Source organism: Brevibacterium rongguiense, assembly GCF_009857845.1.
Lineage (GTDB): Bacteria > Actinomycetota > Actinomycetes > Actinomycetales > Brevibacteriaceae > Brevibacterium > Brevibacterium rongguiense.
Genome location: NZ_WWEQ01000009.1, coordinates 1 through 57,671, shown reverse-complemented (window position 1 = coordinate 57,671; position 57,671 = coordinate 1). Strand labels below are relative to the sequence as shown.

The window sequence follows — 57,671 nt, the reverse complement described above, 5'->3', positions numbered from 1 at the left end:
CTCGGCGCCGAAGCCGAAGCCCTCCCCGCCGGGCCCGCTGCGGCTGGCCTTGGCGATGCTCCCGGCGCAGCCGGTCAGGGCGATGCTGGCCAGGCAGGCCGTGAGCAGCGCGGCGATCTTCTTCATGGTGCCTCCGGCGTGTCTCAGGAGCCCCCGGCCATGAGGCCGGGCAGCCAGGTCGCCATCTGCGGGAAGGCGATCATGATGAACAGGAACAGGACGGCCACGGGCAGGAACCACACGAGCGAGGTGAAGACGTCGCGCAGGGAGATCGTCTGCCCCAGATTCACCTGGGGCTCCTTGCCGATCGCGTGGACGATGTAGGACAGGATGCCCACCGGCGGGGTGATCATCCCGAGTTCGCCGAGCAGGACGACGAACACGCCGAACCACAGGGGGCTGACCTGCATCGCCTCGAGGGTCGGCAGCAGGATGGGGATCGTCAGGAGCATCATCGACAGGGTGTCGAAGAACATGCCGAGGATGAGGTAGAGCACGATGACGACAAGCAGGAAGGCCACCCGGCTCAGGCCCATCCCCAGGATGAGGTCGGTCATGTGCTGCGCCAGGCCCGTCATGGCGAGCAGCTTGGTGAGCATGTGCGCGCCGATCATGATGAAGAAGATCGCCGCGGAGGCCGTGACCGTGGAGAAGGCAGCCTGGGCGATGAGCCTAAGCGGCTGGCGCCCGCGCGCGTAGAACAGGCACAGGACGAGCGCGGTGAGGGCCGCCGCGGCGCCCGCCTCGGTGGGGGTGAAGAGGCCCGAGAGCATGCCGCCGAACAGCACGACCATGATGACGGGGAAGCCCCATACCTCCCCGAGCGCCCTGAAGCGGCGCCGCCAGGTGACGGGCTCCCGGTCCTCGCCTCGGCCGCGGCCCACGAGGCGGGGGGCGAACGCGCCGATGAGCAGTGTGAACAGCGCGAACGTCAGTGCGATGAGGACACCGGGCACGGCGCCGGCGATGAGCTGCGGGCCGACTGCGACGTTGGCGATGCCGGCGTAGACGACGAGCAGGATGGACGGCGGGATGAGGTTGCCGGGCAGGCCCGCCACGAGCACGGTGCCCACGGCCATGCGCTTGTCGTAGCCGGCCCGCAGCATCTCCGGGATGCCCGCGCGCCCCAGCGCATACGTCATGCCGATGGTCGAGCCGGAGACGGAGGCCAGCCCGGCGCCGGCGAACGTCGTGCCGATTCCGATGCCACCGGGCAGCCACCCGAACCAGGCCGATGTCGCCTGGTAGATCTTGCTCGTCATGCCGGAGTGGGAGAGGAGCATGCCCATGAAGATGAACATCGGCAGCACCGAGTGGGACCACTGTGAGACCGCGTGGAACGGCGCGGTGGCGAGGATGTTCTTGGCCGCCGGGATCCCGGCGATCCCGTAGACGCCGATGAGGCTGGGGATCGCGAGCGAGAGGGCGACCGGCACCTCGAGGAACATGAGCGAGAGCATCATCGCGATGCACCACACGCCTGCCACGGCAAGCGTGGGGCTCAGGAACAGGCCGATGGTGCACGCGGCGACGACCGCGAGCCCGATGAGCGCGCCCAGGGGCGAGGCGAAGCGCCTGGGGCGGGGGCGCGCAGCCTGCGCCGGGGCGGCCGAGGCGGTGGTCGCCGAGGTGCTCATGCGCGCCCACCCCCGCCCTCGGGTCGCTGCGGATGCTCGGTGCTGCCATGGCCCGCCCCCGCGGCCGGGGCGCCGAGGTCGGTCAGCTCGGTGAGCTCGGCGTCGGGGGTGACGGCGGGCGCCTGCCCGGGCACGAGGTGCCAGAGCTGGCCGATGGCGAGCAGGTAGAGCAGCGCGAGGCCCGCGAAGACGAGGGGCACGAGGTAGTACACGGGCCACGTCACGATGTCGGTGACTCCCGCGGTCGCCTTCGATGCGGTGTATTCGATCGCCTTGGCCAGGCCGAACCAGGCGAAGCCCGCGCTCAGGGCGAAGCCCAGGGCTGCCCCGAATGTGCGCAGGATGCGCGCGGACGCCTCGCCCAGCCGGTCGATCACGAGGGTGACCGCGATGTGCTCACCCTTGAGCTGGGCGGCGGGGATGCCGAGCAGCGCGATGATGGGCAGGTACCAGAACGACACGATCTCGTTCGTGCCGTAGATCGGGGCGTTGAAGAAGTGCCGGGAGATGGCGTGGGCCACCACGTGGAGCAGCATGAGGATGAGCGCGCAGGCCGTGACGTAGGACAGCAGGGCCGTCAGGGCTGTCGTGAGTTTGGACATCGGAGTCGCCTTCGTCTTCGATGAGCAGGCAGCGGTGGCGCAGCGGTGCGAATCGAAGGAGACTTTACCGGCTCGAACGGTCGTTCGGGGAAGGTTGAGCGCTGCCGTCGGCAATCGATGCCGTTTCGACACCTCCGGAATCCGGCGGGCTGCAGCGGGTGGCGCGGCAGCGCACCTCCCTCACGGCGCGGGAGTGCCGGTGGAGCGCTCCCGTGGCCCGGGCGGCGCTCGACGAGCCGCCGCCCGGTCCCGGGCTCAGAGCAGTTCGAGGATGGTGGCGTTGGCCTGGCCGCCGCCCTCGCACATGGTCTGCAGGCCGTAGCGGATGTCGTTGTCCACCATGTTGTGCACCATCGTCGTCATGAGCCGCGCGCCGGAGCCGCCCAGCGGGTGGCCCAGGGCGATCGCACCGCCGTGCGGGTTGAGCAGGTCCGTCTCCGCCCCGGTCTCCTGCAGCCAGGCCAGCGGCACGGGCGCGAACGCCTCGTTGACCTCGAAGGTGCCGATGTCGGAAATGCTCAGCCCGGACTTCTTGAGCGCCTTGGCGGTGGCCGGGATGGGGGCGGTGAGCATGATGACGGGGTCAGCGCCGGCGAGCACGGCGGTGTGGATGCGCGCGAGCGGCTTGAGGCCCAGCTCCGCGGCCTTCTCGGAGGTCATCATGAGCAGCGCGGCCGAGCCGTCGGAGATCTGCGAGGCATTGCCCGCGGTGACCACGCCGTCCTCCTTGAACACGGTCTTGAGCTTGCCGAGGCCATCGAGGGTCCCGCCGCGGCGGATGCCCTCGTCCTTCGACACGGTGCCGTCCGCCGTCTCGACCGGCACGATCTGCCCGTCGAACGCACCCGCGTCCTGGGCTCGGGCGGCGAGTTCGTGCGAGCGGAGGCTGAATTCGTCGAGCTGCTGGCGGCTGAAGCCCCAGCGCTCGGCGATCATCTCCGCGCCCACGCCCTGGTTGGGCCGCACACCGTCGTAGCGCTCCATGTACTTGGGGCCGAACGCGTCCTTGCCCTGTGAGGAGGAGCCCATGGGGTTGCGCGACATCGACTCGACGCCGCCGGCCACGACGACGTCGTACTGCCCGGCGATGAGGCCCGCGGCCGCGAAGTGCACGGCCTGCTGGGATGAGCCGCACTGCCGGTCGACGGTGACGCCGGTGACCGACTCGGGGAAGCCCGCAGCCAGGGCGGCGGTGCGCGCGATGTCACCGGTCTGCTCGCCGGCCTGGGTCACGCAGCCCCACACGACGTCGTCGATGATGGCCGGGTCCACGCCTGCGGTGGCGACGAGGTCGCTGAGGACGGTGGCCGACAGATCGACGGGGTGGACGCCGGCCAGGGCGCCCTCGCGCTTGCCGGTGGGGGTGCGGCGGGCTGCCACGATGACTGCGTCGGACATGACGACTCCTTTGTCGGGTTCTCGGGTAGGCGTGAGGGGCTCGGGTCCGCGGTGCGCCGGTGGGGCGTCCGGCCGGAGCCGGGGGCTCGCGGGCACTGAACGAATGTTCGGCAACAGCCTACACTTCGCCGTGCGGTGCCGTTCGGGGTCTCAGCCCGCCTCGCGCGGGGCGACCCACAGGCCCGTGGCGCGGGCGGTGATCGTGTCCCCGTGGGCCACGGTGCCGGCCAGGAAGCGCTTGCGGCCCTCGGTCCGCTCGATCCAGCCGCGCACCGTGAGCGGCGCGTCGAGCGGGGTGGCGGCCAGGTATTCGACCTCGAGTACCCGCGTGTACGCCGGTGCCGCGCCCTTCGGGTGTGCCGCGGAGCCGAGCACCTGGTCGAGCATGAGGCACACGATCCCGCCGTGCACCCGTTCCGGGGGCCCCTGGTACTGCAGCGGCAGGCTGGCCCGCCCCACCGCGGAGCCGTCGGCCTCCCGCTCGATGACGAGCGGCGGGGCCAGCGGGTTGCGCGGCGAGCTGATGGGGGTGATGTCGCCGCGCCGCACGGGCGAATCGTCCTCGTCGGGCCCGACGGCCCCACTCCTGCTGGCAGGCTCCTGCCCGTGGTGCGCGGCCGGCCGGGCGCGGGTGTCCGCCGGGGGCGTGCCGTCCGCGGGCGCAGGACCGGCCAGGCCGCCGAGGCGGGCGGCCAGTTCGCGCAGCTGTGCGGCAAGGCGGGCCTCGTCGCCCGCGGAGACGAGGGCGGTGGCGAGTTCGCGGCCCAGCGCGGCGGCCCGCTCGGCGAGGCCGCGGGCGCCGTCTGCGCTCGTCGCCGCACCGTCGCCCGGGGCATCCGGAGCGTCCGCGGCATCCGGGGTGTTCGCGGTGCTCGCCGCTCCGGGGCCGGCCTGGGGTGCGCTTGTCATGGGGTGTTCTCCGTTCGTGGGGCGGTGTGGCTGTGCGGCTGTGCAGGCGGGGTGCGGGCGCGGCGGGCGCAGCCGGCCGCACCGCGGACCGGACATTCGTTCGTGCGGATTGAAGACTACCGCGCCCGCGGCTCCACCCCCTCCCGGCGCCGCGGAGCGGACCCAGAGCCGTCCGGCGAGCGGCGCGCCGCCGCCCACTTCTTGAACAATCGTTCGAACCCCTTATAGGCTCAGCGCCAAGCACCCGCGCGTGCCGGGCGACCGTGTGCCCCACGGCCGCCGCAGCGCAGCGGGCCAGCCGTGCAGCGCACCCCGTCGTACCGCGCACCCCGTCGAAGGAGACACATGAAAGCCGTTCAGATCAGCGAGCTCACCGGCCCGCAGGCAGTCGCGAGCGCCGAGGTTGAGCGGCCCGCGCCCGGCCCCGGCCAGACGCTCATCCGGGTCGCCGCCGCCGGCGTGACGTTCCCCGAGCTCCTGCAGACCCGCGGGATGTACCAGGCGAAGCACGAGCTGCCGTACACCGCGGGCTCCGAGGGCGCCGGCACCGTCGAGGAGGCCGGGCCCGGCTCCGCATTCGCCGTAGGCGACCGGGTGGCGTTCATCGGCGGCAAGGGCTCCTGGGCCGAATACGCGATCGCCGATGACACGGCCACGCTCGCGCTGCCGGACTCCATGTCGTTCCGCACGGCGGCCGGCATCCCCATGAACATCCTCACCGCGGACTTCGCCCTGCGCGTGCGCGGCGGCCTGCAGCCGGGCCAGACCGTCCTCGTCCACGGGGCCGCCGGTGGCCTGGGCATCGCGCTCATCCAGGTGGCGCTCGCCATGGGCGCCGAGGTCATCGCCGTCGTCTCCACGGAGGAGAAGGCCGCGGTCGTCCGCGAGGTGGGCGCCCAGCACGTCGTGCTGGCGGAGGGTTTCAAGGACGCGGTCAAGGAGGCCTTCCCGCGCGGTGTGGACCTCGTGGCCGATCCCGTGGGCGGCGATCGCTTCACCGACTCGCTGCGCACCCTCGCCCCGTTCGGCACCCTCCTGGTGCTCGGCTTCACCGCCGGATCCATCCCGGAGGTCAAGGTCAACCGCCTGCTGCTGGGCAACATCGCCGTCGCCGGCGTCGCCTGGGGTGAGGCCTCGCGCCTGGACCCCACGCTCATCCAGAGCCAGTGGAAGGTGCTCCTGCCGTACGCGGAGGACGGGCGCCTCGACCCCCACATCCACGCCGTCTACGGCTTCGACGACGCGCCCGCGGCCCTCGCCGAGCTCGACGGCCGGGCCGTGCGCGGCAAGGTCCTTCTGGTCCCCGGCGACCCCGCGGCCAGTGACGGTGACCCCGCTGCCGGCGACGCCGCCGGCACCGCTGCCGGAACGGAGGCCTGAGCGATGACGAGCCCCGATGCGCCCACCTCCGGCGCGGCCAGCACCGGCGCCCAGGACCTCACGACGAATGACGGCCTGCGCGTCGTCCTCGACGCCGCCGGCGTCATGACGGTGGCCTTCAACCGCCCGGAGACGCTCAACGCGCTCACCCGGGACGTGGGCCTCGCCCTCCTCGAGGCGCTCGAGACCGCCGCCGCGCGCGCCCGCGTCCTCGTGCTCACCGGCAGCGAGCGGGCGTTCTGCTCCGGCGCCGACCTCAGCGGCGGCGCGTCCTCCGCGAGCGCATCCTCCGAGGGCTCCGAGGCCCCCGGGGGTGCAGCGGACGGTGCCGCGCGCGCGAAGGGCGTCGGCCTCGACGTCATCAACGAGGCGATCCGGCGGATCCGCGACCTGCCGATCCCGTCCATCGCCGCGGTCTCCGGGCCCGCCGCCGGGGTGGGCTGCTCGTTTGCCCTCATCTGCGACTACGTGGTGATGAGCGAGAAGTCCTATCTCATGCTCGCGTTCGCCAAGATCGGCCTCATGCCCGATGGCGGCGCCACGGCGCTCGTCGCGGCCAGCGCCGGGCGCCACCGCGCCCTGCGCATGGCGCTGTCCGCGGAGAAGGTCTACGCCGACCGCGCACTGGAGTGGGGCCTGGCCAGCGAGGTCGCCGCGCCCGAGGCGTACCTCACCCGCGCGCTCGAACTGGCCGCGGGCTTCGCGGCCGGCCCGACCAAGGCCCTGGGCACCACCGAGCTCGCGATCAACGCCGCCACCCTGGGCGGCCTCGACGCCGCCCTCGACCGCGAGGAGGAGGGCCAGCAGCGACTGCTGGCCAGCCCGGACTTCGCGGAGGGCTCGGCGGCCTTCCGGGAGAAGCGCGCGCCCGTGTTCACGGACAAGTAGCCCTGCGCCTCGGCGGCGGGCGCACCCGAGCCCGCCGGTCGGGGATTGCGCACTCCAGCCACCACCCACCAGCCCAGCACCGCCGGGGCGACCCGGCACGGAAGACAAGGAGCGGCGATGCCGCAGCACATGCTCAAGGGAATCGCCTCGACACAGGGCGACAGCTACCCCCTCAACACGACGACCTTCCTCAAGCGGGCGGCCCGCCTGTTCCCGCACCAGGAGATCGTCTACCGCACCGCGGACGGCGGCTGGGCGCGCACGGACTACGGCGCCTACGGCAAGCGGGTCAGCCGCCTGGCCAACGCCCTGGGCGAGCTGGGCATCGGCGCGGGCACGATGGTGGGCGTGCTCGACTGGAACAACCTGCGCCACTTCGAGCTGTACTTCGGCGTGCCCGCCGTGGGCGCCACGTTCCTCCAGCTCAACCTGCGCCTGGCCCCGGACGACGTCGAATACGTCGCGGACCACTCGCAGGCCAAGTGGATCTTCGTCGACGAGTCGCTGCTGCCGGTCGCGGAGGCGCTGGCGCCCAAGATCTACGCGCAGGGCTGGGTGGTCATGAGCGACCGGCCGGCCTCGGAGATCGAGACGAGCCTGCCCAACGTCCACTTCTACGAGGACCTCCTCGCGCAGGCCTCGGACGAGTACGACTACCCCCTCATCGAGGAGACGACGGCGGCCTACGCGGGCTACACGACCGGCACGACCGGCCGGCCCAAGGGGATCTACTACTCGCACCGCTCCATCTACCTGCACACCCTGTCGATCATGGCCGCGCTCAAGGCCAGCTACGACGAGGTCGTCATGCCGGTCACGCCCATGTTCCACGTGCTGTCCTGGGGCTTCCCCCAGATGGCCCTGGCCGCGGGCGCCAAGCTCGTGCTGCCGGGCCGCTTCAGCGCGGAGGACATCGGGCAGGTCGCGGATGCCCTGGCCGCCGAGCACGTGACGATCGCCAACGGCGCGCCCTCGCTGTTCGCCCCCATGCTCGAGCACTTCCGCGCCCAGGATGAGGCACCGGACCTCAGCAGCACGCGCCTCATCTCCGGCTCCACCGAGCCCCCGCTCTCGCTCATGCGCGGCTTCCGCGACGCCACCGGCGCCGATGTCATCCACGCCTACGGCGCCTCGGAGACCACGCCGCTCGTCACGACGAACTGGAAGCTCAAGCCGGACATGGCGGGCCTGAGCGAGGCGGAGCAGTGGGACCTCAAGCGCTCGCAGGGCCTCTACGTGCCCGGCATCGAGGTCAAGGTCGTCGACCCGGAGGGCAACGAGCTGCCCTGGGACGGCAAGTCCATGGGCGAGGTGCTGCTGCGCGGGCCGTGGATCACGGAGAGCTACTTCAAGCTCGACGACTCCGCCGACCGGTTCCTCGACGGCTGGTGGCGCTCCGGGGACGTCGGCATGTTCTACGAGAACGGCTACCTCAAGCTCACCGACCGACTCAAGGACGTCATCAAGTCCGGCGGCGAGTGGATCTCCTCGATCGACATGGAGAACGCGATCCTCGACAACCCCAAGGTCCTCGAGGCCGCGGTGATCGGCGTGCCGGATGAGAAGTTCCAGGAGCGCCCCGTGGCCTACGTCGTCACGCGCAAGGGCGAGGAGCTCACCCAGGAGCAGGTCAACGAGGGGCTGCTCGGCCGGTTCGCCAAGTGGCAGCTGCCCGACCAGGTGATCTTCACCGACGAGCTGCCGCGCACCTCCGTGGGCAAGCTCGACAAGAAGCTGCTGCGCAAGGACTGGGAGAAGTGAGCCGCGCCGCGGCGGCGGGCGCGGGAGGCGGCCCGGCGGTGGAGATCGCCAAGTGCGCCGCGGTGCCCACCGCCGCCGCGGCCTTCGCGGACGTGGCCTTCGACCGCCTGCCGGAGCTCTACGACCGCGTGTTCTCCCAGCTCTTCGCCGCGCTCGTGGGCCGCGGCATCGAGCCCGCCGGTGCCCCGTACGGGCTCTACACGCGGGTGGGCGAGACCGTGGACGTGCAGATCGGCGTGCCGCTGGGCGCCGCGCTCGTGGAGCCGTTCGCGCTCGACGAGGAGGTGGAGATCCGCGGCTTCGAGCTGCCGGCCGGCACCGTCGCCAGCACCGTCCACGTGGGCGGCTACGACGGGCTGCCCGCCGCGTGGCAGGCACTGGTCGCGGAGCTCCGGGCCGCCGGCCGCGAGGCCGTCCAGCCCTGCTGGGAGGTCTACCTCGACCAGCCGCAGCCCGGTGGCGATCCCCGCGGGCTGCGCACCGAGCTCGTCACGCTGGTGCGCTGAGCGCTGCGTGCCCACCTGCACCCCGCGCCTCGCAGCCCCCGCCCGGTGCCCCGCGCCTCGGCGCCGGTGCTCGCACCCCGGACCACCGGCCCATCCGACCTGAACGGTGCCGGTGCCGCGCGGGTGTAGGGTGGCTCACCGTTGACCGGCGGCCGCCCACGCGGTGGCCATGTCACGGCCGAGGGCGGAGCGCGCGCGTCAGCGCGGCCCGCCCTCGGCCCTGCGCGCGTGCGCAGCCGAACCCCTGCCCCGCGCACACCCGCGCGGGGCAGTGCCGCGCCCTGGAGAGCAACGGAGAACCGCCCGCATGACCGAGCCCCGCTCGAAGCAGCCCCACCTCAAGCACCTGCCGGCCACCGACGACGCGGTCGTCCAGCAGGACCGGCGCTTCTTCGGCCACCCGCTGCCGCTGTCGCAGCTGTTCGGCCTGGAGCTGTGGGAGCGCTTCTCCTACTACGGCATGACCGGCGTGCTCGCGATCTACCTGTACTCCTCGATCGCCGACGGCGGCCTGGCCATGGACCGGCCGGTGGCGCTCGCGATCGTGGGCGCCTACGGCGGCGCCGTCTTCCTCGCCACGATCCTGGGCTCGTGGATCGCCGACCGCGTGCTCGGCAGCGAGCGCGTGCTCCTCTATTCGGCGTTCATCATCATGTTCGGCCACATCGCGCTCGCCCTGCTCACCGGGTTCGGCGGCGTGGCGGTGGGCCTCGTGCTCATCGCGCTGGGCTCGGGCGGGCTCAAGGCCACGGCCAGCGCGATCGTCGGCAGCCTCTACACGGACAACGATCCCCGCCGCGATGCCGGCTTCTCCATCTTCTACATGGGCGTCAACGTGGGCGCCCTGCTGGGCCCCTTCGTCACCGGCCTGCTGCAGGACACGATCGGCTTCCACATCGCCTTCGGCGCGGCGGCCGTGGGCATGGCGCTGGGCCTGGGCATCTACCTGACCGGCCGCAAGCGCCTGCCGGAGAGCGCGCAGCTCGTGCCCGACCCCATCGCCCTCAACCGGGTGTGGCTCGTCGTCCTCGCGGTCCTCGCCGGTGTGTGCGCGATCGCGCTGCTGTGGCTGACCGGCGCGATGAACCCGGACAACCTGGCCTGGTGGACCGCGGGCGTGTCCGCGCTGGCCGCCGTCGTCTACTTCACGGTCATCCTCTCCAACCGCCGCGTCAGCGCCGACGAGAAGTCCCGGACCCGGTCCTTCATCGCCTTCTTCCTGGCCTCCGTCGTGTTCTGGGCCCTCTACCAGCAGGTGTTCTCCGTCCTCACCGCGTACTCGGACACCCGGATGAACCGCACGATCCTCGGCTGGCAGGCGCCCGTCGCGTGGATCGCGCTCATCCCCGCCGCATGGGTCATCGTCCTGGCGCCGTTCGCCTCCCTGCTGTGGGTGAAGCTGGGCGAGCGGCAGCCCTCCACACCGGTGAAGTTCGGCCTTGCCCTCTTGTCGATCGGCGGGGCGTACCTGCTGTTCCTGCCGTTCTCCGGCGCGGGCCCCAACGCCACCCCGGTGCTCTACGTGGCGTTCGTGCTCATGCTGTTCGTCGTGGGCGAGCTCATGCTCAGCCCCGTGGGCCTCTCGCTGGCCACGAAGCTCTCGCCCAAGGTCTTCAAGGCGCAGATGATCGCGCTGTTCTACCTCGCCTCGGCCGTGGGCACCGCGCTCTCCGGCGTCTTCGCCGAGTACTACGACGAGGCCAACCAGGTCCCGTACTGGACGACGCTGGGGCTCGCCTCGATCGCCGTGGGCGTCGTCATCCTGCTCATCGCCAAGCCGCTGCTGGCCATGATGCGCGGCATCCGGTAGGAGCCGCCGAGGCGCGGGCCGGGCGGCGCCGCTGCCGCGGCCCAGGCAGCATGGCCGGCGCGGGCAGGGTGACGCTGCTGCGCTAGCCGGACAGCATGGCTGGCGCGGGCAGGGCGGTGTGGCCCCGTAGCCGGGCGCGTCGGGCCGGCTCGGGACCGAGCGCATGGGGTCGGCGTGCGGCCGGGCGCGCGCTCGGCGTGCGCGTGGAGCCTCAGGCGTGCGTGAGGATGTACTCGCCGGTGCGCGTGAAGCCGACGATCTCCCACCCGTCGGCCAGCAGGCCGGTGAGCGCGGTGCGCAGCGCCTCGCGCCAGCGGGTGGCGAGTTCGGGGTTGTCCCCGCGCAGCGATTCGATGTCCGCGGGAACGCGCGCGGAGACGTAATCGGCCGTGCGCGGCACCTCGGTCAGCACCGGCTCGCCCGCCTCATCGCAGGTGAGGGCCGGGCTGCAGCGCTCGGCGACGTCGGCCGGCAGTGCCTCGCGCCGGGCGGGGCGGTCCAGGCGCCAGGAGACGAGCATGCGGTCGGAGGCCTGGCCCGCGTTGACGCCGTCGCGCATCTGGCCGTAGAAGTCCTCGAAGTACTCCTGCGCGCTCGTGCCCAGGCGGTGGAAGTTGAAGTAGGCGTTGCGCGCGATCAGCGGATCGAAGGTCCACGTCATCTGGCGGATCCCGTGGCTGAGGCACCAGAGCCGCTGGTGGAGCTTCATCGCCGCGCCGGTCCCGCGGCCCACCTGGTCGTGGCGCACACCGGCGATGTGGGAGTGCATGACCTTGCCCAGCGGCGCCCCGAAGAACCCGACGGTCACACCGATCAGCTCGTCCGAATCCGCGGTGTAGGCCCCGGCGACGTAGTTCCCGGAGTGGGCGAGGGCCACGAGCAGCCCGGATTCCAGCACGGTGGTCCCGGCCTGGCCCACGTTCCACACCTCGTCGAGGAGCAGTGAGGCATCGGCGGCCTCCTGCGCGGAGTGCAGGAGCCGCATCTCGATGCCGGCGGCCTCCTGGGCCGCGGCGAGTTCGTCTTCGGCAACGGCAAGGACCTGCGAATCGATGGCGCTCATGCCGCCATTGTGCCACCGGGGGCGGACACCGGGACAGGAAGACACGGGCCGGTGCGGCCCGCGGGTGTGCGGGGGCCTCCGCGGGCACAGACCGGGGCGCCCAGCGCGGCCGCGGCGCCGGCGGCACGGGGCTAGTGTGAGGGCATGAGCGAAGACCCCCGCGGGCCGGACCCCCGGCCGGAAGCCACGAGTGCGCCCACGGACGGGGGAGGCTCGTTCGCCTTCGACCCGGCGCTCGATCCGCCCGTGCCGGATCCCCAGGAGGGCGACCCCGCGGGGCAGGCCGCGGGCCCGGGCGGGGATGCCTGCCCCGTGGGCGACGAGCGCGGGGCGGGCGGCATCTCGGGCGACCGGGTGCACACCGGCGGTGCGGCGGCGGATAGCGCGCCGGCCGGCCAGGGGCACGAGGACGTGCGCGCACTCCTCGAGACGGGCCGCGCCGCGGTGATCGGCGCGGGGCTCATCGGACTGTCATGGGCGCGGCTGTTCGCCTCCTGCGGCCTGGACGTGCGCATCGCCGACCCGCGGCCGGACCTTGAGGCGGCGGTTGAAGCGCTGCGCGAATCGCTTGCCGTGCAGGCGGGGGAGGGCACCGGGTCGATCGAGCTCGCCCAGTCGGTGGGCGAGGCGCTCGACGGCGCCGGCCTCGTCCAGGAGAGCGGGCCCGAGCGCCCGGAGCTCAAGGCCCAGCTGTTCGCCGACATCGCCGAGGCGGCTCCGCGCGACGCGCTGCTCGCCTCCTCGTCCTCGGCGATCCCGGCCACCCAGCTGGCCAAGCGGCTCGACGATGCGGCGGCGGCCCGCATCCTCATCGCCCACCCGTTCAACCCGCCGCACCTCATGCCGCTCGTCGAGATCGTGCCGGGGGAGCGCACGGCGCCCGAGGCCGTGGCGCGGGCGCGCGCGATCTACGCCGCGCTGGGCCGCGAGCCCGTGGTGCTCGAGCGCGAGATGCACGGCTTCATCGGCAACCGGCTGCAGAACGCGGTGCTGCGCGAGGCCGCCTACCTCGTCCAGCAGGGGGTGGCCGGCGTCGAGGACATCGACCGCGCCGTGACGAATTCGCTGGGCGTGCGCTGGGCCGCCGTGGGCCCGCTCGAGGGCATGCACCTAGGCGGGGGAGAGGCCGGTCTGGCGGGCTTCATGGAGCACATCGGGCCCAGCTTCGCGGCGATCGAGGAGGCCGCACCGGACATGTCGGAGGCCGGCATGAAGCCGGTGGTCGAGCAGGCCGTAGCCGCCTACGGGCTGCCGCCGCGCCCGGAGCTCGCCGCCCGCCGCGACCGTATCCAGGCCGGGGTGCTCGACGTCCGGGCCGCGCAGGCGCGGGCGGAGTCACCGGCCGAGGCGCAGCACGCGGAGGCAGAGCGCTTGGAGGCACAGCAGCCGGGGGAGCGGTCCCGAGGGGCGCACTCGCCCGAGGAGCAGGAGTAGCGGGGGAGGCGCAGCCGCCCGGGGCGCAGCATCCGGAAGGCGCAGTCACCCGAGGACTAGCAGCAGGGGGCGCGGATCCGCGAGGCGCGGCCGCCCGGGGCGCTGCCGAGCCGAGGTGCCGGGCCCGGCGCCCGGGCTCTACACCGCCGCGCGGTAGAAGAAGCTGCGGCGATTGGCGATGAGGCCGTCCGCGTCGAACTGGAAGAAGTCCGCGAAGCCCTCGTGCGCCTCGGCGCCGGACTTGAGCACGCCGTCGAAGGTCCCGTGCACGGCGGCGCGATCGCCGTCGACGATCACCTGCGCGATGGTGTGCGCCCCGGAGTCGATGACGCGCTCGCCCTTGTAGAACGAGCGGATGGCCTCGCCGACCATCGTGTCGTAGCCCGGCCGGTCGTAGCTGCCGTCGGCGGCGAAGAGGTCCGCGGTGGCGTCCGGATCGCCGGCATCGACGGTGGCGTAGTAGCGGCGGGCGAGTTCCTCGGTCGATGCGCTCATGGCGGCTCCTCGGCGGCTGGGGCGGGGGTGAACCCGCCGGCTGGCTGTGCGTCGGGCGGCCCGTGCCGCCCTGTGCGCCACGGTACCGCGGCCGGCCCGCCCACCGCGCCCGAGGTGCGCCCAAGGTGCGTTCGAGTCGCGCCCAGGGTGTGCCCGAGTCTCGCGCCAGAGATGCGCCCGAACCGCGCCCACGGTGCCCCGAGGCGCCCTCGCCCGCACCTCGGCACCGGCGAGCGCGCCGCCAGTGAACTCCAAGCGCGCGCCCCTTGTGAGGAGCCGAGCGCAGGCAATAGCGTGACGGGCAGGACGGTGCCATGCGGAATCCCGGTTCGGGCAGTGCCGCCCCGGCAGTTCCCCACCCGCTATCGAAAGGTTCGCGATGTCGAAATACCAGGTCGTCAATCCCGCCAACGGCGAGCTCGTCGAGGAGTTCCCCACGGCCACGGATGACCAGATCAAGGATGCGCTGAGCCGCAGCCACAGCGAGTTCTCCTCCTGGCGCGCCACCCCCGTCGAGGAGCGCACGAAGGCGCTCGCCAAGGTCGCGGAGATCTACTCCGAGCGCGCCGAGGAGCTCGCGGAGATCATCAAGCTCGAGATGGGCAAGGCGGTCCCGGAGGGCAAGGGCGAAGTCGCGCTGTGCTCGCTCATCTTCAAGTACTTCGCGGACAACGCGCAGGCCTTCATCGAGGACGAGCCGCTGCGCGGGCCCAAGAACGCGGACGCGTTCCTGCTGCGCAAGCCGGTGGGCTCGATCCTGGGCATCATGCCCTGGAACTTCCCCTACTACCAGGTGGCCCGCTTCGCCGCCCCGAACCTGGCGCTGGGCAACACGATCCTGCTCAAGCACGCGCCCCAGTGCCCCCGCTCGGCGCAGGCCATCGAGGAGATCTTCCACGAGGCCGGCGTGCCCCAGGACGCCTACATCAACATCTACGCGACGAACGAGCAGATCTCCGACATCATCCTGCCCGACCCCCGCAACCAGGGCGTCTCGCTGACCGGTTCGGAGCGCGCGGGCGCCTCCGTGGCGGCCGAGGCCGGCAAGAACCTCAAGAAGGTCGTGCTGGAGCTGGGCGGCTCGGACCCCTACGTCGTGCTCGACTCCGAGGACGTGGCGAAGACCGCGGAGACCCTGTTCAAGACCCGCATGGGCAACACGGGCCAGGCGTGCAACTCGCCCAAGCGCATGATCGTCATGGATGACATCTACGACGACTTCGTCTCCTCGATCACGGAGGCCGCGAAGGCGACCGCGCCCGCGGATCCCTACGCCGACCCGGAGGGCCTGAGCCCGCTGTCCTCCGTGGCGGCGAAGGACCGATTCGTCGAGCAGGTCGAGGACACGGTCTCCGAGGGCGCGACGCTGCTGGCCGGCGGCCAGGCCTACGACGGTCCCGGCGCCTACGTGCAGCCGGTCGTGCTCACCGACGTCAAGCCCGGGATGCGCGGGTACTACGAGGAGCTGTTCGGCCCGGCCGTCATCGTCTACAAGGTCTCGAGCGACGAGGAGGCCGTCGAGCTGGCCAATGACACGCCCTTCGGCCTGGGCTCGGCGGTGTTCTCCACGGACCTCGAGCGCGCGGACCGCGTGGGCAGCCAGATCGACTCCGGCATGGTGTTCCTCAACGGCCCGGAGCAGACCCGCGAGTTCCTGCCCTTCGGCGGCGTCAAGCGCTCCGGTGTGGGCCGCGAGCTGGGCCCGCTGGCCATGGACGAGTTCTGCAACAAGCAGCTCTACTACAAGAACCGCTGAGCGGCACCCCGGCCCGCACCTCCGGCTCCGCCGCCGAGGTGCGGGCCGGTTTCGCGTCTTGGCCCGGCTGCCGCTGGGCTGGCGCCACCGTGCGGGTGGGCGCCGCCCCTGTCCGGTCCGGCTGCGCCCCCGCCGGGTTGGGTGGCGCCCCTGTCCGGTGCGGCGGTGCCCCTCTCCGGTCCGGCGGCGCTGCTTCCGCCCGCCCCGCCCACCCGCGCGCGGCTGCCGGGGTCCGCTCTGCTTCACTGTGGGGATGAGCGATTCCGTCACCGTCCAGATCACCCGCGAGGTCGAGCCCGCCGCCGAGTCCAAGGTGGAGCGCTGGGTGGCACGCGGGCAGGCCCTGCTGACGGGGCGCGAGGGCTACATGGGCTCCGGCTGGGTGCGGGCGCGCGCGGATTCGCACACGTGGCACATGCTCTACCGGTTTGCCGATCACGCGTCGATGCGGCAGTGGGAGGAGTCCGCCGAGCGCCGGGCCTGGGCGGCCGAGCTCGCCGACTTCGTCCACTCCGAGCGCGCCGAGCGGCGCACCGGCATCGAGGGCTGGTTCGACGCCGAGCCGTTCGCCGAGCAGGCGCCGGGCGATCCGGCCCCGCCGCGCTGGAAGCAGATGATCGTCATCTTCACGGGCTTCTTCCCCATGAGCTACCTGGGCAACCTGGCAGTCGGGGCGCTCGTGCCCCACACCTGGCCGCTCATCCTGCGCGTGCTGCTCACGATCATGCTCGTCATGCCGTTCATGGTCTACTTCATCCTCCCGTGGACCACGCGGCTCTACCAGCCCTGGCTGGCCCGGCCCCGCCGCGCCCGGAGCAACTCCGACGGGTCTGACCGGGGTGCGGGCGGCACTGGGTCAGCGCACGGCTGAGCCTCGGCTCCACACCCGAATCGCCCGCTGCGCCGCCCGGGAGCGACTCGCACAAACGTTCAGTGTACTGAACGCTTTGTTTGCTTTACTGTGAAGTCATGAGTACATGGCAGAGCACCGTCAGCGCCCGCATCGCGGCCATCCGCGCCCACCGCGGCCTCTCGCTCTCCGCGCTCGCCAAGCGCGCGGAGATCTCGAAGGCCACGCTGTCCGGCATCGAGGCCGGCACGGGCAACCCCACCCTCGACACCATCGAGTCACTGGCCGTGGCCCTGGCCATTCCCGTGGCCGACCTCCTGGCCCACGATGAGCGCTCCACGACGGTGAGCCGCGCCCCGCGCGACGGCGAGCGCCTCGCCGTGCCCCCGGACATCGCCCAGGAGCTCATGCTGCGCCTGCCCTCGGTGCGCTCGTGGGAGTTCTGGCGGCTGCGCATGCCGCCGGGCGCCCGCTTCGACGGCGTCCACCACGTGCCCGGCACCGCGGAGCTCATCCTCATCGTCGCAGGCTCGATGTCCGCTGGCCCGCAGGATGAGGCCGTGGAGCTGGGGCCCGGCGACCTCGTCGAGTTCGCCGGCGACTGCGCCCACGCTTACACCGCGGGCCCGGATGGTTGCCACGCGCTGGTCGCCCTGGGCTCGCAGGGCGACGGCGGTCCCGCCGCCGAGGCGCCGGCCGGTGCCCGCTCCGGCTCACCTCGGGCGCGGGGAGGCGTGCGATGACCGCCGCAACGTGGCTCGTCCTGCTGGGCACCTGGGCCGCCGCGGTCGTCTCGCCGGGCCCCGACTTCGTGGCCGTGCTGCGGGCCTCCCTGCGCGGGGGGATCGCAGCGGGGCTGCGGGTGGCCGCCGGAGTCGTGGCGGGTATCAGCACGTGGATCACCGCGGCGCTCATCGGCATCACCGCCCTCGTGTCGTCCAATCCGACCGTGTACCTGGTGGTGCGCTGGGCCGGTGCGCTCTTCCTCTTCGGCTACGGCCTGCGGATCCTGTGGTCGGTCATCCGCGCCAAGCGCGCCCAGCGCGCCGCCGCCAGCGCACCCGCGGTGGCCCTCGTGCCCGACCGCGCGGGGGGTGGGGGAGCAGCGGCCGGGGCCGGCCCCGGGACACCCGGACACGAGGACGCGGACCTCGGCGAGGAGGACCTTGGCGAGGCGAGTCGCGGGGCAGGTTCGCCCGCGCCCCAGGTGGGCGCGGTAGCGGGGCGCCGCCCCAGGTCAGAGGTCTGGGCGGACCTGCGCCTGGGCTACCTGACGAACACCGTGGGCAACCCCAAGGCAGTCGTGTTCTTCGGAGCGCTGTTCGCCTCGCTGCTGCCGCACGGGATCGGGGCGGGGCAGTCGGTGCTCGTGGGCCTGGCCATGGCCGCGATCGCCATGGCGTTCTTCGCCTCGCTGGCCCTGGCCGCCAGCCGCCCCGTGGTGATCCGTGCCTACGAGCGCGCGGAGACCGCCATCGACACGGTGCTGGGCTGCCTGTTCGCGGTGCTGGGAATCGCGCTGCTGCCGCTGTGGTGAGCGCTGTCCACAGGGCTGACCTGGCCCGATCCTCTGCCATCGCGCGGAGGTGCGCGGTCCGTAGACTCGGCCCACCCCGCGGGCGGGCGACGTGCGGGACAGGAGCCCCGCGCAGCACGGGGTGGGAGCCCCGCGTGGCGCGCAGCGGGCAGGAGAGGACACTGGTAGGCGATGGAGAAGACAGCGGACCAGACTCAGCAGCCCGGCCGCCCCCTGGGCGCCGTGACCGGGGACGATGGGCGGGCGCGGACCCCGTGGGCGTACGGCCACCCGCTCCTGTTCGAGTACTACGACACCGAGTGGGGCGAACCGGTCGAAGACGAGGCCGGCATGTTCGAGCGCGTCGTGCTCGAGGGCGCCCAGGCGGGCCTGTCCTGGCTCACGATCCTCAAGAAGCGGCCGCGCTACCGCCAGGTCTTCGCGGACTTCGACGTGGACGCGGTCGCCGCGTTCGATGCCGCGAAGATCGACGAGCTGCTGGCCGATCCCGGGATCATCCGCAACCGCGGGAAGGTCGAATCGGCGGTGAACAACGCGCGCCGGACCATCGAGCTGCGCGCGGACGGCGGCCTCGTGGCGTTCATCGAGTCGTTTGCCCCGGCCGTGAGCCCCGAGCCGCGCACGGTCGCGGAGATCCCCACGGTCAGCGCCGAATCCACCGCGCTGTCGAAGGCGCTGCGGGCGCGCTCCTTCCGCTTCGTGGGGCCCACCACCATGCACGCGCTGCTCGAGGCCACCGGCCTCATCGACACCCACCTCATGGACTCGTGGCGGCGCGGCGTCTCGGGCCGCTTCCCGCGGTGAGCGCGGCGGCCGGAGGGCAGACTGTGGGAGCGCAGGGAGACTGTGGGTGCGCAGGGAGCACGTACCGGTGAGCGAGGAGGATGCCCGGGTGCCTAAGGAGAATGGAATGGCGGGTCAGGAGAATCGCCTGGCGGGCGAGCGCACGATCGTCGTGGCGGCCGTCCTCATCGCCCACCCGCGGCGCCGCGAGGTGCTCATGGTGCGCAAACGGGGGACGAGCGCCTTCATGCTGCCCGGTGGGAAGCCCGCTGCGGGCGAGAGCATGCTCGATGCCATTCTCCGCGAGGCAGCGGAGGAGCTGGGGGTCGAGCTGGAGCCGGGGCGGCTCGCGGAGCTCGGCACGTGGACGGCTGCCGCGGCCAATGAGGCCGGCTTCACCGTCACCGGCACCGTCTTCGCCTATCGGGGGACACCGGCCGGGCTGGATGTCGCGGCGCCCGCGGTGCACCAGGAGATCGCAGCGGCGGGCTGGTTCCCCGCCGAGCTGCCGGCCGATGACGACCGGCGGCAGTTCGCGCCGCTCACCCGCGACTTCGCCCTCCACCACCTGCCGGAGTGGTTCTTCGCCGCCTGATGCTGCCCCTGCGGCCGGGCATGCGACTGCCACGGTCCTCGCGGGCTGCGACGCTCGGCTCAGATGACGCGCATGAGGATGAAGCCCAGCAGGGCGATGAGCACCAGGCCCAGCAGCGCGCAGCAGGCTGCGACGCGCCGCGCGGTGACGGCGCTGCGCTCGATGTTGCGCCACTGGGGGCGATGGTCGGACCCGCTCAGGCCCTCGCTGGACCGTGCCTCGGCGGCGGGCTCGGCAGCGGTGGGGCCGGTGGCGGTGAGGCCGGTGGCGCGGCCCGAGGGGCGTGCGGGCTGACCGCCATCGTCACCCGGGCGGGTGCGCCCGGGGCTCCCCGAGCTCGCGCGCTCGGAGCCGGGTGCCTCCTCGCCTCCGGAATGCTCGCCAGCGGGCCGGCCGAGCGCAGGCCTACCGTCCTCCGGCAACACATTCCGTTCGCGTCCCCTGCCGCGACCGGGGGCAAGACGCCCACTGGCAGGGCGCCCGCCAGCGGGAGAACCGGGGCCGCCGTCACCCGTCGGCCACTGCCCGCGCGGGCCGCGCACGGCGCGCGCGGGGGCGGGGATGCGGTCGTGTTCCGGCAGTGCAGGTATCCCGTAGAGGTCGCGGTCGATCGGTCGCATGGGTGCTGTCCTCCCGTTGCTGCTGAGCCCATTCGCAGGACCCAGTCAACCGAAAGCAGAAGCGCCAGTGGGCGCGCCCGTGTGCCGGTTCGGCCACAGCCTGTGTCAGACGCCCACACCCCCGCGCCGCCGAGCGCTCAGCATCCCCCTGCCATCGAGTGCTCAGCACCCGCGCGCCCATTGCCGACGCACGCTCGTCTACCCGAAAACGCCCACCGGCCGCCGCCCACCGTTGAACGGTGGGCGGCGGCCGGTGACCGCGCGTCGCTGATCGCACACCGGTGTGCACCCCGGTGGCCCCACACCGGTGTGCGCGCCGCGCAGCCTCACACCGCTGTGCGCACCGCGCAGCCTCAGACGGGCCGTTCCTCCGGGGAGACGGTGAGCGCGGGGTCGGTCTTGGCCAGCGAGCCGATCGCCTCGTCGATCTTGGCGAGCACATCGGCCTCGAGTTTGACGCCGGCGGCCTTCGCGTTCGACTCGATCTGCTCGGGCCGGGAGGCGCCCACGAGGGCCGCGGAGACGTTGTCATTGGCCAGCACCCACGCGATCGCGAGCTGGCCCATGGTCAGGCCCAGGTCATCGGCGATGGGCTGGAGCTTCTGGACCTGGGTGAGCGTCTCGTCGTCCAGGTAGCGCTTGATGGCGTTGTCGCCGCCGGTGGAGTCCGTGGCGCGCGAGCCCTGCGGCAGCGGCTGGCCGGGCTTGTACTTGCCGGTGAGCACGCCCTGGGCCATGGGCGACCAGACGATCTGGGAGACGCCCAGCTCCTTGGAGGCCGGCACCACCTCGGCCTCGATGACGCGCCAGAGCATGTTGTACTGCGGCTGCGAGGAGATGAGCTGGATGCCCAGCTCCTGGGCGAGGCGGTGGCCCTCGCGGATCTGGTCCGCGGTCCATTCGCTCACGCCGATGTAGAGCGCCTTGCCCGCGCGCACCACGTCCGCGAACGCCTGCATGGTCTCCTCGAGCGGGGTCTCCACGTCGTAGCGGTGGGCCTGGTAGAGGTCGACGTAGTCGGTGCCGAGCCGGCGCAGCGAGCCGTCGATGGACTCGAGGATGTGCTTGCGCGACAGGCCCACGTCGTTGTGGCCCTTGGGGCCGGTGGGCCAGTAGACCTTCGTGAAGATCTCAAGCGACTCGCGGCGCTGGCCGGCCAGGGCGTCGCCCAGCACCTGCTCGGCCTTCGTGTTCGCGTAGACGTCCGCGGTGTCGAAGCTCGTGATGCCGGCGTCGAGGGCCGCGTGGATGGTCTTCGTGGCGGTCTCGTTCTCCACCTGCGAGCCGTGGGTGAGCCAGTTGCCGTAGGTGATCTCGGAGATCTTCATGCCGCTGTTGCCCAGGTACCGGAATTCCATTGCGCTCCTCGTCGGATCGTCGGTGCGGGGCGGATCGCCCCTTCTCGGCAACGCGCTCGCCCGCCGTTTGCTTCCCGGCCCCGCGCCCGAGGTGCGGGCCGGCCCCGCCCGGACCCTCGCCTCGGGCCCGGGGTGAGGGGGGCTGTCCCCCGGGCTCGCAGCGCCCGGCGGCCAAGGGGCGGTCAAGCCCCGGCTCCTATACTGCCTGCGTGGACACTCACGCGATCCCCGATCCCACCTCGGTGCGGCTTCCCCAGGTCCAGGCGCAGTACGCGGCGGACCGGCGGGCGGCCCGCGAGGTGTTCGGCGACGCGCAGCCGTGCGCCATGGGCGTCATGATCCTCAACGAGCGGCCCGCCGGCGGCGGGGAGGCGGACGAGCCCGTCCTGGGGGACAACCGCTACCCGTACCTGCACTTCGCGGACCAGCAGGTGCTCAGGCATCGGCTGCTCACGCCCGTGCAGCACGTGCCGGACCTTGCGGCCCTGCGCCGCAGCCGCCCGGATGCCTGGACGGCCTTCCACCGCCGCGCCGATGAGCTGCGCGCGGCCGGCTGCGCCGTCTTCGTCCACGGTGCCGGTTCGGGCGCCATGAGCGTTGCCGCCCACGTTCACGCCCACGTGTTCGAGCTGGGGGACAAGCTCACCCGTGTCGCCTACGACCGCGCCAGCGGGCGAGTGGAGATCTGGGCGGGGGGCACGTGCCTCGTCGACGAGCCCAACCCGGCCGCCCGGTCCTGGGATGTCCGGCCGTGGTTCCCGGAGCCCAGCGCGTGCGATGCGCGCTACGAGGAGGTGTTCGGCGCCCCCGCGGGCGGTGCCGGCGCCCGCGAACCTATGGGCGGTGCGCACGATCGCGCGGCGCGAGTGATCCCCGGAGGAGCAGCATGAGCAGTATCGGACGCACCCTGTCGGGCGCGGTGAGCAGGGCGGGCCACCTGGCGCGCAGCGGTTCGCGCGTGGTGGGAGGCGTGGTCAGCGACCGGTTCGCGGAGGAGCGGCTGAGCCCGCGGTTCGCACCGCATCGGGGCGATCGGTTCGTCGCCGCCGCGTATTTCGCGGCGGATCACTCGTCGCTCTACCAGCTCGAGCAGTGGCTGTGGTCGTTCGAGCGGCTGGCCGAGCGGCTGCGCGAGCAGACGGCGGAGGCGGAGCCGTTCGGCATCCTGTGCCGATCGGCGCGCAACGCCACGGCGATCGCCGCGCAGACCAGCCTGCCGGTGCGGTTTTCCCGCCTGGTGTCCGGCATGGACGCGTTCATGTCGCAGCCGGGCCTGCGCGCGGTCTTCTACGTCAATCAGTCGACGCTGAACTTCCAGGGGCTGCGCTATCCGCGGCCGGCCCACGTGCACCTCAGCCACGGGGAGAGCGAGAAGTCCTCGATGATCTCCAATCAGCTCAAGGCCTACGACGCGGTGTTCACGGCGGGGCGGGCGGCGCGCGAGCGGATCGAGCGCGCGCTCGTCGGCCTGCCGGCCGAGCGCCTGTTCGACGTGGGCCGCCCCCAGCTCGACCGGCCCGTGCGGGTGCCCGCCGCGTGGACCGACCTGGCGGGGGAGGGGGAGTCCGCGGTCCGGCGGGCCGCGCCCATCGTGTTCTACGCGCCCACGTGGGAGGGGGATTCGCCTGCCATGGCGTATGGGGCCCTGCCCGCGTCCGGTGAGGCGATCGTCAGGGGTCTGCTGGCCGAGGGGGCGCGCGTGATCTACCGGCCGCACCCGCGCACGGGCGTGCTCAGGCCGGCCTTCACCCAGGCCCACCGCGCGATTGTGGAGCTGCTCGCGGACGCTCCGGGTTCGCTCGTGGATGAGGGCTCTGCCGTGGGGTGGCAGTTCGAGGTCGCCGATGCGTGCGTGGGGGAGATGTCATCGCTCGCCTTCGATTGGCTGACGACGGGCAAGCCGCTGGTGCTCGTGAAACCTGCGGATGCGCGCGCCGAGGTGCAGCCTGACGGGCTGTTCACCCGGGTTCCCAGCGTGCAAGCCGGCGCCCCCGATGCCGCCGAGGCGGTGATCCGCGTGCTCCTGCGTGAGCCGCAGGCCGAGGGGCTGGTCGAGGCTGCGGAGTACTACCTGGGCGACACGCGGCCGGGTGAGCAGCAGCGCAGGTTTGAGGAGGCGGCCACGCGGGTGGTCCAAGAGCGCAACGCGATCTTCGGTGGTTTTGAGCGCAGCTGAACGGTTCGTTTCCGCCAGGGAATCGTCGGTTCAGTCCGCATCTCAGCCCTCGGCGCGGGCGTGAATCTTGGCCGCCAGGTGAACTGCGGGTTAATCTGGTGGTCTCAGTATCGCGCGGCTTCGTATCCGCGTCGCAAGCATGCTCTACAACTCAGAGGACGGTACCTATGCGCCGTGTCATCACCTACGGCACGTTCGACCTGCTCCACTACGGTCACATCCGGCTACTCCAGCGCTGCAAGGCGCAGGGGGACTACCTCGTGGTCGCGCTGTCGAGCGACGAGTTCAACGCGGGCAAGGGCAAGAAGTCGTACTTCTCGTATGAGGACCGCAAGAACATGCTCGAGGCCATCCGCTATGTCGACCTCGTGATCCCGGAGGAGACGTGGGAGCAGAAGCGCGATGACATCGAGCGCTTCCACATCGACAAGTTCGTCATGGGCGACGACTGGGCCGGAAAGTTCGATGACCTGCAGGATGCCTGCGAGGTCATCTACCTTCCGCGCACCCCGGAGATCTCCACGACCCAGATCAAAAACGATCTGTCTGCGCGCAGCTGACGCGCTCCCTTCGGGTCGATTCTCAGGAATCGATGTCACAGTCGAATCCGCTGTCCCGTTTATGAACGGGAAGTAAACTGGCGCCGATCATTGTGCCGTTTGCCCCCGTCAACGAAGGAGACGCCGTGCTGAGTACACGCGATCGGCCCGCGCGTCCTACGCTCGCCCAGCTGCGGGCTGTGGCGCAGCCGCCCGAGGTGCGCTCGCGGAAGAACGCGGAGCACTGGACGGCTCAGCTCTACCTGCGCCACATCTCGATCTACACCACCGTTCTGCTGGTGCGCACGCGCATCAGCGCCAACGGTGTCACTGGGCTGATGATCCTCTCCGGCTGGTGCATCGCCGCGGCCCTCTTGCTGCCAGGGATATGGGGGGCGATCCTTGCTCTGTTCTTCTCGCAGCTGCAGATGTATCTGGACTGCTGTGACGGAGAAGTCGCCCGTTGGCGTGGGACCCAGGGGCCCAAGGGCGTGTTCCTCGACAAGGTGGGCCACTATACGACCGAAGGGCTTGTCGCCTTTGCGCTCGGTGCCCGCGCCGTAGGCCATCTCAGCCTCGTGCACGCGGCGCCGGGAGTCGCGTATCCCTATCTGCTGGGCGGTGCAGTGCTCTGCTCGCTGGTGCTGCTGAACAAGGCGCTCAACGACATGGTGCACGTCGCGCGCGCCTTCAATGGCCTGGACAAGCTGCCGGACAGTGCGGAAGCCACGGGCATTCCTTCCGGGTTCCTCGCGAAGCTCAAGCGTGCCGCGCGGTTCGTGCCCTTTCACCGGATCTTCCATTCCGTCGAGATGCCATCCTCGCGGTTGCTGCGGCCGTGGTGAGTCTTGTATCCGGTGCAGTTGGTGGTCCGCCGCTGCTGGGCGAACGCCTGCTCGTGGTGGCGATGGTGCCACTGTGTGCCTTGGCCGTCGTTGGGCACTTCGTCTCCATCATGGCGTCGAGGCGGTTGCGCTGACATGCCCAATGACCCTGAGCTGAACGACCTCGACCCCGCACACTCCACGGCGCATGAAATCCTTCCGACCGCGGAGGACAGAGCGCAGCGCGAATACGATGCGGTGCGCCAAAGCGCGCGCGAGCGCCGGCGCGCCGAGCGCATGGCCCGCGCGACGCTCCTGCACGAACCCGCCCAGTCAGAGCGCCCCCGCAACGGGCGCAAGTACTCGTTCGGCGTGGTGGTGCTCACGCAGGGCAAGCGCCCTGATGATCTTCGCCGCGGCCTGGAATCGCTGCTCGCACAGAAGGGCGTGGAACTTGACGTCGTCTGCGTGGGCAACGGGTGGGACCCCGTGGGCCTGCCGGGGTCCGTCAAGACCGTCATGCTGCCGGAGAACGTGGGCATTCCCGCAGGTCGCAATCAGGGCGTGCAGTACGTGGACGGCGAGTTCCTGTTCTTCCTGGATGATGATGCGTGGCTGCCGGACGACACCACGCTCATGCAGATGGCCCAGCTCATGCGCACGAAGCCCAGCATTGGTCTCATCCAGCCCCGTGTCGCAGATCCCACCCGCGACGATGCGCCCAAGCGCTGGATTCCGCGGCTGCGCAAGGGCAGCCCCGATCATTCGTCCAACGTCTTCTCTGTGTGGGAGGGTGCGGTGTGCCTGCAGCGGAAGGCCTACGACCGTGCAGGGGGTTGGCCCGCGCCGTTCTGGTACGCCCATGAGGGCATTGAACTCGCATGGCGAGTGTGGGACGCCGGTTACCAGGTGTGGTACATGGGCGAGCTCACCGTGGCGCACCCGGTCATGGACCCCAAGCGGCACGCGGAGTACTTCTACATGAATGCGCGTAATCGCGTGTGGCTGGCTCGCCGCAACCTACCCTGGCCATTCAGTTGGGCCTACGTGGGATCGTGGACAGCTGTGCAGACACTGCGCTGGCGCAAGAGCCCCGAACAGCTCAAGCCCTGGTTCAACGGGTGGAAAGACGGATGGCGCGATGATCCTTGGGCAGACGATGAGGAACCTCACAAGCTCTCGAGCAGGGGCCTGCTCACCATGTCCGTACACGGCCGACCGCCGGTGATCTGAGAACGAGAACGAAACCCGTGAACCTTTTCAGCGCAACGCGCGCACGCCTGACGTCGATGTGGGCGAAGGATCGCACTCCCGGTCGCGTTCCCGATCTGGCGTTCTACGACCTCACGTGGGGGATCCCCCGCAACTACGGCGGCATGACGAGTGTCCTCCTACACAGATCGGGGACGTTCGGTGAATACCTGGACAAGCCCGTAGAGATTCTGACGCTAGACCCAGCCCTGGATGTGACGCAGGAGAATCAGCGACTGCGCGAGGCGGGTGCTCTCGGTTCGAAGTCAACGATCCGGGGCCTGTGGCAGGAGCTCTTAGCCGCAGACGACGACGAGCTCCGAGCGTGGTTCGGAGAACCGCTAGAGCCCGAAGAGCGGTGGTCACCCGCCGATCTGCCCACGCCTCCAGGAACCCCGACTGGCATGGGTCGGACAGAGTGGCGTGACGGGTCGACGGTGTCCGTTGTCCGGTTCGATCGTCCCGACGGCAGCATCGCGGTGCTGGATGATCGCCGGGAGGGTCGCGTGATCACGGTGTTCTCCCACGAGGGGAGGATACTCGCGCGATACAAGCGCATGCGGAACTTCTACTTCGCGTGGTTCGACCATCTCATGGGAGCGACCCCGGCGGTACTCATCAACGAATCGAAGACAGTGGGTGCGTGGGTGCATTCCTATAGGCGTAGGAACGTGCTGCTGTGCCAAGTGCTCCATAACAGCCACCTGGAGCCCGGCGCGACGTCGCTCTACGGACCGTTTACGCCGTCGCGCATCAAGATGCTGGAAAACAACGAGGCGTTCGATCTTCTCGCCTTCCTGACGCAACAGCAGAAGTCGGAATTCGAGGTGGCGTTCGGGGAGGAGCCGAACCGGGTTGTGCTGCCGAACTCGCGCGCCTTCACCTCCTTGCCTGCCGCAGACGCGGACACCCGGCGCCGGGGGAGCGGCATCGTGCTCGCAAGCCTGGATGCGCGCAAGCGCGTCGACCATGCGATCGAAGCCGTAGCCGGCGTCGTCGGTAGTGCCGGGGAACAGGTCACTCTCGACATCTTCGGGGAGGGCCGGTTGCGTGGTGACCTCGAAGAGATGGTCTCGCGGTTGGGCCTTGAGTCTGCCGTGCACGTGAGAGGTTATACAACGAATGTCCAAGCGCAGCTGCGGGACCATTCGTTCCTTATGCTCAGCAGCCGAGCCGAGGGGATGGGGCTTGTGCTGGTCGAAGCCATGGCTCAGGGGTGTATTCCCATTGCCTATGACGTGAGGTACGGCCCAAGCGACATTATCGAGCACGGTCGGAACGGCTTCCTCGTACCCGATGGTGAACCCCTAGCGCTTAGCGCAGCAGTCGATCACTTCCTCGGGCTTCCGGAAGAGGAGGTCGCAGCCCTCCGTAGCGCCGCCGTGGCGCGTGCGCGCGACTTCGACGACGCGAGGATCGCCCAAGCGTGGAAGCAGGCAATCGACACCGCCTGGAAACACAAGGAGGCCGCGGAGCCGGAGCCCCCGAAGCCGCAGCTTGTGCGAGTCGAACAGGAGCGGGAGAACGCCGGAGGCACTGCTTATACGGTCGTCCTCCACGAGGATCCCGCGCAGCCCATCACCGCGGAACTCGTCGCGGATGTCGTTTCCGAGGGCCACCGCTATGGGTTGCGCGTCGTAGCCAAACGCTGCGATTCGGCCGCTCCCGCTACCTACCGGTTCGTGGTGCCCGCAGGTGTTCTGCCCGACAGTGCAGAGGGTTCATGCGCTGTGTATGTGCGCTTCCGCGGCTCCCGCTTGCAACGGCGAATCAAGGTAGGCACCGTTTCCGTCGGGAGCGAATAGGGGCACTCGTCCTTCAGATTGGCGGTGTGCGCGGGAGTCTGTCGTAAGTCGCCTCAGAATGTGAGTTCCCGCAGCTCCTCTTCCCACTGTGCAACCACGTTCTCCGGCAGGTAGCGCTTCGACGATTCGGCTATCCGTTGTGAGAATGCACTCAACAGGGTGTCGTCTTGAGCCAGCGCCCTCATTCTGTCAGCGAGTTCAGCGACGCTGTTCTGAGTGACGATGAACCCATCCACCTGATCATCAATCAGATCGTGGACGCCGGGTGCACAGTCGAAGGCAACCGATGGGACTCCCAACAGCCCGGCTTCTACGATCGCGATGGGAAGCCCCTCGTTCTGCGAGGACAGGATATGGACGCTCGACGAGGACAGCGCATTGCCCACGTCGTCGGTCTTGCCCATGAGCGTCACGCGTGGAATCTTCAGCTCGCGAATCAGGCTTTCGAGTGCCTCTCGCTCCGGCCCCTCACCGTAGAGCTCTGCTGACCACTCCGGCAGTTGGTCGGCCACGCTGGCCCAGGCGCGCAGGAAATAGTCCAGCGACTTGATCTTGTCGTAGCGGCCCAGCGACGCGAAGACTTTCCTGCGTGCAGGCGCATCGTGTGTGGGCAGTGCGACCGGATTCGCAATCCATCCCACGTTGTTGAGCCCCGCCGCGGCGAATTCCTGCGCGTCTGCGGCGGAGAGGCAGATGAAGCGATCAACGCCCGTGTAGGACTGCAGGACGCGTCGCATATCGCCAATGGCCTTGGCCTCGCGCGCGGACCCGTGGTACTGCCCGATCACGCGGGGGTGCTGCGGATTGGCGGGGTCATAGCCCGCCTCGATCATGTGCTCCATCCCGTAGACCTGCGTGCAGATGATGACGGTGTTCGGGCCCCATTGAGGCAGGAGTTCGCGCAGCTTGTCGACCGCCTCACGGCGCAGTCTCATGCGACGCGAGTAGCGCAGCCGCCGTGCAGGGTTCAGCCGGTGCTCCAGCGTCTTGAGCGTCCAGGCTTCCGGAATCTGCGACGACATGAGTGTGCGCTCCGTGATCTGCTGCGGCCGGTCCATCGGCTGATAGTGACCAGCAGGTGCCGGGGCCACTCCGACAAGTTCAACGGTGTGTCCGCGGTTGAACAGTTCGAGACTGAGGCGGTGCATGAAACGACCGATGCCGCCGAGCCGGTCGATGTCGTTGCCCATCACAACGACCTTGTCAATATGCTGTGACATCGTCAGCGTGCTCCCCACACGGTATCCACCGTCCGTTCCGACGCATCCCCGGGTTCTTTGCCCGCGAATGTGTCTCTGAAGGCGTGGCGCTGCCGGCGGTAGGAGTCGGAGTCCATGCAGCTTCTTACCTTCTCCTGCAGATGCTGTTGTTCGAAGACGAGGGGGCCGGGCGCATGTTCGCGGAGGCTGAAGTACGTGCCGCGCACCGATTTCTCGTACCGCTCCAGGTCATAGGCGTAGAGCACCTGCGGCCGGTCTAGGGCAAGGTAGTCGAACATGATGCTCGAGTAGTCGGTGACCAGCAGATCGGCGGCCTGCATGGGCAACGTCGCGTCGGGCATAGAAGACACATCGACCACATGAGGACGAATACGAGCGGGTACCGAGATGCGGTTCAGGTAGTGGCAGCGAAGAAGGAGCTGTGTGTCTTCTGACATTGTTTCGACCCAGGCGTCAAGGTCGAGCGGAATCTCGATACGGCCCCGCTCGGTATCGCGGAACGTGGGTGCGTAGAGCACCGTGCGACGAGTGGTGTCGAGACCGAGCACTGCTTTCGCCGCCGCCGTCGCGGCGACGTCGGTCCGTGCGAGCACGTCGTTGCGAGGGGTACCGTGCGGCAGCAGCGTGGCTTTCACATCGAATGCCGGAACGAATACGCGCTCGAAATACTCGGACGGCACAGTGAGGTAATCCCAATACGCGGTGCGCCGAGTGAGATCCGCAGCTTTCTGAGGCGAGGCATAGGCGTATTCGGGCTGATCGAGTCCCATCTTCTTCAGCGGGATGCCATGCCATGTCTGCACGTAGGTCTGCTGGGGCCGCTTCCTGAAGACGGCGGGCAGGGTCTGATTGTCGATGAGGTAGGCACTTCGGGCCAAGGCCCACAGGTAGGCGAGCGAACCGCGAATGACGGTGTTCGACCGCCCGCCGGCCCAGCTGCTGTTCGCCGACTGGTCAACTGACCACAGGACCGTGTGCCTCGCACGCCGTTCAAGTGCTGCGGCAATCGCGCCCGGCGAGTCACCATGGGATCGCCCCATTTGAGCTTCTGCGAACACCTGAGTCTTCTTGAGCGGCAGCGACCGGAAGAGCCGGTACGCAGCCGCAGCGAACGAGCCGTTGAGATCCTTCAGCGGCAGGGCCTTCGCTGCGTGAGCGGCCCGCGCGGTCGAGGTGACCGGTGCAAGCAACGCCCGCAGGCGAGCGCGTTGCGACCTGACCTTTGCGGGGCGCAGGGCGAGCGTATTCGCCACCGTCTTATAGGGCCGGTACTTTGCATTGAACACTCGGCTGAGGCGCGAGGAGAACCCGATCCTCTTCTGCGCGAGCTTGATCTTCTTGGTGATGAAGATGCCGGAGGTGTTGACCACCTCATCGCTCCGTAGGTCGACGCGCAATGTCAGGCGCGGAAGCGACAGGAAGTCCGCGTCGCCGGGCAACGAAAGGGTTGTATTCCACTCATAGCGCGCATGCGCTGAGTCCCACTGCGCATTGATCGGAGCCGTCCAGGAGCGCCGGAGACCGGTGCGTTCCACAACGCGCAGTGTCCAACTGAGGTCGGGAGCCGCGACCAGCGCACGGAGTGGATCATCGGTCGTGCCGACGATGGTGAGGGAGTGGCCATCCGTCGCACGGTGCAGCGATTCGATGCGATGTGCGAAGCGTGCGTTCGGCCACGGGACCGCGACTTCTGCTAGCTGTGCGGTTGCGAGGTTCAGCGCGAGCGTCGGAGCTGGAGATGTGCTGAGGGCTTCGTGTTCCCAAAGCAGGATGTGGCCCGACACCTCGACCACACCGGCGAGGTCCGTCTCGTGGCGCAGCATTCGCGCGGCATGGCGCACGAGGTTCGGCTGTCCGGAGAGAATCGCGGCTGCGCCGAAGCGCTGTTGATAATCGAGTTCTGCAGTGACCTCGGCCGGGACAAGTCGAATAAGCGGCTGGAGTTCAGCGAGCACTTGTCGCGCAAAATCGTCGTCATCGCTGTCAGCGATGTCATTGATGAACAGCCGCGTATCGTGCACGATGATCTTGATGTACGCCTCGCGCAGAAAAGCGGGCGCATCGTGCGCGCGAATGATGTCCAGGACCCTCTGGACTGCTGCAACACGTGAGCGGACATTGTGCAGGGTGTCGCGCTGGTGCGTGATCGATTTGCGCATGGCCGTTGGATAGGTATTCCACGTGTAGATGACCTCGGGAATGACCGTGATGCCCTTGGCGGCGATCTGCACGGCTGCGGCGAAGACCAAGTCTTCGTAGTGAATATCCTCTGGGTAGCGAAGATCATTCGCGCGCAGGAATTCGGTGCGGCAGGCCTTCGCAACCGAAGTATCGCGAATGAGCTCGGGATCTTCCTCGATGGAGGCAAGCGTGCGGGCCTCGCCAAAGAGCCGCGAGTACCATCCGGTCGTCTTCTGGCGGGCAGTATCGAAGCGCTCCGTGCGACCCATGATGAGGTCAGAGCCATCACGATCGCCGGCCCGAACCACGTTCGCGCAAGCGTGGCGCTCAAGTGCGTCGTCGCTGTCCAGAAACATGACGTAGCGACCGCGGGCGCGCTGGATGCCCAGGTTTCGAGGCGCCCCGGCGCTTCCGGTGTTCTTCGGCAGCGCAATCGCAGTCACACGACGGTCGCGCGCTGCGAGCTGCTGTGCGACTGCGAACGACGCGTCGGACGAACCATCGTCGACGACAAGAACCTCGACTGCGCTCAGCGTTTGGGTGAGCACCGAGCCGATCGCCGCCGCGACGTGCGATTCGTCGTTGTAGACCGCGATGATGACGCTGACCAGCGGCTCACCGTCGGCAGCGGGAATGATGGCCCCTCGTTCGGGTCGTGGCCGTTCGATACTACTCACCGGTGTTCGCTTCTCCTTGCTGCCGTGCGATCGATGGCGTGGGGACGGGACTCGGCACGAGTTCGGCAATTCTAGTCGCGCGGCGGGCGGAATTCGCTAGCCTGCTTCGACGGCTCCGCTGTCACGGGTCTCGGTATGCCCGCGGAGTTCGTCTTCGCGTTCCCTCAGCAACGTTGTCACTGCCCCTACGAACGCCTCGAGAGAACTTCCAACAGCACCTGCGCCGAAGTAGTGCGTGCGCATCTTGGCGCGGGTTCCCGCTTCCTGGTCCTCGTGGAGCATCGTGGTAATGAGACCTCTAATGTCATCGGCATTCGCCTCACTGAGCACCGGGGTAGCGCGGGTAATTGGGGCTTCTGTGTGGAGCGTTTCCGGGTCGTTCCGACGGTCCGTGAGCAGCAACGGTTTCTCTGGGCGCATATAGAGGAAGTCGAGCCCCACGCTGGAGACATCGGTGATCATGAGGTCGACGGCTTCGAACATGCCGAGGATATTTCCCTGCATTTGCACGCAGTGCTCACCCCCGGCGGCTTCTATGAGCGCCAGGATTTCGGCGTTGGCCTTTGCGATTACCGGGTCGGCGCTGTTCTCCACCCTTGGGTGGGGCTTGTATACGAGGCGCACACCGCCTAGTCCTAGGACGGCCCGGACGATCTGCGGGCCGTAGGCGTCAACCGAGGTGTAGTTGTTCGCATCGTTCTCGCCTTCCCAGGTGGGTGCGTACATGACGGTTGTCAGCACCGTGCGCGGCAGGACATTGGGGGCGGGGATGTCGAGCTGCGGCCTACCAATCCTCATAAGCTTCGACTCGTCGAAGTCGAGCAGGGCGCGGCGGTGGCGCTCGACCGCTGCCTGACCTGCCACGAAGACGCGGTCGTAGGCCTTCGCCTGGTTGGATACCATGCTGATCTTGTCGCTCTCGCCGTGATTGACGTGGACGTGGACCATGGGTGCATACCCCAGCGCCTGAAAGTTCGTCATGCCGTTGTTCACATAGATCGCCAGGCGGCAGTGTGACCGGAACAGCATGTTCATGAAGTCCAGGAACCGGCGCTGGTAGACAATAGGCAGATTCGTGTGTTCGGAGACGGCCGCGATTGCACTGGGCCTCCGGAGCACGATTGCCACACGGTGGTGCTTGGCGAGTTCCTCCAGGACCGGCAACCACTGAATGAGTTGGTAGGTTTTGGCCCGGGCGTCGCCAAAATAGGCGATCACCTCGGCGTCGATGCTCTCCTTCTCGTACTGCGCCTCGAGATGTGTGTAGTCCGGGATGCCTCGAATCCAACGGCTTGTCCGCTTCCAAGCAGGCGAACTCAGTGCTCGGCGGATGGTGTTGCGCAGCAGTCCGGCCACGGATCGTCCTTACGGTAGGGGCAGAGTCAGCGACCGATTCTAGTTAGTTCCGCTTGAAACAGCATGTGCACCGGACGGGTGCCCCGCGGGAGATGGAAAGCCTCGTTGGTGTGTTGCTCCTGGCGCCGACACCTCCCGTCCATCTACCTACGGTGGCAGGATGACACCATGACGACCGATCTGGACATTGCCAGCGCCGCCACTATCCTGCCGATCGGCGACATCGCCGCCTCACTGGGCCTGAGTGCGGACGACATCACGCCGTTCGGGCACGACAAGGCCAAGATCCCGGCCATGCGCGTCATCGAGAACCGCGATGCGGCGGGCTCGAGCGGTCTCGGCAGGCTCATCCTCGTCACCGCCATGAGCCCCACGCCGGCGGGCGAGGGGAAAACGACGACCAGCATCGGGCTGGCCGATGGCCTCAGCCGGCTGGCCGAGGAGGAGGGCTGGCAGGTACCCGTTGGCCGTGCGCCGGCAGTGCTCGCACTCCGAGAGCCCAGCCTGGGGCCCGTGTTCGGCATGAAGGGCGGCGCCGCGGGCGGTGGCTACGCTCAGGTCCTTCCCATGGAGGACATCAACCTTCACTTGACGGGTGACTTCGCGGCCATCGCACTGGCCAACAACCTTGCGGCCGCCATGGTCGACAACCACATCCACCATGGCAACGAGCTGCGCATCGATCCGCGGCGCGTGGAGATCCGTCGAGTCGTTGACCTCAACGATCGCGCCCTGCGCCAGCTGGCAATCGGACTGGGCGGGTACACCGGGGGCATGCCGCGTGAGGATGCGTTCGACATCGTGGTGGCAAGCGAGGTCATGGCCGTGTTCTGCCTGGCCACCTCGCTGCGCGACCTCAAGGCGCGCCTGGGCCGCATCGTCGTGGCGCGCACGTTCGACAAGCAGCCGGTGACGGTCGCCGATCTGGGAATAGCGGGTTCACTCACGGCCCTGCTGCGCAACGCGCTCTCGCCCAACCTCGTCCAGACCATCGAGCACACCCCGGCGTTCGTCCACGGCGGCCCGTTCGCCAACATCGCCCACGGCTGCAACAGCGTGCTCGCCACCACCGCCGCGCTCACCCATGGAATGTACGCGGTGACCGAGGCGGGATTCGGCGCAGATCTGGGAGCGGAGAAGTTCCTCGACATCAAGTGCCGGGCGGCGGGCATCTGGCCCTCCGCCGCGGTCGTCGTGGCCACCGTGCGGGCGCTGAAGTTCCACGGGGGAGTGCCCAAGGCGGAACTGGAGACGGAGAACGTTCAGGCGATCGCCGCGGGCATGGCCAACCTCGACCGGCACATCGAGAACCTGACGGAGGTCTACGGGCTGCCCGTGGTCGTCAGCCTCAACCGCTTCCCCTCGGATACGGATGCGGAGGTCGAGGCAGTGCTCGCCACGCTGCGCTCGCGCGGGGTGGCGGCCGAGGCGGCCGAGCACTGGGCATTCGGCGGCCGCGGTGCCCTCGACCTCGCCCGTGCCGTCGTGCGAGCCGCTGGCGGGCCGGGACGGCAAGACGCAGGCACAGCCGGCCCAGCCGAGCGGTTTGCCTACCCGCTGGAGCTGCCGCTGGCCGAGAAGATCGAAGCCGTTGCGCGCAGGATCTACGGCGCCGGCTGCGTCGAGCTGCCCGCGGCGGTCAGGCGGAAGCTCGCGATGTTCGAAGCAGACGGCTGCGGGAACCTGCCGGTCTGCATTGCGAAGACCCAGTACTCCTTCAGCACGGACCCCGCCGCCCCGGGGAGCGCCGAGCGGCCACACGCTGAGCGTGCGCGACGTGCGGCTGAGCGCGGGCGCGGGGTTCGTCGTGGCGATCTGCGGGGACATCATGACGATGCCCGGGCTGCCGAAGTCCCCGGCCGCGCTGCGCATCGACGTGGATGACGACGGCACGATCACCGGCCTGTTCTGAGCGCCCGCCAGCGCCGCACCGGCCGGTGCGGCGCTGGGCTCGCCGCGCGCCGGACCCGGCCGCGACTCAGAACGCCGGCAGAACGGCGCCGTCCTTCCACTTGTCCTCGATGTACTTCTTCACCTCCGGCGAGTGCAGGAGGCCGTCGAGCTCCTTGAGTTTGTCGTTGTCCTCATCCGCCTTCCGCACGGCAAGGAAATTCGCGTAGGGGTTGTCCTTCGCGGACTCCACGAGGATGCCGTCCTTCGTCGGCGACAGGCCCGCCTCGATCGCGTTGTTGCCGTTGATGACGCTCGCGTCGACGTCGGCCAGGGAACGAGCGAGCTGTGCGGCATCGGCCTCGACGAACTTCAGGTGCTTGGGATTGTCCGCGACGTCGTGAACGGTGGCATCCGCGGCCGTCTTCCCATCGGCCAGCGTGATGACCTTCGCTTTGGCCAGCAGGTCCAGGGCGCGGCCCTGGTTGGACGGGTCGTTGTTGATGCCCACCTGAGCGCCGTCCTTGAGGTCCTTGACGTTCTTGACCTTCTGCGAATACAGCGCGAAGGGCTCGATGTGGATGCCGGAGTAGTGGGCCAGGTCGTAGCCCTGGCCCTTGACCTCGGATTCGAAGTACGGCTCGTGCTGGAAGTAGTTGGCGTCGAGATCCCCGTCCACCAGCGCCTTGTTCGGCGCCGTGTAGTCCGTGTACTCCTTGACCTCGATCTTGAGATTCTTCTGACCGGCCAGCTTGTCGCCCACAAAGCGCAGGATGTCCGCCTGCGGCACGGGGGAGGCACCCACCGTGAGGGTCGTGACCCCGTTGTTCTCCTTGCCCACGGCCTCGTCATCGCCCTTGAACAGGCCGCATCCGGACAGGGCGAGGGTGGCTGCGGTCAGGGCCGCGAGAGGGATCAGTGCGCGCAAGGGAATTCCTTATCTTCGAGTGCGATGGGCAGAAACAGGTGATGAGGCAGCGCTCAGCGCCGGTGGTCGGCCAGGCGGGCCAGCCGGTCGCCGGCGAACTGGATGGCTACGACGACGAGGACGAGCAGTGCAATGCAGGCGATCATGACATCGGACTGATAGCGCTGATAGCCGTAGGAGATCGCGAGCGCGCCCAGGCCGCCGCCGCCCACGGCTCCGGCCATGGCGGTGTAGGACACGAGTGTCACCGCGGTCACTGTGGCGCCGCTGATGAGACCGGGCAGCGCCTCGGGCACCATGACCTGGCGGATGATCTGGCCGTTTGCGGCGCCCATCATCTGCACCGCTTCCACCTTGCCGTGGGGCACATCGCGCAGCGCGGCCTCGACGAGCCGGGCGAAGAACGGGATGGCCCCCACGCTCAGAGGCACGACCGCGGCTTGCCAGCCCAGCGCGGTGCCCACCATGAAGCGGGTGAAGGGGATCAGCGCGATCATGAGGATGATGAAGGGAATCGAGCGCCCCAGGTCCACGAGCGCGCTGAGCGCGCGGTGCACCGCGGGCCGTGGGGCCAGGCAGCCCCGCGCCGTCGCCCACAGCCAGATCCCCAGCGGCAGGCCCAGCAGCACGGAGATGAGCGCGGCGAACGCGGTCATGAGCAGCGTCTGACCGAGCGCGGGCAGCAGCTCGGCGGTGATGGCCGGGTTGTCCAGCCACATGGGATGGTTCATGCCGCCTCCTCCACATGGATGCCGGCGGCTCGCAGCGCGCCGCTCAGCGCCTGCGCATCGTCGGTGAGCAGCCGCAGCCGGCCCACCTGCAGGCCGTCGATCGTCTCCAGGGTGCCCGCCTCGACGCCCGCAATGGGCGCGCCCGCCGTCTCGGCCAGCGCGAAGAGCTCCGGGACCGAGGTGCCCGCCAGCGCAACCTGCACGCTGGCCCGGCCGCTGGCTCGCACCTCGGCGGCGCTGTCCTCCCTGCCCTCCGGCAGGGGCAGCAGGTCGCGGGCGAGCGCGGTGCCCGGCTCGCCGAGCACCCGCCGCAGCGAACCGGTGCTCGCCACGCGGCCATCGGCCAGGAGGGTGACCGCATCGCAGGCCTCGCGGACGACGGACATCTCATGGGTGATGATGAGCACGGTGATGCCCAAGGACTCGCGCAGCGAGGCGATGAGGCTGAGGATCTGGGCGGTCGTGGCCGAATCGAGCGCGGAGGTGGGCTCGTCGCACAGCAGGATCCGCGGCTGCGCCGCCAGCGCCCGGGCAATGCCGACCCGCTGTTGCTGACCGCCGGAGAGCTGGGCCGGGTGATTGTCCGCCCGATCGCCCAGGCCCACGAGGTCGAGCAGCTCGGCCGCGCGACGGCGGCGCTCGGCGCGGCCCACCCCCGCCACCTTGAGCGGATGGGCGACGTTGCCCGCCGCCGTGAGCGAATCGAGAAGGTTCGCGTGCTGGAAGACCATGCCGATGCTGCGGCGGGCCCGACGCAGCGCCGCCCCGCGCTGGGCGGTGATGTCGATCCCGTCGATGACGGCCGAGCCGGAGGACGGCCGCTCGAGGCCGGTTAGGCAGCGGATGAGCGTGGACTTGCCCGCGCCGGAGCGGCCGACGATGCCGTGGATCTGCCCGGCGGGCACGCTGAGGTCGATGCCGTCGAGGGCGACGGTGCCGGCGAACTCCTTGCGCAGTCCGGCCAGTTCGATCACGGGGACTCCTTCGCAGTCACGGGCTCGCGGGCGCCGCATGCGCGCGGGGCCCTAGACAGGGTGCGGCACGCGGGCGCCGGGACCTGGCGCGAATGACGCGAAACGACATATGAGGGCCGAGAACGCGCAGACTGTGTCGAAGATCACTAAATCTGCGCGCCCCGCCTCCCGCGCCCCGGCTCCCGCGCCCCGGCGCTGCGGGAGCGCGGGCGGAGGGATGCTTAGGATTGCCGGGTGCCCCGGACGTTTCGCCCCGAGATCCAGCTGCTGCGCGCCCTCGCCGTGGCGGCGGTGGTCGTTTACCACGTCAACCCAGCGTGGTTGCCCGGCGGCTTCGTGGGCGTCGACGTCTTCTTCGTCATCTCCGGCTACCTCATTACCGGTCACATGCTGGGGGAGGCCGCCCGGACCGGGCGCATCTCCCTGCTGGGCTTCTGGGCCAACCGGGCCCGGCGCATCCTGCCCGCGGCCACGATTGCCATCATCGTCACCGCCGCCGCCTCATGCTTCTTCCTGCCTGCCAGCCAGCTGACGCCCACCGCTTGGCAGGGTGTCGCCTCCGCGCTGTACTTCCAGAACTTCGCACTGGCGGCGAAGTCCGTGGACTACCTCACGCAGGGAGCGGCGGACACGCCCTTCCAGCACTTCTGGTCGCTCTCCGTGGAGGAGCAGTTCTACGTCGTCTGGCCGCTGCTCGTTCTGGCGGCATGTTGGGCGGTCGTGGCTCTGCAGCGGCGCCACTCCACGGATGAGCTGCATCGGATGCGGCGCACCCGCGCGATCGTCCTCGTGGTGTTCTCCGCCGTGGTCGTCGCATCGCTCGTCTATAGCCAGGTCAGCGTCGCCCATGGTGATCCCGCCGCCTACTTCGTCACCCCGTCCCGCGTGTGGGAACTGGGCATGGGTGGTGTGCTGGCCTGCGTGCTCGGCGACCCGTGCCGCCTGCCCGCGCTGCGCAATCTCCTCGCGCTCGCCGGGCTGGCGGCGATCGGGGCCGCATGCGCGCTCTACGGTGCGACCACGCCATTCCCCGGAGCCACCGCGCTTGCCCCCGTGCTGGGCTGCGCCGCCGTCATCGCCGCCGGCCGCACGCGCGGGCTTGGCTCGCTCACCCCGCTGGTGGATCTGCGCCCGGTGCAGCTGCTGGGCAACTGGTCCTATTCGCTCTACCTGTGGCACTTTCCCGTCGTCACTTTCTATGTGGCCGTGCGCGGTGAGCACCCCGGTTTGGCCACGGGCCTCGCTCTCATCGTCGTCAGCCTCGGACTGGCCGCAACCAGCTATTACTTCGTCGAGCAGCCTCTGCGACTCAACGGACTCCTGCGCCAGCGCCGCTGGCTGACGATCGAGGCAGCCGTCACCGCCATGGCCGTCGCCGCCGGCGTCGCAGTCGTTCCGCAGGCGGTCTTCGCACACGCCGTCTCCGAGGAGCGCGAGCGCACCGCGGACCTGCGTGCCGGCCGCGCCTCGGGCATGGGAGCGGCGGCCCTGTCCGATACGCGCTTCTCCCTCTATGCCCCGAACAGCGACGGGCGGATCGTGCCGATTCCGGCGGAGGCCGTGCACGACGAGCCGCACTACGACTGCAAGGGGGTGCCGGCAGCAGCCCAGGGCGCCACCACGACCCCCTGCACCGTCGCGAACCCGGGGGGCACGAAGACGTTGGCCGTCGTGGGCGATTCGCACACGAGCATGTGGGTCCCGGCGCTCAAGCGTGCCTATGAGGGCACGGACTGGAAGATCGTCGTCTACCTGCACAATTCGTGCCCGTTCTCGCTGCAACCGCGCGCCCTCGGAGAGCGCGGAACGTCCACCTGCACCGCTCCTAACCGCACCGTGCTCTCCGACCTCATCGCATCCAAACCGGACCGCGTGCTCATGACGAACCCGGCGGTGGACGACTTCACGCGCCACGCCAATGAGCGGGTCGCCGGGGTATGGGGCTACGAGCAGGTTATGCGTCCCCTGCGCCGCGCGGGCATCGACGTGGTGGCGCTCCAGGACGCGCCGCAGCCGCCCGGGGGAGGTTCCGTGGCCGACTGCGTTTCCGCTCACCCGGATGATCCCAACGCCTGCTCGTTCAAGCGCCGCGACAGTCTGGAGGACACCGGTGCGAACCAGGCCATGGCCACGGCCGCAAAGAACGTGGGCGGCATCCTCACCGTCAAGCCCACGGGACTCTTCTGTACCCTCGACGAGTGCCCCGCCGTCATCGGCTCCGTGCTCGTCTACCGCGACGCGAACCACGTCTCCGCTACGTATGCCAAGACCCTCGGTGGGGACCTGCGCCGGCTGCTGAAGGTGCACTGATCGCGCCGCGCAGGCATCTAGACTGGGCAGCGGGTCGCGTGCCCCATGATAAGATTCCTGCGCTGCGTCGTAGCGCAGGAATTGGGCTAGGCCCATTGTGGCTCGCTTTGAGGAACGGGTGAATGGACACGGAACACTGCGCCGCAACACTGCGTATCGCCGCGATCGTGCCCTGCCACAACGAGGAGATCACCGTGGGCACGGTCGTTCGCGACCTGCGAGCCGCCGTGCCAGGCATCGCGGTCTACGTCTACGACAACAACTCCACCGATCGCACGGTGGAGGCCGCGCGCGCCGCCGGAGCCGTTGTGCGCACGGAGCGCCTCAAGGGCAAGGGCAACGTCATCCGGCGAGCGTTCGCAGACATCGACGCGGACGTCTACGTCACGATCGACGGCGATGACACGTACGAGGCAGCCGACCTACCCGGCATGATCGAACTGCTGCTGGACGGACCCTACGACCATGTGCTGGGCGTGCGCCAGGACACGCAGGACACGACCTCCTACCGGCCCGGTCACGAGGCGGGCAACCGCGCCTTCAACCAGCTGACCAGCCGCCTGTTCGGGGCGCCGGTGACGGACATGCTGTCTGGCTACCGCGTCTTCTCCCGCCGCTTCGTCAAGTCCTTTCCCGCCGTGAGCAAGCAGTTCGAGATCGAGACCGAGCTCACCGTGCACATGATGTCGCTGCGCCTGCCCACCGCGGAGTACCCCGTGGGCTTCCGCGACCGCCCCGAGGGCAGTGAGTCGAAGCTGTCCACGTTCGGCGACGGCTTCCGGATTCTCAACATCATCGCCCAGTTGGTCCGCCACGAACGGCCTTACCTGTTCTACGGGGGGCTCACCGTGGTCTTCGGCGCACTCTCCCTGGCGCTGGGCATCCCCGTGATCCTCGAGTTCTGGCACACGGGCCTGGTCCCGCGCTTCCCCACGGCCATCCTCGCCGCTGCCTTCGCAGTCCTCGCCTTCCTCCTGGGCAGTGTTGGCCTCATCGTCGACGGGCTGCGCCGCGCACGCCGCGAGGCCTCTCGGCTGTGCTACCTGGAACTCGCTCCGCCTGTCGTGACCGCGCCTGCGCCGGTGGATTTCCCGGTGGTCGGCCGCAATTCGTCCTCTAACGAGGATCCTGTGTCTTCCCGCGGTATTCCTCCGCAGAGCGGAGCGACGCCATCCTCCTGATCCGCCGCCTTCCCTCCCGCTGGCAGTCACTGGCCGCCGAGGTCTTCCAGTTCCTCCTCGTGGGGGGCATCAGCTACCTCGTGGACGTCGGGCTGTCGAACCTGCTGGTCTACGGCCTCTTCGGCTTCCCCGCGGTGCTGCACGACAGCCCCCTCAAGGCGAAGATCATCTCCACGATCGCCAGCATCATCGTGGCCTGGCTGGGCAACAAGTTCCTCACCTACGAGGACCGCAGCTCGGGGTCGAATGTGCGCGGCTTCGTCATGTTCGTGGTCGTGAATCTCATCGGCATGCTCGTCGTCCTCGCTCCTCTGGGCGTTACCTGGTACCTGCTGGGGCTGCACGACCGGCTCAGCTACAACCTTTCGACGAATGTCATCGGCATTGCCCTGGGCATGGTCTTCCGCTTCTATGCCTACCGGACCTGGGTCTTCCGCGACGCCCCGCAGAAGGAGGTCGTCGTCACCGACGTCGCCGACGACCTCGCCGGGCGGGGTGAGCCCGTGGGCGCCGCGTTCGCACGCGTGAGTGCGCGCCGTGGCGCCTGGCGCTGGTTCCTGGCGCTCGTGTGGACGGCGCTCGCAACCGCGCTCACCGTCGTCTACTGGCCCGGGCGCGCCAACAACGACATCGCCTACCAGGCCCTCCAGGCCCAGGGCCGCATCCCCTTCACGGACTGGCACCCGCCCATCATGAGTGCGCTCTGGCAGCTGCTCCTCGGGTTCACCGGGCAGCTGGGCACCCTGCTCGCCCTGCAGGTGGGGCTCTACTGCCTGGCCGGGTGGCTGCTGTGCGTGCTCGTCCTCCGCCGGACCGGGAGCCGAGTCGCCTCGCTGCTCCCGCTCGCCGGCCTCCTGGCGCCGTGGTCGCTGAGCCAGCTGGGCATCCTGTGGAAGGACACGCAGATGGCGGTGGCCTTCCTCGTCGCTGCGGGTTTGATCTTCCTCATCCTCCCTCGTGCCCCGCGTACCCTGTGGCTGCTCGTCCCGGTTGCGGTACTGCTGGTCTACGGCACGGGGGTGCGCAAGAATGCCGTCGCGGCGGTGCTCGCGCTGGCCTGCGCGATCGCCTGGCAGCTCGCCCGCTGCGTTGCCCGCGCCCGAGGCGCCCGCCGCCTGCCCCGGCCCCGGCTCGTGGGCGCCGCGGCGGTGGCGGGCGTGCTCGCACTGCTGTTGGGAACCACCGCGGCGGTGGGTGCCGCCGTCGATGCCGCCCACCGCGTGCAGCGGACGGGCCAGAGCAGCCAGATCATGCTCGACGATGTGCTGTTCTCCGTTCCGCGGGAGGAATTGGCCGCCGCGGGGCTGCCACCGGAGTTCGTCGCCCACGCGCAGCGAGCGCGCACACAGTGCGAGGCCATGGGGGAGCGCTGGGACGCCTACTGGAACTGCTGGGGGCGCGGGGAGTCCGGCGCCATGTACTCACCGCTGTCGGATTCCGACCAGCGCGCCATCGCCCAGGCCTGGCGCGGCCACGTACTGCCGCACCCCCTGCGCTACTGCGCCTACCGTGCCCACGTGTTTGACTACTACCTCTTCACCAGTCGCCTGGAGTACTGGCCATCGGGCAAGACGAAGGACGCGGATGCCGCCGGCCTGCACGCCGCCCTTCCGGGTGCGGAGCACGGCATCGAGGCCTACGTGCAGGCGACCGCGGGCACCCTGGGGTTTTTCTTCAAGCCCTGGTTCTGGGCCGTCGCGGGGATCGGCGCGCTCGTGATGACGGCCCGGAGGCGCGGGTTCCGCTTCGAGGTCTGGGTGCTGTCATGCTCCGCCCTGTGCTACATCGCGGCCTACTTCTTCATCGCGCCGGCCAACCACTTCCGCTACACCTACTGGCCGGCCCTGGCCATTACCGCGGCGTGGATGCTGCTGGCCTCCGGTCCGACAACCCGCCTTGTGCGCCGTTCCCGTGAGGGCGAACGCGGGGTACGTGAGGGGCGGGTGGCCTCGGGTACAGTGAGCGGGTCCGCCGCCGACTGACGAGAGCCCGCACACGCATGACCACGCACGATCGGCCCAGGCAGTTCCTGCCCGGGCGCTGGGCCGCTGCACTGTGGGTACTCGTCCTGGCGGCCTGCGGGTGGGCCGGGGCGCAGTTCATCATCGAGGCCTTCTATCCCGGCGGGTTCAACGACGACATGGTCTTCCAGCTGCGGCAGGCGCAGGGCCAGATTCCCTTCAACGACTGGCACCCGGTCATCCAGGCCCTGCTGTGGCGCTGGCTCATGCAGACCACGGGCGCCGTGGGCTCCCTGCTCGTCTGCCAGGTTATCGTCTTCTCTGCCGCCGCGTTCGGCCTGGCACTCCACATCTTCCTGACAACCGGCCGCCGACTCGTCTCGCTGCTGGGCTTCCTGCCGCTGCTGGCGCCGTGGTGCCTGAACTTCGCCGGGCTGGTGTGGAAGGACACGGGGATGACCGCGTGCCTGTTCGCCGCGGTGGTGCTTGCGCTGCACATGGCCAGGCTGCGCGGCCGCTGGCTGCCGGTGCGCCTGCCGCTACTCATCCTCGCCGTGGTGTTCCTCGTCTACGCGACCCTGGTGCGCAAGAATGCCGCGTTCGCCATCCTGCCCGTGCTGTGGTTCGTCTGGTGCCAGGCAGCCGCCGGCACGCGCCTGGCGCTGTTTGCCGGATCCCTCCTGTGGAAGCCCTGGCGGCGGCTGCGCGGCGTGCCCAAGCGGCGTTTCGCGGGGCTCTTGGCCGTGACGATCGTCTTCGCGGGTCTGGTGGCCGGTGGCGCCGAGGCAGCCGATGCCGCTGCCCGCCCGCAGCACACCGGTCAGCTCACGCAGATCTACCTGGACGACCTGTCCTTCACGCTCACGGACGAGCAGATCGCCACTGAGCCCATGCCCGAGCGGTTGAGGGCGGACCTGCGCGGCATCCGCTCCCTGTGCCCCCTGGACGGATCCAAGCAGATCTCGAACGTCTACTGGCGCTGCTACCGGGGTGACGACCCGAATCTCACGTTCGCCCCCATCGACGATGCGGATGCCATTCAAGATCTGTGGATCCGGCAGACGACCGCGCACCCGGTGGAGTACCTGCGCTATCGCACGCTCGTCTACGCCCACTTCCTCTTCAACACCAACTACAAGTTCGACGCTCCGGTCAGCGAGTTGCCCCCTGGGCTGGAGAAGGCCAACCCCATCCAGAACCAGATCATGCTGACGTACGTGACGAAGTTCGGCATCGGGGCGCTGGGCTGGACGTTCCAGGTGTGGTTCTGGCTGGCCGCCGCGATCGCCGGATGCGCGCTCTCCCGCCGGCTCCACCGCTTCCGACGAGTGGCGATCTGCCTGAGCGCCTCGTCACTCATCTACCTGCTCGGCTACGTCCCGATCGTCCCTGCGCCCAACCTGCGCTATGCCTACTGGCCGGCGATCGCGATGACCACGGTCGCCGTAATGGCGCTTGCCGCGCGGCGCCGGGGACCTGCGGCCCCTCGCCCGCAGGCTGCAGCGGACGATTCGCGTGGTGAACCCACCTGCGCTCCTACCGGCGCTCCCGCCGAGGCCGCCGACGCGGGTGACTCCGACACGGCCGACGGTGAGGAGCCTGCGGTACGGGAAGCGGTGGAATCCGCGGCGCCGTCTACGACGGACTCGGTGGTCAGCGGACCGGCGCCGGCTGGCGAAGGCGACGAGGGCTCCACGACCGGCGGCACTCGGGTGCGGGGAGCCGCCCCGGTGTCAGCCGAGCCGCGCTCGGACCCCGCCGGTGAACCCACCGGCGAGCCGTCTGCGGCGATGGAGGCCTCGGTTGGCACCGAACGCGGTGCGCACTCCGGCCGGTTCGCGCTCCGGCCGCGGCGGCGTCGCTAGAACCTAGGCCCGGCGTACGGGCCGGTAGCGCACTCGTCGGTAGGCGCGCACGACGGGATCCGGCGTCAGCGTGCGGATCTCCGCGCGCAGTCGGCGCAGATCCTGGACGCGCGCGGCGCGCCGCAGATCGCTCAGCTGGTGTTCGCGTGCCCGGGTGGCCAGGAGCCCCAGCGCATCGTGCAGGCGGTGATCGGCGGGCTGGAAGTAGTTCGCCTCGAGCCACGCACGGGTGGGGAACCCGAACCGGCCGGCAGCCACGTCCGCCAGGGTGCCGAGGATGCCGGAGCCCTCGAACACCGCGTTGAGCAGCTCGTCGCTGACCCCGAAGTCGGACACGATGAGCGTGGGCAGACCGCGGTCGATCGACTCGAGCGCGGCCGTCGAGGACACCGTCACAAGCGCGCTGCCCGGTTGCAGGAAGCGGCTCATGGGGCCGATGCCCACCGTCACCTCGTCCGGTCCGATCCGGCCGGTGCTCACGAGGCGCTCCAGAAGCGCCGCATACGTGAACTGCTCGCGGTGGGTCTCCTGCTCGCCCGGGCGGCTGCGCACCTTGACGATCGCCTGCGCGCCCGGGTTGCTGCGGGCGAAGGACGCCAGCGCAAGCAGGATCTCCTCCCGCTGCACCGGATCCGCCGGCACCTTGGCCTGCGGGGCGAACACAACGGTGTCGATACGAGCGGCCGGGGCCGCCGCGCAGGGCGGCAGCGGGCTGGTGAGCATGGGCAGCCGGGCCACGACGACCTCGACCGGGACCTCGCATTTGCGGGCCACCGCCTCGTAGGCGAGCCGCTCATGTTCGGAGTGGGCGATGAAGAGATCCCCCAGGCGCCGGTACTCCATCCCCTTGCGGCGGGCGGGCAGCCCCACGCCCGGCAGCCCGGAGACCAGGCCGGGGCGGTGCTCGAGCCCGGCGGCGGAGGCGAAGACCTGCTGGACCACGGGCCCCGTGGAGGCCGCGAGCACCACGTCCGGTGCCACGACGCTGAGTTCGCGGGCGAGCTGCGAGCGGTCGATGAGGGGGATCCGCAGGTCCTCCCACGTCGTCCCCGCCAGGGCGTTTGCCACCTGTTCGGCCGTGGGGCGGATGGGTGTGTCGATGAGCCAGGGGCGGGCGTCGAAGCCCTCGAGGCCGTCAAGGGTGTGGGCGGCCCACTTGAGGTAGGACTCGCTGTCCGACACGGCGACGATGCGCACCGGCCGGCGCGGGGCCAGCGTTCCCGGCGGGGTGCCGGGCACCGGCACCGGGCTGGCACCGGCCGCGGACGTGGGCCCGCCCCCGCTGCCGGCTGAGGGATCCGCTGCCGCGCCCGCACTCGCCTCGGACCGGGCGGTAGGCACGGTGCCGTCTGCGCGGGCCGGTGCATCGCGCTGCTGGCGGGCGCGCGTCGCGGCGGCGAGCGCCAGCTCGTTGAGCTCCCGGCGCAGGGCGTCTGTGCCCGTGCCGGTCCACCACTCGGCGGGGATGGGGGTGACCTGCAGGTCCGGGGCGGCCATGATGAGCGGCAGCGTGGTCAGCGCCGTGGAGGGCAGGCTCGCCACCCGCGCACCGCGCGGTGCGCGGGCCATGCGCAGCTCCACGGGCAGGCCCGCGGGCAGCACGGTGAGGCCCTCGATGGCGCCCAGGCGCTTGAGAAGCTTCTTCGACTGCCGGCGGTGGGCGAAGTAGAGGGCAGGGCCCAGTGCTGCCTGCTCGCGGACCCAGTCGACATAGGCCTCGGCATCGATGAGGCCGTCGGCGGCCAGGGCGGTGCCCAGGATGAAGCTGTGTGCCTGCGCCGTCTGCACGAGCTCCGGATCGGAGCACTCGGCTGACCGCAGCCGTTCGAATGCGTGTCGCTCCAACCGCCCGCCCGCGGCGGCGAACGCGGCCGCGAGCCGGTCGTCGACCGGCAGCGCCGTGTGCCAGGACAGGCGGCCGCGGCGCATGGCGCCGCGCAACACGAACGCGGCCGCAACCCCCATGAGGCGCCGCGAGGTGGAGGCCGGCGCCTTGGCCCGTACGAGCGACTGGCGGTGGCGGTCGGAGAGCAGCCGCGCGGCGCGCACCGTGGCATAGCCGTCGTCGAGCAGCACGAACGAGGCCCGGATGCGCCCCGTGGCCATGAGCAGCGGCTTCTGGAACTTGCCGGAGAACGGATCGCCGATGAGGATGCGCCCGGTCGCGCCGATGAGCGCCTCCGGGTGCGGTTTCGCGGTGAGCACTGCCACACCGTGGGGGATGAGCTCGCGCGGAAGCTGCTTGAGGAAGCTCGCCATGCCCGCCGCCTTCTTGCGGGCATGGATGATGAGCTGCTCACCCGGTTCGTGTGCCTCCAGCGCAGAGAGGAACTGCAGGGGCGATTCCACGAACGCGTGGGATTCATCCGACATCCGGAGCGCGGCCTTTGCAGATTGGCGACGGGGGACCATGCCATGATGAGTCACGACGTTGACCAGCAATTGACCAGAAGGTGAAGTATGTCTGTCCTGGTGACCGGCGGCGCCGGCTACATCGGCTCCCACGTGGTACGACTGCTGCGCGAGCGCGGGGACGACGTCGTCATCGTCGACGACCTGTCCAACGGCATCCCCGAGCGCGTGGCAGGCCTGCCGCTCGAGCGCATCGACCTCTCCGCGCCGGAGGCCGAGGCATCGCTCAAGGACGCCATGCTCACCCACGGGGTGGACTCCGTCATCCACTTCGCCGCGAAGAAGCAGGTGGGGGAGTCCGTCGAGCGCCCCCTCTGGTACTACCGGCAGAACGTCGACGGCCTGGCCAACCTGCTGGCGGCCCTGGGGGATGCGGGTGTGGACCGCCTCGTCTTCTCCTCCTCGGCCGCCGTGTACGGGATGCCCGACCGCCTGACGGTCCCCGAGAACACCGACTGCCGGCCCATCAACCCCTACGGCCAGACGAAGCTCATCGGCGAGTGGATGATCGACGACGTCATGGCGGTCACGGACCTGCGGGCCATCAAGCTGCGCTACTTCAACGTGGCCGGGGCCGGCTGGCCGGAGCTCGCCGACACCGCCGTCATGAACCTCGTGCCCATCGTCCTCGAGCGCCTGGCCGCCGGGAAGCCGCCGGTCATCTTCGGCGATGACTACGACACCGAGGACGGCACCTGCATCCGCGACTACATCCACGTCAAGGACCTGGCCGACGCCCACATCGCCGCGCTCGACGCCCTGGCCGCCGGGACGAACGAGCACACCTCGTTCAATGTGGGGACCGGCCAGGGGGCCAGCGTCAAGGAGGTCATCGAAGCGCTGTCCGATGCGCTCGGCGAGCCCATCGACGCGGAGATCGGTGCCCGCCGCGCCGGCGACCCGCCCCGCCTGGTCGCCGATACCTCGTCCATCGCCGCGGAGCTGGGCTGGAAGGCCGAGCTGGGCCTGGCCGACATCGCCGCCAGCGCCGTCGAAGTCCACCGCGCCCGGCGGTGAGGCCCGGACGGCCGCGCCCGCCCGCACTCCTCCTCGCCTCGCGCGCCCAGCTCAGCCCGCAGGCGCCCCCGTACGACGACGAACCCAAGCTGACGCGCTCACCGGCCCGCGCCTCGGCGGGGCAGCGCGTGTGCAGGCGCCGCCCCGGCGCCCCGCCCCTGAGTCGGCGCCTGCGGGTCGCGAACTACCGCGATGTCTTCCGGCCGATGCGCGCCAGCCTGCCCGGCTGGATCGTGTCGCTGGGCGCGCCCTGCGCGGTGTTCCGCCGGCGGTCATCGGCCGGGGACGAGCCGACGGTCAGCTCGATAGAGCGCGATGCAAAGTGAACCGTATTCGAACTTCGCGTGAACCCCGCGCGGGCGTGGTCAAACAGGCGTCGCAGGGCCCTTAGCCTGCTGAGGATGCCGTGCAACCGTGTGCGGACGCGAACTCGATAGGGGCCCGACGCGCAATGGAACGACGCTCGGATGTCGCACTGGTAGTCGATCCTCGGATCGGGGCGGGTGAGATCGACTATTCCCTCATCCCTGGTCATGTCGACGTCTTCCGAGCAGGCGAGTTCAGCTCGGAGACGGGCTTCGCATTCGGTCGTCGCGTGGCGGGCTGGTTTCCGGAGGCGAGTGCTTCTGGGGCGGATATCGCTCGAGTGTTCCAACGGGGGGAATATGAGGTGGGCACCGTCTTCGCAGATCCTTCGCGCAGCCGCGTGCCGGCCGATGAGATCACACGGGCCGGGCACGCGGAAGTCGTCGATGTCTCCGGCCTGCTGGCCGCGCGACCCGAAGTGGCGTGTTTGTTCATGCGCGATCTGCGCCCCGGTCCCACGAGCACCATGGTGGCCGCTGTCGCAGCGCTCGGATACACCCGTGTGCTCATTCTCGACCCCCAGCTCATGCGGGTGACCACGGGGCGCGGTTTCATCCGCGCGCGACCGGCACCACCTGTGCCTCCCCAGCTTTCCCCGCAGCGGCGCTATGACTCGTGGGACATGACGAACATCGACGTGGGTGTGCTCCTCGCCGCCGTAGCTGCCTTTCCGGAGACCAGTTTCGAGGACGTGACGACGGGTGCTCTCCTCGCTCGGCTTCTCGAACCGGCTCCGAAGGTGCCGACGGGGGACCGTCTGGTGCCCGAGGCGAAATCCCGTGAGGCGCGCACCAACCTCAGTGCGCTACTGCCGGTGGGGCCGGATGGGCGGGAGCTGCGATGCGCCTACGTGACAATGTGTGATTCCGCCGATTACCTGTGGGGCGTGCGCGCTCTGGCCAATTCGCTGGCCAAGGTCAGTGATGTGCCGTTGATCCTCATGGTCCCTCCCGGGGCAGACTTCGCCGACGCTGTCTTCGAATCAGGGAACGTTCGGCTGCACGACGTGAATTCGCTGCGTAATCCCCACCAGCTGAAATCGCACCAACTGCGCTTCGCCAACACGTTCACCAAGCTCGAAGTCTTCGGCCTCACGTTCCTCGATCGAGCAGTCTTCTTGGACGCCGATACGATCGTGCTGGGGGAGACTGACCCACTCTTCGCCTATGAGGGTTTTGCTGCCGCCCCCGATTTCGGACTCCGCCTGGAGAACCGGACCTTCAATTCGGGCGTCTTCGTCGTCAGCCCGAACAGCGACGAATATCTGCGAATCCTCGACAGCATTCCCACAACTCCGTCCTATGACGGCGGGGACCAGGGGTTCCTCAACGTCTACCAGGGGGAGATCACCTGGCTCCCTCCGGAGTTCAACACGCTGCGCAGGGTGATCACCCGTTTCCCCGACGTCATTCCGCTCAAGCGCGCCCGCGTTCTGCACTACGTGGGACCAAAGCCCTGGGGGCTCGAGGGGGAGCCCGAATGGTCTTCGCTCGATGAGCTGTGGTTCGAGCAGCTCAGCGATCGCGAGCGCATCGAGTTCATTGTGCAGCTGCGCGATCGCGTCAGCGTGGCGGCCCGCCGGGCCCCCGCCCAACGGGGGCGGGGACCGGCCGGTGCCGTCCGACCGCGTCGCAGGAAGGACTTTGAACGCGCCCAAGACGCGCTTTCGAACGGCAGGCCGGGAGAGGCGATCGAGATCAGCCGTGCAGCCCTGCGGCGCAACCCTCAATCACTGGCCAACCGCAGGGTCCTGGCTCTGGCTTTGAAATCCACCGGGCACCGGCGCGACGAGTTGAAGGTACGGATCAAAACGCGAGTGCTCAAGGCGAAGCGCCTGCTGAAGGGGATTGTCGAATGAAGCGGCTCTTTGTGGTCAACGGTCTGTTCGGGTTCCTCACCTGCCTGGCCGCGAAGCCTGTAGCAGAGACCGATTCGGTAACGGTGCTGGGGCTCTTCAGTGCCGACGAGGCGGACAACGCGCGAATGGAATCCGCGATGCGCGCGTTGGCGCCCATCGACTCGGTGGTCTTCCTCACCGATCCCAGTACCTATATTCGCTCATTCGAAGACAGTGGGTGGATGGCAGCTCTGAGCCAGCCTGATGAGGTCAGGATGTTCTTCACCCACAACACGTGGCTGCACAACCGGGTCTTCGCCGCCTACCCGGACGCCGCGGTGCTGCTCTACGAGGAGGGCATGGCCTCGTACTACCCGGGCCTGTTGGGGAAGTATCGGACCAACGGGCGCCTTCAGGGTGTCTACCTGCACAACTACTTGGACGCGTTCGTGTCACCGGACGCCGCCAGCAAGCCCGAGTGCTTCGGCCTTCTTGACCGCCCGCGGTTCTCCGAACTCCTCGCCCGCACCGCGAAGCTGCGCCCACAGCACGTGGAATTCGGCCCCGACTGTGTCGTGGTCATCGAGCAGTATCTGCATCGCAAGGGCGGTATCTCCAGTCCCGAGGGCGCGGCAGATGAGTACGCTGCAGCGATTCTGGCGATCGCCGAGCGTGGCTACCGGATCGCCTATAAGGAACATCCCCGCGAGCGGTCGGGGCTCTTCGATCTCATCCTCGCGCGCGTCCCCGGGTGGGTGCGGGACCGAACGTTCCTCATTGAGCGCCACGATGTCCTGTTGGAAGAGCTGTTCGTCACCAGCAGACCCGCGGCGGTGGTCGCTATCAATTCCACGAGCCTGCTCACGGCCCCGCAGTACTTCGATGTGCCGTCCTACCGGATCGAATCGCTGGCGCCGTTCGATGCTGCGCTTGCAATCGACGTGGAGAACGAGGGCCTCGCGAGCAACCAAATCGCGCTAGCCGCGCGCATCCCCACGCTCGATGAGCTTCCGGAGCGCGATCGCCTGTCGCGCGCACTGCCTGCGTTCCTGCGCCGCGTTCATTCGGTGCCGCCCATGCACGAAGACGTGGGACAGCTGAGCCTGACGAGCTCGACCTACACCGCGGATTTCACGGTGCTGTTGCGCGAGGTTGCGAATCCCGAAGTCCGCGTTGTGTCGTTCGATCTGTTCGATACGCTCGTCAAGCGACCGGCCGTGCAGCCCTCCGACGTATACGCGCTGCTCGACGAGTGCTTTGTTGGTGACCTGCCCTCCTACGTCCGCTTCTCCGAAGTGCGCGGTGGGGCGTTCGGCCGGTTGCGCGCTGCCGCAAAGGCCCACGGTGAAGAACAGCCCGAATACGGGCTGACCGCCGTCTACGCCTACATCGCCGAGACTCTGGGGCTTTCGTCCGCAGCAGCAGAGGCGATGCACGCCGCTGAAGTGGAACTCGAAGCGCAGCTCGTCGAGCCGCGGCGCGCCGGCGTGGCGCTCGTTCACGCGGCACGCGCCTTCGGCAAGCCATGGGTGATCACTACCGACACCTTTTTCACCGCAGACGAGCTCGAGGCGGTGGCGCTCGGCAAGCTTCCAGTTGCCCCGGACCAGCTCTTTAGCTCTCTTGACCTGCAGGCTACGAAGGCCGCAGGCACTCTCCTGCCGCGGGTCGCGGAGGAACTCGGGCTCGACCCATCCGCGATCCTCCACATCGGCGATCGGGCCGATCACGACGTGGAGCGGGCCCGCCGCTGCGGCATGCGCGCCGCCCACCTGCCGAGCCATACGGCAGGCGCCCTGCGGCACCAGCGCCTTCACCGGCTGTGGGGCGGAGTGCGCGAAGAGCGCACAGCCGCCCTCTTCCGGGGTGCCATCTGGGCCGAGGTCTTCGACAACCCCTTCCGGCGGTTCGACTCGGAGTCCGTGTGCGGTGGCGAGGCCCGGTTGGTGGGGTACATGGCGATCAGCCAGGCGATGTTCGGCTGGTCGCAGTGGATCCTCGAATCCGCGAGCAGCCGGGGGTACGACCTCCTCGCTTTCCTCTCACGGGACGGGTTCGTGCCGCTGGATCTGTGCAGGCGGCTTGTGCAGTTGCGCGAACCGGGCCCTTCCCTGGAATACGTCTACAGCTCCCGACGGGCAATGTTCACCGTCTTCAACCAAACCCGTGGGCACATTGCCTACACGGAACTCGTCCACGGCCTGAGCGCCCAGACGACGGTGCACAATCTGCTCGTCACCCGGTTCGGGTCCGAGGTGGCCGAGGAATTCGGCCGGCGCATCGCCGCGGCCGGACCCGGCTCGCCCTTCGAGCCGATCGGCCGCGAGTACATGAATGCTGTGAAGAACGCGCTGGGGGAGTACGCGGCCCAGATCAGCCAACACACCCACGGTGCGAACGCGGCCGCGGTGGACTACTATCGGCGCGCGCTTGACGGCGCCTCGCACCCCGCCGTAGTGGACATCGGCTATTCCGGTTCCGCTCAGCGCGGCATCACGGAGGCGACGAGCAGGGGGCTCGGCGGCCTGTACTTCACCACCATGGAGCACAACTGGGAGTTCGCACGCCTGAGCGGCGCCGCGGTGGACGAATACGCGAACCATCCGGTCTTCTTCCGCACGGGCGGCCTCGTGGAGTACCTCTTCACCCCGGCGGGGTTGGACACATGCGTGGGATTCGCGCTGGACGGCGCCGAGGCCGTCCCGCGCGTCGAACCGGCCGATGTCGTCGACGATCCCGTGCGCGGCGAGGTCCATGCCGGGCTGCGTGAGGCCTTCGAGCGGATCTTCGCGGTCTTCGGCGACCGCACCGGCCAGTTGCGCTTCCGGCCGCGGGCCGGCTGGATGGCGCTGGCGGAGTTCCTGGCGGAGCCGGGGGCCGGTGACGCGCGCTGCCTGCAGGGCGGGGCCCATGAGGACGCGGTGGCAGGCGATGTCTTCGACGTCTTCCGCTACTGGGCCGAAGGCCGTGCCGTGGCCGCACAGGATCGTCCTGACCGGCCTGCACGCCCGGCGGTCCCCGAGTCCGAGACTGCTCCGGCGGGCGGCGCCGAGAGCGTGCGGACCATCGCGCGTGAGACGAAGGCGGTTGCCGCTCGCGTGCGCAGGGGAGTGGCGGCGCGCGTGCGTCGATCCGCACAGCGTGCCCGCGACCGGCAGTGAGCCCCGGCCCGGCCCCTGTGGTGGCGCCGGGTTCGCTCCGGCCTATGCGCGCGGCAGGTGAAGCCTGGTCGCCTCGAGCGCCAGCCGGCCCCACGCTCTGACCGTGGAGCGCCCGATCCGCCGCTTGGGCGCCGCGGTCGGCAGCTGGAGGGCCTGGGTGCGGCGCGCGCGGAACCAGCGCCGCCGCTGCTGCGCGGAGAGCTCGGGGAGCAGGCGCTCCGCGGCCGGGCGGAGGCTTCCCGCGAGCTGGGGCTGCATGCAGTAGGCGACGGCGTCGATGAGCTTCTGCAGTGCCGGCGGGTTCTCCGCCGCGAACGAGGCGTCGACGATCGTCGCCGGAATGCGGTTGGAGTTCTGGTAGGGCTTGAGCCGCGCGAGAATGGTCTCCGTTCCCACCGCCTCGACCGCCGTGTCGAAGAGGGCGCTGGCCGAGGCCAGTGCGGTGGAGAAGCCGCCGATGACGACGGTCGGGCGCAGGAGCGCCATGACGGCCTCGGCGATCACGGGGCTGGTGAGCACATGGAGTTCGACGTCGAGCTGTGCGGCCCGCTGTTCGAGGCGGGCCGTCGTCGTCGGGGGCGCCGCGGGGTGCGGTTTGAAGACCACGGTGTCGATCCCGCGGCGCTGGGCCGCCTCGAGCATGGAGACGTGCAGGTCCTCTTCCTCCTCCTGCGTCATCAGCCGGAGCGCGGCGAGGTACTGGCCCACGATGAGCGCGCTCGGCCGGTCGCCCGCGAATCCGGGCAGGGCGGCACGCACGTCGTCTTCGGCGGCAGCAGCGATCTCCGCCACGACCGCGCGGAACGCCCCCGCATCCAGGGCCACGGGGGCGATGGCGAACTCGGTGAGCAGGCGGGGGCGCAGTCCGGGTGCCAGCGGCAGGTAGTGGAGCGAGGTGAGGCGCTGTCCCATGCCCAGCGGGATCGTCGAGCGGGTGGGACCGTAGCTCATGAGCCCGTCGGCGTGCACGCGCAGGGGCGCGCGGCGGAAGATCCGCGCCAGTGCAATGGCGGGGTTGACCTGGGGCGATTCCAGAACTAATTCGACCGAGCCGGAGCCCAGGCCCCACTGGGCGCGCACGCTGCGCTCGAGCAGCGGGAGGTCTTCCTCCCGGGGGCGCCACTCGCTGGGCTGGAGGGGGGCGAGCAGCTCGTTGAGGCGCACGAAGCGGTCGAAGCGGCGCAGCAGCGGCGCCATGCCGGGCCGCTCGTCCAGCGGTACGGCGAGTTCGGGGGCGAGCGTGTGGTCGCTGACAACGAGGATCCGCTCCTCGATCGCGGGACGCCCCACGTCGGCGCCGCCCCCGGCAAGAGCGGGGAGGACGGCCGTGTCGTAGGCGCCCGCGTCGATGCCGGCGGCCAGGCCCACCACTTCGAAGTAGGTCGAGGCCAGGAAGATCTGCTTCATGGACGCCTTTCAGAAGGAACGAGCGAGGAGCGCGCGGCGCTCGGGCAGGAACGGCAGGACGGCGGCCTGGCGCTTGCGGGGCGCGGCGGCGAACACCTCGTGCACGGTGGCCGGCGGCAGCGGTGCGGATACGGCGCGGGCCCTGCGGGCGAACTCGCGGCGCAGGGCCACCGGGGAGCCGGCGGCGAACCGCTGTGTCTGATGATGGAGGATCGCCAGCCAGTTGCGGGCGGCCTTGGCCCAGAAGCGCTCGGCCTGCGCATCCGCGGTGACGAGCGCGAAGATCGCGGCGAACGCATCGCAGAACTGGAGCTGGCGGGCGTCGACGACCTGGGAGAGCGAACTGGGCAGCCCGCGGCGGTAGCGGATGCCGGGGGAGTCGACGACGGCGAAGGAATCGGCGCCCAGGTGGAGCCCCCAGATCCACGAGCGGTCCTCGGCCGTCATGAAGTCCGCCGGGAACTGGAGCAGGCCGCGCTCGGCCAGGCGGGCGTCGAAGATCCCCGCCCAGGCGAACGGGTAGTCGACCATCGTCGAATCGTGCACGGGCAGGATGCCCAACCGGGGGTCGAGCACCGCATCGCGGACCGCCATGGGCGCCCGGCGCAGCACGCGCTTGCCGCTCGCCTCCACCTGGACGTGATCGGTGCGCACGAAGTCCACCCCCAGGCCCTCGATCGCCTCGACCATGGCGCTCAGGTGTCCCGGAGCCAGCCAGTCGTCGCCGTCGAGGAATGCGATGTAACGGCCCCGAGCCGCAGCGATGCCCTGGTTGCGGCCGTTCGCGAGGCCGCGCGCGGTCTCATTGCGGATGACCTCGAAGTGCGGTAGACGGGCCCCGTGCTCCGCCAGCAGCTGCGGGGTCGCATCCGCGGAGCCGTCGTCGATGAAGATGATCTGCGTGGTCTCCAGCACGGGCCCCTGCCGGTGCAGGGAGGCAAACATCGTGGGCAGGTACGGAGCGGCGTCCTTGGCCGGGATGATGAGGGAGAGCGCGGGCATGTGATCCTGTCGGGCCGAAGGTGGGCGGGCAAGGTCAGCGGCGGCGGCGCGGCTGCCGCGCGGGGCGCTAGCACCGGGCACAGGGCGCCCCGCACGCCGGCGCGGCCGCCAACCCGGAACGGGCCGACGGCCGCGCAGTCGGGCGCGGGCGCCCTACTTCTTCACGCGCAGCGAGGCGATCTTCGACTCCTCGCCGGGCATGACGCGCTTGCGGCCGTCGCCCAGGGCGATCTGGACGGTGCGCAGCTCGCGGGCCAGGCGGATGAACTCCTCGGGCTCCATCGAGGCCTTCTGGTCCGAGCCCCACATCGTGTTGTCCAGCGTGATGTGGCGCTCGACCGTCGCGGCGCCCAGGGCCACGGCGGCCGCGGAGATCTCCGTGCCGATCTCGTGGCCGGAGTAGCCCACGGGCACCCGGTAGCGCTCGGCGAGCATGGGGATGGCCAGGAGGTTCGCCTCCTCCGCTGGCAGCGGGTACGTGGAGGTCGCGTGCATGAGGATGAGGTTCTCGCGGCCCAGTTCGGCCACGGCCGCGTCGATCTGCTCGATCGTCGACATGCCGGTGGACATGATGACCGGCTTGCCGGTGGCGCGCACGGCCCGCAGGATGTCGAAGTCCGTGATGGAGGCGGATGCGATCTTGTACGCGACGGCCTCGAAGCGCTCCATGAAGACCACGGAGTCCACGTCCCACGGGGAGGCGAACCACTGGAGGCCCAGTTGCTTGGCGTAGCGGTCGATCTCCGCGTACTCCGCCTCCTCGAACTCCACGCGAAACTTGTACTCGAGGTACGTCATGGTGCCCCACGGCGTCTCGCGCATCTTCGACTTCTGGTCCTCCGGCACGGCGACGTCCGGGTTGCGCTTCTGGAACTTCACGGCCTGGGCGCCGGCCTCCTTCGCCACGTCCATGAGGCGCTTGGCGATCTCCACGTCGCCGTTGTGGTTGATGCCGATCTCGCCGATGATGTACACCGGCTGGCCCGGCCCGATCAGGTGCTCGCCGATCGCCACGGGGGCAATCGCGGACTGGAGCTGGTTCGGGGTGGCAATCGCGGTCATGTCGGTGTCCTTCTCTGCTCGGTGGTGCGGGCTGCGTAGGTGGGTGCTGCGGATCGGATGGGCCGCCGGCGGCGGCCCGGTGCGCCGGCTCAGGGGGCGGCGACGGGGTGGGCGCGGCGCGCGGCCGCGGACTGGTGCTCCCGGCGCCGAGGCGCG

Annotated in this window: 44 protein-coding genes and 2 pseudogenes (1 of these 46 running past the window's edge); 27 read left to right on the top strand and 19 right to left on the bottom strand. The window is 69.8% G+C overall.

Features of this window, described 5'->3' with window-relative positions:
- From GSY69_RS03590 to GSY69_RS03570, 5 genes are all read right to left on the bottom strand, one after another.
- A protein-coding gene (locus tag GSY69_RS03590) for a type 2 periplasmic-binding domain-containing protein (RefSeq protein WP_160952516.1) crosses the window boundary here: on the bottom strand, positions 1-126 show its start. Its footprint begins 1,137 nt before the window's first position; the window shows 126 of its 1,263 coding nt (coding positions 1-126); it begins with the start codon at positions 124-126; the stop codon falls past the left edge of the window.
- A 17-nt stretch (positions 127-143) separates the two neighbouring features.
- Entirely contained in the window at positions 144-1,637 is a 1,494-nt protein-coding gene (locus GSY69_RS03585; protein WP_160952515.1) for a TRAP transporter large permease, read from the bottom strand.
- Positions 1,634-2,239, bottom strand: coding sequence for a TRAP transporter small permease (locus GSY69_RS03580; protein ID WP_160952514.1), 606 nt, complete (start codon positions 2,237-2,239; stop codon positions 1,634-1,636). The genes GSY69_RS03585 and GSY69_RS03580 overlap by 4 nt, the downstream gene beginning before the upstream one ends.
- Positions 2,240-2,494: 255 nt before the next feature.
- The gene (locus tag GSY69_RS03575; RefSeq protein ID WP_160952513.1) at positions 2,495-3,637 is read right to left on the bottom strand and encodes a thiolase family protein; all 1,143 of its coding nucleotides are present in this window, start codon (positions 3,635-3,637) and stop codon (positions 2,495-2,497) included.
- A gap of 150 nt (positions 3,638-3,787) precedes the next feature.
- Positions 3,788-4,546: a PaaI family thioesterase gene (locus GSY69_RS03570; protein WP_160952512.1), complete on the bottom strand. Its 759-nt coding sequence runs from the start codon at positions 4,544-4,546 to the stop codon at positions 3,788-3,790.
- A 345-nt stretch (positions 4,547-4,891) separates the two neighbouring features.
- Here GSY69_RS03570 and GSY69_RS03565 point away from each other — a divergent pair, with 345 nt between their 5' ends.
- The 5 genes from GSY69_RS03565 (at position 4,892) to GSY69_RS03545 (ending at position 10,891) form a co-directional block, all read left to right on the top strand.
- Positions 4,892-5,926: an NADPH:quinone oxidoreductase family protein gene (locus tag GSY69_RS03565; RefSeq protein ID WP_160952511.1), complete on the top strand. Its 1,035-nt coding sequence runs from the start codon at positions 4,892-4,894 to the stop codon at positions 5,924-5,926.
- Between the two features lie 3 nt (positions 5,927-5,929).
- Positions 5,930-6,814 carry an enoyl-CoA hydratase-related protein gene (locus GSY69_RS03560; RefSeq protein WP_160952510.1) on the top strand — a complete coding sequence of 295 codons (885 nt, stop codon included), beginning with the start codon at positions 5,930-5,932 and terminating at the stop codon, positions 6,812-6,814.
- Positions 6,815-6,931: 117 nt separating this feature from the next.
- The gene (locus tag GSY69_RS03555) at positions 6,932-8,575 is read left to right on the top strand and encodes a long-chain fatty acid--CoA ligase (protein WP_326957225.1); all 1,644 of its coding nucleotides are present in this window, start codon (positions 6,932-6,934) and stop codon (positions 8,573-8,575) included.
- The gene (locus GSY69_RS03550) at positions 8,572-9,081 is read left to right on the top strand and encodes a GyrI-like domain-containing protein (protein ID WP_160952509.1); all 510 of its coding nucleotides are present in this window, start codon (positions 8,572-8,574) and stop codon (positions 9,079-9,081) included. Before GSY69_RS03555 ends, GSY69_RS03550 begins: the two co-directional genes overlap by 4 nt.
- A 307-nt stretch (positions 9,082-9,388) precedes the next feature.
- Positions 9,389-10,891, top strand: a complete 1,503-nt coding sequence (locus GSY69_RS03545; protein WP_160952508.1) for a peptide MFS transporter — start codon at positions 9,389-9,391, stop codon at positions 10,889-10,891.
- A gap of 211 nt (positions 10,892-11,102) precedes the next feature.
- Here GSY69_RS03545 and GSY69_RS03540 read toward each other — a convergent pair whose 3' ends face one another.
- Entirely contained in the window at positions 11,103-11,954 is an 852-nt protein-coding gene (locus tag GSY69_RS03540) for a hypothetical protein (RefSeq protein WP_160952507.1), read from the bottom strand.
- Between the two features lie 144 nt (positions 11,955-12,098).
- On the opposite strand from GSY69_RS03540, the gene GSY69_RS03535 reads away from it, so the two are divergent.
- Entirely contained in the window at positions 12,099-13,388 is a 1,290-nt protein-coding gene (locus GSY69_RS03535; protein WP_160952506.1) for a 3-hydroxyacyl-CoA dehydrogenase NAD-binding domain-containing protein, read from the top strand.
- A 138-nt stretch (positions 13,389-13,526) separates the two neighbouring features.
- Here GSY69_RS03535 and GSY69_RS03530 read toward each other — a convergent pair whose 3' ends face one another.
- The gene (locus tag GSY69_RS03530) at positions 13,527-13,883 is read right to left on the bottom strand and encodes a nuclear transport factor 2 family protein (RefSeq protein ID WP_160952505.1); all 357 of its coding nucleotides are present in this window, start codon (positions 13,881-13,883) and stop codon (positions 13,527-13,529) included.
- A gap of 379 nt (positions 13,884-14,262) precedes the next feature.
- Here GSY69_RS03530 and GSY69_RS03525 point away from each other — a divergent pair, with 379 nt between their 5' ends.
- From GSY69_RS03525 to GSY69_RS03500, 6 genes are all read left to right on the top strand, one after another.
- Complete coding sequence (locus GSY69_RS03525; RefSeq protein WP_160952504.1) at positions 14,263-15,639, top strand: NAD-dependent succinate-semialdehyde dehydrogenase; 1,377 nt, start codon at positions 14,263-14,265, stop codon at positions 15,637-15,639.
- Positions 15,640-15,892: 253 nt separating this feature from the next.
- A complete protein-coding gene (locus GSY69_RS03520) occupies positions 15,893-16,510 on the top strand; it encodes an antibiotic biosynthesis monooxygenase (RefSeq protein WP_202410783.1) in 618 nt (205 codons plus the stop codon).
- 98 nt (positions 16,511-16,608) lie between these two features.
- Positions 16,609-17,232, top strand: coding sequence for a helix-turn-helix domain-containing protein (locus GSY69_RS03515; RefSeq protein ID WP_160952503.1), 624 nt, complete (start codon positions 16,609-16,611; stop codon positions 17,230-17,232).
- Positions 17,229-18,026, top strand: a complete 798-nt coding sequence (locus tag GSY69_RS03510) for a LysE family translocator (RefSeq protein WP_160952502.1) — start codon at positions 17,229-17,231, stop codon at positions 18,024-18,026. Before GSY69_RS03515 ends, GSY69_RS03510 begins: the two co-directional genes overlap by 4 nt.
- 171 nt (positions 18,027-18,197) lie before the next feature.
- Entirely contained in the window at positions 18,198-18,830 is a 633-nt protein-coding gene (locus GSY69_RS03505; protein ID WP_160952501.1) for a DNA-3-methyladenine glycosylase I, read from the top strand.
- Between the two features lie 106 nt (positions 18,831-18,936).
- Complete coding sequence (locus tag GSY69_RS03500; RefSeq protein ID WP_160952500.1) at positions 18,937-19,404, top strand: NUDIX hydrolase; 468 nt, start codon at positions 18,937-18,939, stop codon at positions 19,402-19,404.
- A gap of 59 nt (positions 19,405-19,463) precedes the next feature.
- On the opposite strand, the gene GSY69_RS03495 is transcribed toward GSY69_RS03500, so the two are convergent.
- A complete protein-coding gene (locus GSY69_RS03495) occupies positions 19,464-19,826 on the bottom strand; it encodes a hypothetical protein (RefSeq protein ID WP_160952499.1) in 363 nt (120 codons plus the stop codon).
- Between the two features lie 551 nt (positions 19,827-20,377).
- Entirely contained in the window at positions 20,378-21,382 is a 1,005-nt protein-coding gene (locus GSY69_RS03490) for an aldo/keto reductase family protein (RefSeq protein ID WP_160952498.1), read from the bottom strand.
- Positions 21,383-21,591: 209 nt separating this feature from the next.
- On the opposite strand from GSY69_RS03490, the gene GSY69_RS03485 reads away from it, so the two are divergent.
- From GSY69_RS03485 to GSY69_RS15130, 6 genes and pseudogenes are all read left to right on the top strand, one after another.
- Entirely contained in the window at positions 21,592-22,272 is a 681-nt protein-coding gene (locus GSY69_RS03485; RefSeq protein WP_160952497.1) for a hypothetical protein, read from the top strand.
- Positions 22,269-23,558 (top strand): CDP-glycerol glycerophosphotransferase family protein, encoded by a 1,290-nt coding sequence (locus GSY69_RS03480; protein WP_160952496.1) that lies wholly within the window; start codon positions 22,269-22,271, stop codon positions 23,556-23,558. Before GSY69_RS03485 ends, GSY69_RS03480 begins: the two co-directional genes overlap by 4 nt.
- A 167-nt stretch (positions 23,559-23,725) precedes the next feature.
- The gene (gene tagD, locus GSY69_RS03475) at positions 23,726-24,118 is read left to right on the top strand and encodes a glycerol-3-phosphate cytidylyltransferase (RefSeq protein ID WP_160952495.1); all 393 of its coding nucleotides are present in this window, start codon (positions 23,726-23,728) and stop codon (positions 24,116-24,118) included.
- A gap of 128 nt (positions 24,119-24,246) precedes the next feature.
- A pseudogene (locus GSY69_RS03470) lies at positions 24,247-25,076 on the top strand (CDP-alcohol phosphatidyltransferase family protein).
- Positions 25,077-25,218: 142 nt separating this feature from the next.
- Positions 25,219-26,154: a glycosyltransferase family 2 protein gene (locus GSY69_RS03465; RefSeq protein ID WP_160952528.1), complete on the top strand. Its 936-nt coding sequence runs from the start codon at positions 25,219-25,221 to the stop codon at positions 26,152-26,154.
- Between the two features lie 17 nt (positions 26,155-26,171).
- The gene (locus GSY69_RS15130) at positions 26,172-27,977 is read left to right on the top strand and encodes a glycosyltransferase (protein WP_160952494.1); all 1,806 of its coding nucleotides are present in this window, start codon (positions 26,172-26,174) and stop codon (positions 27,975-27,977) included.
- 53 nt (positions 27,978-28,030) lie between these two features.
- On the opposite strand, the gene GSY69_RS03455 is transcribed toward GSY69_RS15130, so the two are convergent.
- The 3 genes from GSY69_RS03455 to GSY69_RS03445 all read right to left on the bottom strand — a co-directional run bounded on the left by GSY69_RS03455 (position 28,031) and on the right by GSY69_RS03445 (position 33,411).
- The gene (locus GSY69_RS03455; RefSeq protein ID WP_160952493.1) at positions 28,031-29,167 is read right to left on the bottom strand and encodes a glycosyltransferase; all 1,137 of its coding nucleotides are present in this window, start codon (positions 29,165-29,167) and stop codon (positions 28,031-28,033) included.
- A gap of 32 nt (positions 29,168-29,199) precedes the next feature.
- A complete protein-coding gene (locus tag GSY69_RS03450; protein ID WP_160952492.1) occupies positions 29,200-32,055 on the bottom strand; it encodes a CDP-glycerol glycerophosphotransferase family protein in 2,856 nt (951 codons plus the stop codon).
- A 96-nt stretch (positions 32,056-32,151) separates the two neighbouring features.
- The gene (locus GSY69_RS03445) at positions 32,152-33,411 is read right to left on the bottom strand and encodes a CDP-glycerol glycerophosphotransferase family protein (protein ID WP_328698750.1); all 1,260 of its coding nucleotides are present in this window, start codon (positions 33,409-33,411) and stop codon (positions 32,152-32,154) included.
- A gap of 168 nt (positions 33,412-33,579) precedes the next feature.
- On the opposite strand from GSY69_RS03445, the pseudogene GSY69_RS03440 reads away from it, so the two are divergent.
- Positions 33,580-35,323, top strand: a pseudogene (locus GSY69_RS03440) (formate--tetrahydrofolate ligase).
- A gap of 66 nt (positions 35,324-35,389) precedes the next feature.
- On the opposite strand, the gene GSY69_RS03435 reads toward GSY69_RS03440, so the two are convergent.
- Genes GSY69_RS03435 through GSY69_RS03425 form a run of 3 tightly spaced genes read right to left on the bottom strand, consistent with a single transcriptional unit; the run spans position 35,390 to position 37,934 of the window.
- Positions 35,390-36,229, bottom strand: coding sequence for a MetQ/NlpA family ABC transporter substrate-binding protein (locus tag GSY69_RS03435; RefSeq protein ID WP_160952491.1), 840 nt, complete (start codon positions 36,227-36,229; stop codon positions 35,390-35,392).
- 53 nt (positions 36,230-36,282) lie between these two features.
- On the bottom strand, positions 36,283-36,960 hold the full coding sequence (locus tag GSY69_RS03430) for a methionine ABC transporter permease (RefSeq protein ID WP_160952490.1): 678 nt from the start codon (positions 36,958-36,960) through the stop codon (positions 36,283-36,285).
- The gene (locus GSY69_RS03425) at positions 36,957-37,934 is read right to left on the bottom strand and encodes a methionine ABC transporter ATP-binding protein (protein ID WP_160952489.1); all 978 of its coding nucleotides are present in this window, start codon (positions 37,932-37,934) and stop codon (positions 36,957-36,959) included. The genes GSY69_RS03430 and GSY69_RS03425 overlap by 4 nt, the downstream gene beginning before the upstream one ends.
- Positions 37,935-38,168: 234 nt before the next feature.
- On the opposite strand from GSY69_RS03425, the gene GSY69_RS03420 reads away from it, so the two are divergent.
- The 4 genes from GSY69_RS03420 to GSY69_RS03405 all read left to right on the top strand — a co-directional run bounded on the left by GSY69_RS03420 (position 38,169) and on the right by GSY69_RS03405 (position 45,251).
- The gene (locus GSY69_RS03420) at positions 38,169-40,244 is read left to right on the top strand and encodes an acyltransferase family protein (RefSeq protein ID WP_160952488.1); all 2,076 of its coding nucleotides are present in this window, start codon (positions 38,169-38,171) and stop codon (positions 40,242-40,244) included.
- A 122-nt stretch (positions 40,245-40,366) separates the two neighbouring features.
- Complete coding sequence (locus GSY69_RS03415) at positions 40,367-41,425, top strand: glycosyltransferase (RefSeq protein WP_160952487.1); 1,059 nt, start codon at positions 40,367-40,369, stop codon at positions 41,423-41,425.
- A 59-nt stretch (positions 41,426-41,484) separates the two neighbouring features.
- On the top strand, positions 41,485-43,407 hold the full coding sequence (locus tag GSY69_RS14115; protein WP_328698749.1) for a GtrA family protein: 1,923 nt from the start codon (positions 41,485-41,487) through the stop codon (positions 43,405-43,407).
- Between the two features lie 17 nt (positions 43,408-43,424).
- Complete coding sequence (locus tag GSY69_RS03405; protein WP_160952486.1) at positions 43,425-45,251, top strand: ICP22 family protein; 1,827 nt, start codon at positions 43,425-43,427, stop codon at positions 45,249-45,251.
- Between the two features lie 3 nt (positions 45,252-45,254).
- Here GSY69_RS03405 and GSY69_RS14425 read toward each other — a convergent pair whose 3' ends face one another.
- Complete coding sequence (locus GSY69_RS14425; RefSeq protein ID WP_235936251.1) at positions 45,255-47,624, bottom strand: DUF6716 putative glycosyltransferase; 2,370 nt, start codon at positions 47,622-47,624, stop codon at positions 45,255-45,257.
- Between the two features lie 87 nt (positions 47,625-47,711).
- Between GSY69_RS14425 and galE the strand changes: the two genes are divergently transcribed.
- The 4 genes from galE (at position 47,712) to GSY69_RS03380 (ending at position 54,044) form a co-directional block, all read left to right on the top strand.
- Positions 47,712-48,680 (top strand): UDP-glucose 4-epimerase GalE, encoded by a 969-nt coding sequence (galE, locus tag GSY69_RS03395; RefSeq protein WP_160952485.1) that lies wholly within the window; start codon positions 47,712-47,714, stop codon positions 48,678-48,680.
- On the top strand, positions 48,677-49,006 hold the full coding sequence (locus tag GSY69_RS03390; RefSeq protein ID WP_160952484.1) for a hypothetical protein: 330 nt from the start codon (positions 48,677-48,679) through the stop codon (positions 49,004-49,006). The genes galE and GSY69_RS03390 overlap by 4 nt, the downstream gene beginning before the upstream one ends.
- Before the next feature lie 344 nt (positions 49,007-49,350).
- Positions 49,351-50,904 carry a glycosyltransferase family 8 protein gene (locus GSY69_RS03385; protein WP_160952483.1) on the top strand — a complete coding sequence of 518 codons (1,554 nt, stop codon included), beginning with the start codon at positions 49,351-49,353 and terminating at the stop codon, positions 50,902-50,904.
- On the top strand, positions 50,901-54,044 hold the full coding sequence (locus GSY69_RS03380) for an HAD family hydrolase (protein ID WP_160952482.1): 3,144 nt from the start codon (positions 50,901-50,903) through the stop codon (positions 54,042-54,044). The genes GSY69_RS03385 and GSY69_RS03380 overlap by 4 nt, the downstream gene beginning before the upstream one ends.
- A 42-nt stretch (positions 54,045-54,086) precedes the next feature.
- Here the strand turns inward: GSY69_RS03380 and GSY69_RS03375 are convergent, their stop codons facing one another.
- The 3 genes from GSY69_RS03375 to GSY69_RS03365 form a co-directional block, all read right to left on the bottom strand.
- Complete coding sequence (locus tag GSY69_RS03375; protein ID WP_160952481.1) at positions 54,087-55,451, bottom strand: polysialyltransferase family glycosyltransferase; 1,365 nt, start codon at positions 55,449-55,451, stop codon at positions 54,087-54,089.
- A gap of 9 nt (positions 55,452-55,460) precedes the next feature.
- A complete protein-coding gene (locus tag GSY69_RS03370) occupies positions 55,461-56,453 on the bottom strand; it encodes a glycosyltransferase family 2 protein (RefSeq protein ID WP_160952480.1) in 993 nt (330 codons plus the stop codon).
- Positions 56,454-56,606: 153 nt separating this feature from the next.
- Positions 56,607-57,515, bottom strand: coding sequence for an N-acetylneuraminate synthase family protein (locus tag GSY69_RS03365; protein ID WP_160952479.1), 909 nt, complete (start codon positions 57,513-57,515; stop codon positions 56,607-56,609).
- Between the last annotated feature and the right edge of the window lie 156 nt (positions 57,516-57,671).

Bases quoted from the DNA above. Each gene is read 5' to 3' on its own strand.
- GSY69_RS03505 (WP_160952501.1), top strand. From the start codon at position 18,198: ATGGAGAAGACAGCGGACCAGACTCAGCAGCCCGGCCGCCCCCTGGGC.
- GSY69_RS03540 (WP_160952507.1), bottom strand. From the start codon at position 11,954: ATGAGCGCCATCGATTCGCAGGTCCTTGCCGTTGCCGAAGACGAACTC.
- GSY69_RS14425 (WP_235936251.1), bottom strand. From the start codon at position 47,624: ATGTCGGATGAATCCCACGCGTTCGTGGAATCGCCCCTGCAGTTCCTC.
- GSY69_RS03415 (WP_160952487.1), top strand. From the start codon at position 40,367: ATGGACACGGAACACTGCGCCGCAACACTGCGTATCGCCGCGATCGTG.
- GSY69_RS03555 (WP_326957225.1), top strand. From the start codon at position 6,932: ATGCCGCAGCACATGCTCAAGGGAATCGCCTCGACACAGGGCGACAGC.
- GSY69_RS03560 (WP_160952510.1), top strand. From the start codon at position 5,930: ATGACGAGCCCCGATGCGCCCACCTCCGGCGCGGCCAGCACCGGCGCC.
- GSY69_RS03575 (WP_160952513.1), bottom strand. From the start codon at position 3,637: ATGTCCGACGCAGTCATCGTGGCAGCCCGCCGCACCCCCACCGGCAAG.
- GSY69_RS03585 (WP_160952515.1), bottom strand. From the start codon at position 1,637: ATGAGCACCTCGGCGACCACCGCCTCGGCCGCCCCGGCGCAGGCTGCG.
- GSY69_RS03580 (WP_160952514.1), bottom strand. From the start codon at position 2,239: ATGTCCAAACTCACGACAGCCCTGACGGCCCTGCTGTCCTACGTCACG.
- GSY69_RS03375 (WP_160952481.1), bottom strand. From the start codon at position 55,451: ATGAAGCAGATCTTCCTGGCCTCGACCTACTTCGAAGTGGTGGGCCTG.
- GSY69_RS03370 (WP_160952480.1), bottom strand. From the start codon at position 56,453: ATGCCCGCGCTCTCCCTCATCATCCCGGCCAAGGACGCCGCTCCGTAC.
- GSY69_RS03490 (WP_160952498.1), bottom strand. From the start codon at position 21,382: ATGGAATTCCGGTACCTGGGCAACAGCGGCATGAAGATCTCCGAGATC.
- GSY69_RS03510 (WP_160952502.1), top strand. From the start codon at position 17,229: ATGACCGCCGCAACGTGGCTCGTCCTGCTGGGCACCTGGGCCGCCGCG.
- GSY69_RS03430 (WP_160952490.1), bottom strand. From the start codon at position 36,960: ATGAACCATCCCATGTGGCTGGACAACCCGGCCATCACCGCCGAGCTG.
- galE (WP_160952485.1), top strand. From the start codon at position 47,712: ATGTCTGTCCTGGTGACCGGCGGCGCCGGCTACATCGGCTCCCACGTG.
- GSY69_RS03480 (WP_160952496.1), top strand. From the start codon at position 22,269: ATGAGCAGTATCGGACGCACCCTGTCGGGCGCGGTGAGCAGGGCGGGC.
- GSY69_RS03380 (WP_160952482.1), top strand. From the start codon at position 50,901: ATGAAGCGGCTCTTTGTGGTCAACGGTCTGTTCGGGTTCCTCACCTGC.
- GSY69_RS03455 (WP_160952493.1), bottom strand. From the start codon at position 29,167: ATGGGCAACGACATCGACCGGCTCGGCGGCATCGGTCGTTTCATGCAC.
- GSY69_RS03500 (WP_160952500.1), top strand. From the start codon at position 18,937: ATGGCGGGTCAGGAGAATCGCCTGGCGGGCGAGCGCACGATCGTCGTG.
- GSY69_RS03465 (WP_160952528.1), top strand. From the start codon at position 25,219: ATGGCCCGCGCGACGCTCCTGCACGAACCCGCCCAGTCAGAGCGCCCC.
- GSY69_RS03515 (WP_160952503.1), top strand. From the start codon at position 16,609: ATGAGTACATGGCAGAGCACCGTCAGCGCCCGCATCGCGGCCATCCGC.
- GSY69_RS03405 (WP_160952486.1), top strand. From the start codon at position 43,425: ATGACCACGCACGATCGGCCCAGGCAGTTCCTGCCCGGGCGCTGGGCC.
- GSY69_RS03525 (WP_160952504.1), top strand. From the start codon at position 14,263: ATGTCGAAATACCAGGTCGTCAATCCCGCCAACGGCGAGCTCGTCGAG.
- tagD (WP_160952495.1), top strand. From the start codon at position 23,726: ATGCGCCGTGTCATCACCTACGGCACGTTCGACCTGCTCCACTACGGT.
- GSY69_RS03535 (WP_160952506.1), top strand. From the start codon at position 12,099: ATGAGCGAAGACCCCCGCGGGCCGGACCCCCGGCCGGAAGCCACGAGT.
- GSY69_RS03520 (WP_202410783.1), top strand. From the start codon at position 15,893: ATGAGCGATTCCGTCACCGTCCAGATCACCCGCGAGGTCGAGCCCGCC.
- GSY69_RS03570 (WP_160952512.1), bottom strand. From the start codon at position 4,546: ATGACAAGCGCACCCCAGGCCGGCCCCGGAGCGGCGAGCACCGCGAAC.
- GSY69_RS03365 (WP_160952479.1), bottom strand. From the start codon at position 57,515: ATGACCGCGATTGCCACCCCGAACCAGCTCCAGTCCGCGATTGCCCCC.
- GSY69_RS03545 (WP_160952508.1), top strand. From the start codon at position 9,389: ATGACCGAGCCCCGCTCGAAGCAGCCCCACCTCAAGCACCTGCCGGCC.
- GSY69_RS03530 (WP_160952505.1), bottom strand. From the start codon at position 13,883: ATGAGCGCATCGACCGAGGAACTCGCCCGCCGCTACTACGCCACCGTC.
- GSY69_RS03565 (WP_160952511.1), top strand. From the start codon at position 4,892: ATGAAAGCCGTTCAGATCAGCGAGCTCACCGGCCCGCAGGCAGTCGCG.